The sequence below is a fragment of the Heminiphilus faecis genome (assembly GCF_008728965.1).
Classification (GTDB): Bacteria; Bacteroidota; Bacteroidia; order Bacteroidales; family Muribaculaceae; genus Muribaculum; species Muribaculum faecis.
In genome coordinates this window covers 174,854-232,524 of the sequence record NZ_VSMC01000001.1, presented here as the reverse complement: position 1 = coordinate 232,524, position 57,671 = coordinate 174,854, and the positions used below count along the sequence as shown (strand labels likewise).

The 57,671-nt window shown below is 51.6% G+C and carries 42 protein-coding genes and 1 tRNA gene (2 of these 43 running past the window's edge); 21 read left to right on the top strand and 22 right to left on the bottom strand.

Translation table 11 applies throughout. The annotated features are described in order from the left end of the window. Positions 1 to 561: the 3' portion of a four helix bundle suffix domain-containing protein gene (locus FW767_RS00900; RefSeq protein WP_121697990.1), read on the top strand. 12 nt of this gene lie to the left of the window's left edge; the window shows 561 of its 573 coding nt (coding positions 13-573); the start codon falls outside the window, past its left edge; the stop codon is at positions 559 to 561. Positions 562 to 663: 102 nt separating this feature from the next. Further along, positions 664 to 2,334: a nucleoside kinase gene (locus FW767_RS00895; RefSeq protein WP_121698081.1), complete on the top strand. Its 1,671-nt coding sequence runs from the start codon at positions 664 to 666 to the stop codon at positions 2,332 to 2,334. Between the two features lie 16 nt (positions 2,335 to 2,350). Here FW767_RS00895 and FW767_RS00890 read toward each other — a convergent pair whose 3' ends face one another. Then, complete coding sequence (locus FW767_RS00890) at positions 2,351 to 2,887, bottom strand: RNA methyltransferase (RefSeq protein ID WP_121697991.1); 537 nt, start codon at positions 2,885 to 2,887, stop codon at positions 2,351 to 2,353. A 145-nt stretch (positions 2,888 to 3,032) separates the two neighbouring features. On the opposite strand from FW767_RS00890, the gene FW767_RS00885 reads away from it, so the two are divergent. The 6 genes from FW767_RS00885 (at position 3,033) to FW767_RS00860 (ending at position 10,190) form a co-directional block, all read left to right on the top strand. After that, a complete protein-coding gene (locus FW767_RS00885) occupies positions 3,033 to 5,840 on the top strand; it encodes a two-component regulator propeller domain-containing protein (RefSeq protein ID WP_205523757.1) in 2,808 nt (935 codons plus the stop codon). Between the two features lie 132 nt (positions 5,841 to 5,972). Continuing rightward, a complete protein-coding gene (locus FW767_RS00880) occupies positions 5,973 to 6,995 on the top strand; it encodes a branched-chain amino acid aminotransferase (RefSeq protein ID WP_121697993.1) in 1,023 nt (340 codons plus the stop codon). Continuing rightward, the gene (locus tag FW767_RS00875) at positions 6,995 to 7,543 is read left to right on the top strand and encodes an HDIG domain-containing metalloprotein (protein ID WP_121697994.1); all 549 of its coding nucleotides are present in this window, start codon (positions 6,995 to 6,997) and stop codon (positions 7,541 to 7,543) included. The genes FW767_RS00880 and FW767_RS00875 overlap by 1 nt, the downstream gene beginning before the upstream one ends. A 94-nt stretch (positions 7,544 to 7,637) precedes the next feature. Next, a complete protein-coding gene (locus FW767_RS00870; RefSeq protein ID WP_121697995.1) occupies positions 7,638 to 8,258 on the top strand; it encodes an FKBP-type peptidyl-prolyl cis-trans isomerase in 621 nt (206 codons plus the stop codon). A 15-nt stretch (positions 8,259 to 8,273) separates the two neighbouring features. After that, entirely contained in the window at positions 8,274 to 9,158 is an 885-nt protein-coding gene (locus FW767_RS00865) for an FKBP-type peptidyl-prolyl cis-trans isomerase (protein ID WP_121697996.1), read from the top strand. Between the two features lie 78 nt (positions 9,159 to 9,236). Beyond that, complete coding sequence (locus tag FW767_RS00860) at positions 9,237 to 10,190, top strand: acyltransferase family protein (RefSeq protein ID WP_121697997.1); 954 nt, start codon at positions 9,237 to 9,239, stop codon at positions 10,188 to 10,190. Between the two features lie 13 nt (positions 10,191 to 10,203). Here the strand turns inward: FW767_RS00860 and FW767_RS00855 are convergent, their stop codons facing one another. The 8 genes from FW767_RS00855 to FW767_RS00820 form a co-directional block, all read right to left on the bottom strand. Beyond that, positions 10,204 to 12,729, bottom strand: coding sequence for a glycosyl hydrolase 115 family protein (locus FW767_RS00855; protein WP_121697998.1), 2,526 nt, complete (start codon positions 12,727 to 12,729; stop codon positions 10,204 to 10,206). Between the two features lie 222 nt (positions 12,730 to 12,951). Beyond that, entirely contained in the window at positions 12,952 to 14,865 is a 1,914-nt protein-coding gene (locus FW767_RS00850) for an arabinan endo-1,5-alpha-L-arabinosidase (protein ID WP_121697999.1), read from the bottom strand. Between the two features lie 30 nt (positions 14,866 to 14,895). Further along, the gene (locus FW767_RS00845) at positions 14,896 to 16,656 is read right to left on the bottom strand and encodes a RagB/SusD family nutrient uptake outer membrane protein (RefSeq protein ID WP_121698000.1); all 1,761 of its coding nucleotides are present in this window, start codon (positions 16,654 to 16,656) and stop codon (positions 14,896 to 14,898) included. A gap of 21 nt (positions 16,657 to 16,677) precedes the next feature. Next, entirely contained in the window at positions 16,678 to 19,908 is a 3,231-nt protein-coding gene (locus FW767_RS00840; RefSeq protein ID WP_121698001.1) for a SusC/RagA family TonB-linked outer membrane protein, read from the bottom strand. Positions 19,909 to 19,935: 27 nt separating this feature from the next. Continuing rightward, on the bottom strand, positions 19,936 to 21,708 hold the full coding sequence (locus FW767_RS00835; protein ID WP_121698002.1) for a RagB/SusD family nutrient uptake outer membrane protein: 1,773 nt from the start codon (positions 21,706 to 21,708) through the stop codon (positions 19,936 to 19,938). Positions 21,709 to 21,722: 14 nt separating this feature from the next. After that, positions 21,723 to 24,782 carry a SusC/RagA family TonB-linked outer membrane protein gene (locus FW767_RS00830; protein WP_317133114.1) on the bottom strand — a complete coding sequence of 1,020 codons (3,060 nt, stop codon included), beginning with the start codon at positions 24,780 to 24,782 and terminating at the stop codon, positions 21,723 to 21,725. A gap of 94 nt (positions 24,783 to 24,876) precedes the next feature. Next, entirely contained in the window at positions 24,877 to 26,745 is a 1,869-nt protein-coding gene (locus FW767_RS00825) for a LamG-like jellyroll fold domain-containing protein (protein WP_121698004.1), read from the bottom strand. A 291-nt stretch (positions 26,746 to 27,036) separates the two neighbouring features. Then, positions 27,037 to 31,275: a hybrid sensor histidine kinase/response regulator transcription factor gene (locus FW767_RS00820; RefSeq protein WP_235897909.1), complete on the bottom strand. Its 4,239-nt coding sequence runs from the start codon at positions 31,273 to 31,275 to the stop codon at positions 27,037 to 27,039. A 391-nt stretch (positions 31,276 to 31,666) separates the two neighbouring features. Here FW767_RS00820 and FW767_RS00815 point away from each other — a divergent pair, with 391 nt between their 5' ends. The 4 genes from FW767_RS00815 to FW767_RS00800 all read left to right on the top strand — a co-directional run bounded on the left by FW767_RS00815 (position 31,667) and on the right by FW767_RS00800 (position 38,239). Further along, positions 31,667 to 33,661, top strand: a complete 1,995-nt coding sequence (locus FW767_RS00815) for an alpha-L-arabinofuranosidase C-terminal domain-containing protein (RefSeq protein WP_121698007.1) — start codon at positions 31,667 to 31,669, stop codon at positions 33,659 to 33,661. A 35-nt stretch (positions 33,662 to 33,696) separates the two neighbouring features. Beyond that, entirely contained in the window at positions 33,697 to 35,265 is a 1,569-nt protein-coding gene (locus FW767_RS00810) for an alpha-N-arabinofuranosidase (RefSeq protein ID WP_150980260.1), read from the top strand. Positions 35,266 to 35,458: 193 nt separating this feature from the next. Next, on the top strand, positions 35,459 to 37,072 hold the full coding sequence (locus FW767_RS00805; protein WP_121698009.1) for a C10 family peptidase: 1,614 nt from the start codon (positions 35,459 to 35,461) through the stop codon (positions 37,070 to 37,072). 18 nt (positions 37,073 to 37,090) lie between these two features. Beyond that, positions 37,091 to 38,239, top strand: a complete 1,149-nt coding sequence (locus FW767_RS00800; RefSeq protein WP_121698010.1) for a fimbrillin family protein — start codon at positions 37,091 to 37,093, stop codon at positions 38,237 to 38,239. Positions 38,240 to 38,284: 45 nt separating this feature from the next. On the opposite strand, the gene FW767_RS00795 is transcribed toward FW767_RS00800, so the two are convergent. The 8 genes from FW767_RS00795 to FW767_RS00760 all read right to left on the bottom strand — a co-directional run bounded on the left by FW767_RS00795 (position 38,285) and on the right by FW767_RS00760 (position 48,523). After that, positions 38,285 to 38,953, bottom strand: a complete 669-nt coding sequence (locus FW767_RS00795) for a bifunctional 4-hydroxy-2-oxoglutarate aldolase/2-dehydro-3-deoxy-phosphogluconate aldolase (RefSeq protein WP_121698011.1) — start codon at positions 38,951 to 38,953, stop codon at positions 38,285 to 38,287. 34 nt (positions 38,954 to 38,987) lie between these two features. After that, positions 38,988 to 40,007 (bottom strand): sugar kinase, encoded by a 1,020-nt coding sequence (locus FW767_RS00790; RefSeq protein WP_121698012.1) that lies wholly within the window; start codon positions 40,005 to 40,007, stop codon positions 38,988 to 38,990. Positions 40,008 to 40,119: 112 nt separating this feature from the next. Beyond that, positions 40,120 to 41,430 (bottom strand): NAD(P)-dependent oxidoreductase, encoded by a 1,311-nt coding sequence (locus tag FW767_RS00785; RefSeq protein WP_121698013.1) that lies wholly within the window; start codon positions 41,428 to 41,430, stop codon positions 40,120 to 40,122. Between the two features lie 6 nt (positions 41,431 to 41,436). After that, complete coding sequence (gene kduI, locus FW767_RS00780) at positions 41,437 to 42,357, bottom strand: 5-dehydro-4-deoxy-D-glucuronate isomerase (protein ID WP_121698014.1); 921 nt, start codon at positions 42,355 to 42,357, stop codon at positions 41,437 to 41,439. Between the two features lie 12 nt (positions 42,358 to 42,369). Then, positions 42,370 to 43,791: a PTS galactitol transporter subunit IIC gene (locus FW767_RS00775; protein WP_121698015.1), complete on the bottom strand. Its 1,422-nt coding sequence runs from the start codon at positions 43,789 to 43,791 to the stop codon at positions 42,370 to 42,372. 59 nt (positions 43,792 to 43,850) lie between these two features. Beyond that, positions 43,851 to 44,519 carry an SDR family oxidoreductase gene (locus tag FW767_RS13435; protein ID WP_394349333.1) on the bottom strand — a complete coding sequence of 223 codons (669 nt, stop codon included), beginning with the start codon at positions 44,517 to 44,519 and terminating at the stop codon, positions 43,851 to 43,853. 1,116 nt (positions 44,520 to 45,635) lie between these two features. Beyond that, entirely contained in the window at positions 45,636 to 46,547 is a 912-nt protein-coding gene (locus tag FW767_RS00765; protein WP_121698023.1) for a glycosyltransferase family 2 protein, read from the bottom strand. A 137-nt stretch (positions 46,548 to 46,684) separates the two neighbouring features. Continuing rightward, positions 46,685 to 48,523 (bottom strand): hypothetical protein, encoded by a 1,839-nt coding sequence (locus FW767_RS00760; RefSeq protein ID WP_147438678.1) that lies wholly within the window; start codon positions 48,521 to 48,523, stop codon positions 46,685 to 46,687. Between the two features lie 326 nt (positions 48,524 to 48,849). On the opposite strand from FW767_RS00760, the gene FW767_RS00755 reads away from it, so the two are divergent. Then, positions 48,850 to 48,923 (top strand) — tRNA-Ala (locus FW767_RS00755). A 239-nt stretch (positions 48,924 to 49,162) separates the two neighbouring features. On the opposite strand, the gene FW767_RS00750 is transcribed toward FW767_RS00755, so the two are convergent. Further along, positions 49,163 to 49,651, bottom strand: coding sequence for a hypothetical protein (locus FW767_RS00750; RefSeq protein WP_121698025.1), 489 nt, complete (start codon positions 49,649 to 49,651; stop codon positions 49,163 to 49,165). Between the two features lie 173 nt (positions 49,652 to 49,824). On the opposite strand from FW767_RS00750, the gene FW767_RS00745 reads away from it, so the two are divergent. From FW767_RS00745 to FW767_RS00715, 7 genes are read left to right on the top strand one after another with little or no spacing between them, the layout of a single operon-like run. Then, positions 49,825 to 50,430: a riboflavin synthase gene (locus FW767_RS00745; protein WP_121698026.1), complete on the top strand. Its 606-nt coding sequence runs from the start codon at positions 49,825 to 49,827 to the stop codon at positions 50,428 to 50,430. 6 nt (positions 50,431 to 50,436) lie between these two features. Continuing rightward, positions 50,437 to 51,006, top strand: coding sequence for an LOG family protein (locus FW767_RS00740; protein ID WP_121698027.1), 570 nt, complete (start codon positions 50,437 to 50,439; stop codon positions 51,004 to 51,006). A gap of 5 nt (positions 51,007 to 51,011) precedes the next feature. Then, positions 51,012 to 51,800, top strand: coding sequence for a DUF4271 domain-containing protein (locus FW767_RS00735; RefSeq protein WP_121698028.1), 789 nt, complete (start codon positions 51,012 to 51,014; stop codon positions 51,798 to 51,800). Between the two features lie 22 nt (positions 51,801 to 51,822). Further along, positions 51,823 to 52,572, top strand: coding sequence for a uroporphyrinogen-III synthase (locus FW767_RS00730; RefSeq protein WP_121698029.1), 750 nt, complete (start codon positions 51,823 to 51,825; stop codon positions 52,570 to 52,572). Position 52,573: 1 nt separating this feature from the next. Next, the gene (locus tag FW767_RS00725) at positions 52,574 to 52,990 is read left to right on the top strand and encodes a ribonuclease P protein component (protein ID WP_205523756.1); all 417 of its coding nucleotides are present in this window, start codon (positions 52,574 to 52,576) and stop codon (positions 52,988 to 52,990) included. Beyond that, a complete protein-coding gene (yidD, locus tag FW767_RS00720; protein ID WP_205523767.1) occupies positions 52,971 to 53,192 on the top strand; it encodes a membrane protein insertion efficiency factor YidD in 222 nt (73 codons plus the stop codon). The genes FW767_RS00725 and yidD overlap by 20 nt, the downstream gene beginning before the upstream one ends. Further along, a complete protein-coding gene (locus FW767_RS00715) occupies positions 53,189 to 53,776 on the top strand; it encodes a TatD family hydrolase (protein WP_121698032.1) in 588 nt (195 codons plus the stop codon). The genes yidD and FW767_RS00715 overlap by 4 nt, the downstream gene beginning before the upstream one ends. Here FW767_RS00715 and FW767_RS00710 read toward each other — a convergent pair. The 4 genes from FW767_RS00710 to FW767_RS00695 are packed head-to-tail and all read right to left on the bottom strand — an operon-like array spanning position 53,769 to position 57,365. Continuing rightward, positions 53,769 to 54,584, bottom strand: coding sequence for an SDR family NAD(P)-dependent oxidoreductase (locus FW767_RS00710; protein ID WP_121698033.1), 816 nt, complete (start codon positions 54,582 to 54,584; stop codon positions 53,769 to 53,771). The two genes, FW767_RS00715 and FW767_RS00710, sit on opposite strands and share 8 nt — an antisense overlap. Further along, a complete protein-coding gene (locus tag FW767_RS00705; RefSeq protein ID WP_121698034.1) occupies positions 54,581 to 55,363 on the bottom strand; it encodes an SDR family NAD(P)-dependent oxidoreductase in 783 nt (260 codons plus the stop codon). The genes FW767_RS00710 and FW767_RS00705 overlap by 4 nt, the downstream gene beginning before the upstream one ends. Then, the gene (locus FW767_RS00700; protein ID WP_121698035.1) at positions 55,360 to 56,589 is read right to left on the bottom strand and encodes an NADH:flavin oxidoreductase; all 1,230 of its coding nucleotides are present in this window, start codon (positions 56,587 to 56,589) and stop codon (positions 55,360 to 55,362) included. The genes FW767_RS00705 and FW767_RS00700 overlap by 4 nt, the downstream gene beginning before the upstream one ends. A gap of 2 nt (positions 56,590 to 56,591) precedes the next feature. After that, a complete protein-coding gene (locus tag FW767_RS00695; RefSeq protein ID WP_235897906.1) occupies positions 56,592 to 57,365 on the bottom strand; it encodes a DUF1295 domain-containing protein in 774 nt (257 codons plus the stop codon). 190 nt (positions 57,366 to 57,555) lie between these two features. On the opposite strand from FW767_RS00695, the gene FW767_RS00690 reads away from it, so the two are divergent. Then, on the top strand, positions 57,556 to 57,671 hold the 5' portion of the coding sequence (locus FW767_RS00690) for a toxin-antitoxin system protein (RefSeq protein WP_121698036.1). It continues 142 nt past the right edge of the window; 116 of the gene's 258 nt are visible here — the first part of the coding sequence; it begins with the start codon at positions 57,556 to 57,558; its stop codon lies off the right edge, out of view.

The following is a 57,671-nucleotide window of genomic DNA, read 5'->3' as shown; positions in this document are numbered from 1 at the left end:
GACTTCCTGCCGCAGCGTGGTAATTTCAGAAAGCTGATTGCATTTCAAAAATCGGAGTGTATCTACGATATTACGGTACTGTTTGCTCGTAAGTTCTTGCAAAAAGGCGACAGAACAGTTGACCAGATGATTCAAGCTGCCCGTAGCGGCAAGCAGAATATCGCAGAGGGATGTTCTGCATCGACTACTTCACGTGAAACCGAGATAAAGTTGCTTAATGTCGCAAAAGCCTCTCTTCAGGAACTACTGCTTGATTATGAGGATTATTTGCGTATCAATAACTATGTACAGTGGTCAAAAGACAATCCTCGTCTCATTAAGCTCAGGATATTGTGCTCTCAACATAATGACTCGGCTTATTATCGTGCAATTTTCGAAAAGTGTAATCAGGAAATGGTTTGTAATCTTGCTATAACCCTCATTCATCAGACTGATGTTTTTCTTCGTAAATTTATTGAACGTGCTAAAGACGACTTTCTTAAAAATGGTGGAATTCGAGAACAAATGACCAAAGCACGTATAGCCTATCGAAACTCCGGCACCTCTAAATTGGACAAATAAGTCTGATTAGTCTAAGTTGGTGATGTATGACTGAACTTATCACGTAAAAGTTTTGTATCTTTACAAAGACGATTTTTGTTTCAACTATTAATAATGGTTTTTATGAGTACTCAGCTTAAGGTTTATTGCAAGAATGTGGAGCGATATATATCATTTGAGGGGGGAGCCACGCTCACTGACATATATGAAAGTGTAGCCGACGAACTGCCGGAGCGTCCGATATGCGCGCAGGTCAACAACAAGACGGAGGACATGCAGTTTCCGCTCTTTTCGCCGAAGCAGGTGCTCTTTCTGACGGCGCAGAGTCCGTCGGGACACCGTGTGTATGTGAGGTCGCTTTGCATGATGCTTTACCGGGCTGTGGCGGCGCTTTATCCGGGTGTGCGCCTTATGATAGAGCATTCCGTGTCAAGAGGCTATTATTGCCGTCTTGAGGGCGATGTCAAGGTCGACGGCGGAGTGGTAGGCAGCCTGAAAGCCTACATGAAGGAGCTGGTGGGCCGCAATATACCCTTTGAGCGGAAGGAGCGGCTTACTTCCGATGTCATAAAAATATTTGAGAAGCAGGGGCTTCACGACAAGGTGAAGCTGTTGCGCACCACTCATGAGCTTTACACCGTGTATTACCGTCTTGACGGAGTATGCGACAGCTATTATGGAAACCTTGCCCCGTCTACGGGGATGTGTGCCGTATTTGACCTTATATTATATAAGGAGGGCTTCCTGCTTATGGGGGCTGACAGCAATAATCCGGAGGTGGCCGCATCGCCGATAGCGCAGGAGAAGATGTATCATGCGTTTACCGATTATCTCGCTTTCAACCGGGTGATAGGGGTGGATGATGCAGGTGACCTGAACAACGCTGTAGCCGGCAAGGAGACCGCCATGCTGATCAATGTGGCCGAGGCCTTGCATGACAAGAAAATAGGACGTATATCGGACGAAATATCGCGACGCTATGCCGAAGGCGGGGCGAAGGTGGTGCTTATCGCCGGCCCGTCGTCGTCAGGTAAGACTACATTTACCAAGCGCCTTGCCATACAGCTGATGACCAACCTTCTGGAGCCTAAGATGATATCGCTCGACGACTACTTCGTGAACCGCAACGTGACTCCGCGCGATGCCGACGGCGAATATGACTTCGAGTCGCTTTACGCTCTCGACCTCGACACGTTTAACCGCGACCTCAACGCGCTTATAGCCGGTGAGGAGATTGACCTACCGACCTATAACTTCGAACTTGGTCAACGTGTATATAAAGGACGCAAACTTAAGCTCAACGATAATTCGGTGCTGCTTATCGAAGGCATACACGGGCTGAATCCCGAGTTGACCTCGCATATAGACGCCAAGATGAAGTATATGGTCTATGTGTCGGCGCTGACCACGCTGTCGATTGATGATCACAACTGGGTGCCCACGACCGATAATCGACTGCTGCGCCGTATAATACGCGATTACAAATATCGAGGTGTGTCGGCTGCCGATACCATAAAGCGATGGCCGAGCGTGCGTCGCGGCGAGGAGCGCTGGATATTTCCCTTTCAGGAAAATGCCGACGCCATGTTTAACTCGTCGCTCATATTCGAGCTTGGCGTCATGAAAGAGTTTGCCGAAGAGATACTTAACGGTGTGCCGCGCGACATTCCGGAGTATGCCGAAGCATTCAGGTTGCGGAAACTGTTGAGTTACTTCACCCCTATAACCGACCGCCTTATACCCTCTACATCTTTGTTGAGGGAGTTTCTGGGAGGGTCGTCATTCCATTATTGACACTCTCATGTGTGCTTTATTGCCTAAGTTGCATATGGGCGAAGAGCTGCCATAGGGCTATGCCGGCGCTTACCGACACGTTGAGCGAGTGCTTGGTGCCGAATTGCGGTATCTCGAGGCATACGTCGCTTGCATCCACCACATCCTGCGCCACTCCCTTTACTTCGTTGCCGGCGACGAGTGCATACTTCATGCCCTCGCGAGGTGTGAATGACTCAAGCGACACGCTGCCCTTGACCTGCTCGAGGGAGCACACGGTATAACCGTCGCGCTTGAGTTGTCTGACTGCTTCGAGGGTGTCGTCGCAGTATGTCCAGTCGACAGAGTCCTCGGCTCCGAGTGCTGTCTTGTGTATCTCGGGCGACGGCGGGGTGCCGGTGACACCGCATAGCAACACCCGCTCCACTGCAAAGGCGTCGCATGTGCGCAGTATTGCCCCGACATTGCTCAGGCTGCGTATGTTGTCGAGTACCATGACTATGGGCACTTTGGGCGCTGTCTTAAAACTGTCGGGAGTTATCCGGTTAAGGTCCCAGATTGTTTTTTTCTCCATTACTTATACTTATTTTGTACAAAATTACGGAAAAAATTACGACAGAGTGAGTGTAAAAGGACTTTATGGAGTATTATAAATAAAAAGATATGCTAAATTTGCATTTAAAAAATAACCTTAAACTCCCGTATAGATGTGTAAACCGATGAAATCCGCAGGCAGAATCGAAGCAATTGATATATTGCGTCGTATTCTGGTGTTATTGCTTGCGGTATGGGGTTATGCATATTCGTGTACAGGCGCTACAAGAAATTTTTATCATCTTTCTTCATCGGAGGGGCTGAGTGACATACTTGTCAATACCATATACAAGGACTCAAAAGGCTATGTGTGGCTGGGCACCGGTGTTGCTCTCGACCGTTTCGACGGCAATAATATCAGGTCGTATCATTTTCCCGGATCAAAGTCTGGACCCGAAAGAGTCAATGCTATCACTGAAGGAAAAAACGGCGAGATATTCGTAGGCAACCATCAGGGACTGTTCAGGCTGAGTCCCGACAGCAGGGAGCTGTCTGCCATATGTCCTGATAAGATCAATTTCCCGGTAAATACGCTTGTGTACCGTGCCGAAGAGAGTGTCTTGTACATAGGGTCGCGTTATGGCTTGTTTGTCTACAGGACGGCAAGCGATTCTATAGCTCGACTGCTGTTGCGCGATGACGTGCTGTCAAAAGACAATGAGGTGACCGCATTGTGGCCCGACGGCGACGAGGGTATGTGGATAGCTGCGTCGCGCACACTTTATCATCTGGATTTTGCCACGCGCCGTACCGAGGTCTACAGGGTGCCGGTGAGCAGTACGGTGTCACGCCTTTCGGGGCATGACGGATTGCTTTTTGTCGGTACTACCGGTGACGGGGTCATATTTTTCGACATAGAACGGCGCGATTTTACCGATAGCATAGATATAGGCAACGACATAATCACCTCCTTGTCGGCCGATGATGACGGCTATCTGTATATAGCCACTGACGGAGAGGGCATATTCATATACTCGGTGCCCGAGGGCAAAGTTGTATGTAATCTGTCGTCGCGGTCGGCTGATGGCTCCCGGCTCCGGAGCAATTCGGTATATTCTATGCTTATTGATGACCGCGGACTGCTTTGGGTAGGCTATTATCAGGACGGTGTGGATTATACGCCTTATTTTGACAGCATATTCGAGACATATTCCTACCCCGGAGTGATCGATACCGGTACAATGGCTGTCAGAGCCGTATCGATCGACGGACCCCGCAAGCTTATCGGCACTCGCGAAGGCCTCTACTACATCGACGAGAGAACAGGGCGTTCGGCCACATTCAGTTTTCCGGAAATACGGTCCAATATAATATTTTCGATAGCTCTTTATCGCGGTAAGTATTATATAGGCACTTACGGAGGCGGCATGTATGTCTTTGATCCGGACACACTGCTTCTGACCGACTTTGACAATACTCGTCAGCCGTTTTACGGCGAGTCGATATTCTCTATCGTTGTCGATGATGACGACAACATGTGGATCGGGACATCGCGCGGGCTTTTTCGCTTCAGAAACGGACAGGAGACAGCCTGCTACAACGAGGCTAACTCACAGTTGCCGGCAGGCAATGTATACGAGATATTTTTTGACAGCTCGGGCCGAGGGTGGATGTGTGCCGAAAACGGCATGGCCGTGTGGAACGGCGAGACTCTGTCGGCCGACCGTTTCCCAAAAGGATTCGTCAATAATACCAAGATACGTGATGTCTACGAGGACTCTGAGCACAATCTTTATTTTGTACCCGACCGCGGTCAGGTGATAAAGTCCAATCTGGCGCTTACGCATTTTGAGCCCATACCGTTTAAGAGCGATGTGTCCAACTCTATAATCACATTTGTATTTGAGGATACGGAGGGCTGGCTGTGGTTCGGTACCGAAAAGGGCCTTGTGAGATATGATAAAAAATCGGACTTCCGTATGTTTAACAATGCTGACGGATTGTTCCACTCCGTATTTACCCTCTGTCCGCCGCAGCGTGATGATGACGGAAACCTGTGGTTTGGCAATACACTTGGTCTGATAAAGTTGGATTCTGACCGTCTTAAACGCCAGCCGTCAATCGACAATCCCGTATATATAACAGATGTTTATGCCAACGGCGAGAGTGTAACCGGACTTATCGGCAAAGAGGACGGGGAGTCTGTGTTACGGCTGCCGCGTGATAAGAATAATCTTTCGGTGAATTATTCCAATCCACAATACATAGCTCCGGAATATCAGTACATAGAATATCGTCTTGACGGTTATGACTCGGAATGGAAAAAGAAGATAGGCAAGTCGCCGATACTTTATTACGACCTTAGTCCGGGTACCTATATGTTGCGTGTACGCCGTGGCGACGGACGTCCGGGCGAGTCCGCTCTTAAGATAACGGTGGAGTCGCACTTCAGTTGGATTGTGATATCCATGTCGGTCCTGCTTCTTGTGGCTGTCGCGCTCCTTGTTATATTCATGGTGGGACATAGGCGTCATCGTAAGGAACTGCGCATGCATTTCGAACTTGCCGAGCTGTCAGCTCGGCAAGCAGCCGCGGCTGCTGAAGAAGAACGCCGTAACAGATACAAATCCTTGCGCATGAGCGACGAGGAGTGTCAGCGGCTTCTGAAGCATCTTGACAAGATAATGAAGACGAAGAAGCCATATACCGATCCCGGCCTGAAAAGCGGTGATTTGGCCCGGTTGGCAGGAGTGTCGGGGCACGAACTGTCATTTCTGTTCAATCAGTATCTTAAAAAGAGCTACTATGATTACATCAACTGGTATCGTGTGGCAGAGTTCAAGCATATAGTGGACGAGTCAGACCCTTCGCGCTATACTCTCACGGCTCTGTCGCAGATGTGCGGATTTTCGTCGCGTGCCACGTTCTTCCGTCATTTTAAAAACGTGACCGGTGTCACTCCCGCAGAGTACCTCAGAGGCAAGGGCCGGTAATGTGACGCATGTGCAATGTCTTGGCGTTTACGTTAAGACATTGCACATGCGTTGAAGCGATAAAATTCTCGTATAAATTATATATTATTGAATAATTATCGTTAATTTCGCAGAAATTGAAATAATATAATTATGGATACAGAACTGGATTGGGGTAAGCTGTCATTCGGCTACATCCCCACTGACTACAATGTGCGTTGTTATTACCGTGATGGAAAATGGGGCGATGTAGAGATATCGCAGTCCGAGACCATCGACCTGCATATCGCCGCGACCTCCCTGCACTACGGACAGGAAATTTTCGAAGGTCTTAAAGCGTTTCGCGGAAAGGACGGTAAAATAAGGATATTCAGACTTGAAGAAAACGCCAAGCGCATCATAAGTTCAGCCAAAGGTCTGCTGATGGCCCCCGTACCGGAAGAACTATTCTGCGAGATGGTAAAGAAGGTGGTGAAGCTCAACGAACGTTTTGTGCCCCCTTATGGAAGCGGTGCGTCGCTTTACATACGTCCTCTTGAGATCGGCATCTCGGCTCAGGTGGGTGTCAAGCCTGCTACCGAGTATCTGTTTCTGATACTCGTCACTCCGGTAGGGCCATATTTCAAGGAAGGTTTCAAGCCTACCAACATATGCATCATGCGTGAGTTTGACCGAGTGGCTCCCAAAGGCACAGGCCGCTGGAAGGTGGGCGGTAACTACGCCGCAAGCCTTGAGGCGGGCGAGAAAGCTCACGAACACGGCTATTCGGCTGTACTTTATCTTGACCCCCGGGAGAAGAAGTATCTTGACGAATGCGGTCCGGCCAACTTCTTTGCCATCAAGGACGGCAAGTACATAACCCCGGCGTCGGACTCGATACTGCCTTCTATAACCAACAAAAGCCTAATGCAGCTTGCCCGCGACATGGGTATTGAGGTCGAGCAGCGCCACATACCTATCGAGGAGCTCGAGTCTATACAGGAGGCGGCCGCTTGCGGCACTGCCGCTGTAGCTTCGCCCGTAGCGGAGATTGATGATCTCGACACAGGCAAAAAATACGTGGTAAGCAAGGACGGCAAGCCGGGTCCGGTAGTCACGGCTCTTTATAACCGTCTGCGTGCCATACAGCTCGGCGAAGAGGAGGACATCCATAACTGGAACACAATCGTCGACTGATGACCGCCGATTATCAGGCCATAATAGACAAGTATTATCCCTCCGATAACGAGTTACGGACCATATACATGCGACATGCGCGTCAGGTGACCGCGCTCGCTCTCGCCATCAACAGCGAGCGCGGGCTGGGGCTTGACGCGCATGAAGTGGCCGGTGCGGCCATGCTTCATGACATAGGCATATTCGCCACCTCCGCGCCCGGCATACATTGTACAGGCGCGTATCCATATATTCGTCACGGAGTTATAGGCGCGCGGTTGTTGCGCGCGGAGGCTATGCCCGAAGAATGGGCCCGTGTGGCGGAGCGGCACACCGGTACCGGTATAACAATGGAGGACATAATAAGTCAGAACCTCGACCTGCCGCTTGCCGACTATTGTCCCGAGACGATGCTTGAAAAACTCATATGCTATGCCGACAAGTTCTACTCAAAAAGCGGCGACATGGAAAAGAAGACGCTCAGTCGCGTGCGTAATTCCATAGCGCGTCACGGAGGCGATTCATTAGCTCGGTTTGACGAGCTTTATAGCCTCTTTGGTGAAGTATAAGGGCAATTTATCTATTTTTACATAAAGTTAATATATAAATCCAAATATTCTCTCTAATTTTGCACACTTACTCATATTTAAAACAGTGACTGTTATGGACAATCAGAATTTAGACCGTATAAGCTATGCTCTCGGACTCAGCATGGGCAATAATTTCCGCAGTTCGGGCATAAAGACTCTTGATATCAAAGATTTCGCCGACGGAGTGGCCGCTGTGTTCGAAGGAGCTCAGCCTAAGATGAGCTATGACGAGGCCAAAGCCGAAATAAAGGCATTTTTTGAGGCGATGGAGGCCGAGCAACGTGCCGCTGCCGCCAAGATGGGCGAAGTCAACGAGGCTGCCGGCAAAAAATTTCTTGAAGAGAACGGCAAACGCCAAGAGGTGAAGACTACCGCATCGGGACTTCAGTACGAGGTGATCAATGAAGGTACCGGCAAACAGCCCGTGGCAAGCGACAGCGTGACTGTACACTATACGGGCAAACTGATAGACGGCACCGTCTTTGACAGCTCTGTGGAGAGAGGCGAGCCCGCCACATTCGGCGTGACTCAGGTGATACCCGGATGGGTGGAGGCTCTTCAGATGATGAAAGAGGGTGCGAAATGGCGTCTTTTCATACCGTCCAATCTCGCCTATGGTCCTAACGGCGCCGGCAATGTCATCGGCCCCAACTCGACCCTTATTTTTGATGTGGAACTAATAAAAGTAAATTAATAAACCGTTATTACAATGAAGAAATTTATTCTTGCCTGTGGAGTAGGTGCCATGCTTATGAGCGTGACAGCCTGCAACAAGTCACAGGCCGCAAGCAGCGAGGATGCTGCATTGAACGACTCAGTGTCGGTGCTGTTCGCTAAAGTTATCGGCAGTCAGTTTAACGAAAACTTCACCCGTGAGGGCGATCCTAAGATGGATAAGGCCGCTTTTATGCGCGGTTTGCAGACTGCTGTCATGGTTGACACTGCTGATGTGGCTTATCTTCAGGGTCTTAGCATGGGTACTCGTTTGGCCCAGCAGTTCAACTATTTCTACCAGCAACTCGGTGTTGAGGTGGACCGCAACGAGTTCATGGCCGAATTCAAGAAAGCTTTCATGGCCGACAGTGTCGGTGACTCCATGATGGACCAGCAGCTTCTCAACAATCTTATGGAGAAAGCTCAGGCTCGTGCCGAAGAGCGTAAACTCGAAGAGCTTAATAACGCTCCCGAAGCCGTAGCCAACCGCAAGGCCGGCGAAGCCTACATCGACTCTATAAAGGGCAAGGATGCCGCTATCAAGACTACCGCATCGGGCCTTTCGTACAAGGTCATCAACGAAGGTGCAGGCGACTCTATCACCGACAAGGATCAGGTAGCTGTCATCTATACCGGAGAGCTTATCGACGGTACTGTGTTTGACGACTCCAAGGGTGAGGCCCGTACATTCAGCCCCCGCAACGTCGTGCCCGGCTTCGGTGAAGGTCTGAAGATGATGAAGAAGGGCGCCAAGTATGTGCTTTACATCCCCGGTGACCTCGCTTACGGCGTGAAGGGACAGCCCTATGCCAAGATCGGTCCTAACCAGACTCTTATCTTCAATGTAGAGGTGGCTGACGTCAACCCCGGCAAGAAGTAATAAGACAAAATACATCAACCTTTCAATAGGCGGGCCGTGACTCGACTGTCAACGGCCCGTTTTTTATCACTTTTCCGCATGAGAGAGCGTGTTGCGACGGCTGATTTTGTAAAATGTATATGCATCATACTTATGGTGCTCTTCCATCTGGTGTGTGTCGAGGAAGCCTATCCTTACGCCAAGGCTGTCGTATATACGTTTCATATGCCGGTATTTCTGTTTCTGTCGGGTTTGTTTGCCAACATGAGCAAACCGGCGGCGGTTTTCGGTCGATACATTCTGTGGATATTCATACCTTATGCCGTCATGGAAGCCGCTTACACAGGCATGTCGGCCATTCTGCCGGTCAGAGGCGGAGTCGAGTCGCTGTCACCTGCCGTGATCATTCACAACGTGTTTTTTCAGCCCATGGGGCCTTACTGGTATCTGCACACGCTCATTGTGGCGCTCCTTGCGTGCTATCTGTGCAGTGTGGCGTGCCGTCGTTTGCCTACGCTGTTGTTTATTATCGTTCTGTCGCTGTGTTTGGGCGTGTTGTCGTACATCGGCCTCCTGTCAGCCGATAGCGCGCTGTATTTTATACTCGGAGTTGCGGTAGGACGTTGCCATATGGACTTCGATGTGCTCTTCCGTCCCACGGCATTGGCTTTTGTGCCGCTGGTCATACTTTGCTGTTTTCCTGAAAATCTTGACCGGTTCACGCTTGCGGGCTTAGCCATAGTCTATCTGTCTGTGTGCTGCATGCTTTGGATTTACCGGTTTATACCCGTGCGTATAAAGTCGGTCATGCACTTTATAGGCCGCAATACTCTGCCGATATTGCTGTTTTCACCCATATTTACCATGGCGAGCAAGGCTTTTTTGCCGTTGTTCAGCTTCGATTCTACACTTGTTTTATTTGCCTGCATTGCCGTGCCGTTTGCTGTCGGTGGCTCGCTGTTCATTGCGTGGGCTATGGACAAAACGCGATTTTCCGTCATATTTTTCGGAAAACCGCGTTCTATCAGTGCTTATTCCACTCAATTGGACTAATAGGTCCTATAGGCTAATTACGGGAGCAGGATGACTCGGTGCCGTATAGGTACTGCGGAGTGTATGCGCCGAGGTCCACAACTATTTTTTCAAATACGGTGCCTTCATCGATGGGGCGCAGCGTAAGTGTGGCGTAGCCGTCTTTGTCGGTTGCTACAGGGAGTTCAACGGTCTTTTCCACTACGCGTCGTGCCACGGTGGGATAGAATATATCGTATATGTTTTCTTTAGCTTCGTTTAGATTGTGATTGTAGTTCACGACAATCGGCTCTCCCGCACCGAAATCGACTTCATAGCGGTGGCCGTCACGGTTCTTGAATGCGAGAGTCGACTTCACAACCACCGTTACAGCCGCTTTTGATGTGCCTGAAGGCAACTTCATGCGGTAGGAGAGCGAGGCTCCGTCGAGGGGTGCTGTGTAGGGCATGGCGCTTATGCCGCTAAGGGTGCGGCCCATGTCGGGTATTACGGTCCATTGTACCGAATCGCCGTCGCATGCTTTGTAGAAGTGCTCGGCTTCGATGACGACATATCCTCGGCCGTCTTCGTCAAATGTATATCCTCCCTTTGATGTGTCGGCAACACGCTTTACGGCCGGCATTGTGTCGGCGGGGAATCCGTCGTGCCAGCTCGTGTATCCGATATGCTTCTGTGTCATCATGCCGTTCCACTTGCCTGATGCGATCTCGTGGTTATAAGCGTCACAGAGTTCACGGTCGCGGTTGAAGCAGCGCTCCACATTGTCGGCATACTTGTTGGCTCTCGGGTCGCCATGACTGTACAAGGCCAGATTCATGGCTTGTGAATAATACATTTCATAGAGGTTGGACATAGCCTGAACGGGGAAGAGGATGAGCTGCCGGTAGGCGTCGCGGTATTCGGGTCTGAGAGTGAGGAACTGGCGCAGAGCTTCGGCTTCGAGGCGGGCGTACTCGTCGGCCACGGTTTTCCACTCGCCTGTGGCGAGGTTGTATGTTTTATGGTCGAGCATTTCGGGGGTCACCCGTCCGTTGTACTTGCTGTAGAGGTTGAGTATTCTTGAGGCTTCGTCGGCTTGGTCTTCGCCGAACTGACGGGCGCAGAAGAGCCGGGTGTGGTCGGTGATATTGCCGGCTCCGTATTGGCGCGGGCTCCATGCCATGTCAAGAAACAGCGTTATGGGGTACTCCATGGGTTTGAGGTCGCCCACGTTGAGAACCCATAGTCTGTCGACACCGTAGTCGTAAGTGAGCGAGAGCTGTTCCCACATGTTCTGCACGGGAGTTACGTTTAGCCACTTGGTGTTGCGCGGCGCTCCCACGTAGTCTACGTGATAGTACATGCCCCAGCCGCCGGGATGTTTGCGCTCTTTGGCGTCGGGAAGCCTGCGTACGTTGCCCCAGTTGTCGTCGCAGAGGAGCATTATCACATCGTCGGGCACTCTCATGCCTGCATCGTAGTAGTCGAGCACCTCCTTATACAGAGCCCATATCTGGGGTGTCTCCGACGCGGGTCGTCCCGTCTCGCGGGCAATGATGCGCCGCTGATTTTTGACTATTGACTCCATCAGTTTTATGTTGGTGCCCTCCTCCATGGCTTCGTCGCCGTCGCCTCGCATGCCGATGGTGACAATGTCTTCAGTGTCCTTTATACGTCGCACACCTTCGCTGAAGAAGCGGTCGAGGGTCTTTTTATTGGTCTTGTAGTTCCACGCGCCGTAATTTTTGCGGTTGCGGGCCCATTCCTGATGATTGCGGCCCATCGGTTCATGGTGCGATGTGCCCATGACGATGCCCATACGGTCGGCTGTGGCCGAGTTCTCGGGGTCATCGGCGTAGAAGGCCCATCCCCACATGGCGGGCCACATGAAGTTGCCTTTAAGACGTAATATCAGCTCAAATACATCGGCATAGAACCGGTGGTCGCCATAATCGGTGCCGTAATGATTTTTGACCCATCCCGTGAGACAGGGAGCCTCGTCGTTGAGGAATATGCCACGGTATTTCACCGCCGGTTCACCATCGGTGTATACGCCGGGTTTTATGTATACGTTATTCTGACGGATGACAGGAACGTCGGCCCACCAGTACCACGGCGATACGCCCATCTGCTCCGACAGTTCGTAGATGCCGTATACGGTACCGCGGCGGTCGCTGCCGGCTATGACCAGCGCTTCGTCCACACCCGGTGCGGGGTCGCTGACTGTTGTGAGCAGATATTTTTCATATTTGTCTTTGAGTGCGGAGCCGTCGATGGCGCCTTTCTCGATGAGACGGTCTATTACCGGGGTACCGCATGTACCTATTATTATACCGCGGGCCGGTGCTTCTGCGGTAATGGCGGCAGGAGTGCCCGATACGCGCCCGAAGTCTTCGCACAACGATTTGGCGGCTATTCTCACAGCCTCGTCCACACCCTTGTCGAGATAAACGGGCAGAGGCCGGCCGTTGTCAATGACATTGAAAAGCCCCTTGTCAGGGGTAAATGACACAAAAGGCTCTGCGGCGTTAAACACAGCCACGCACAGCAATGTCGCAAGAAAGCATAATGAACGTCTCATAACAATATTTATCGGTTGTTTTCTCAAAGTTAAACAATAGTGCGTAACAACACAACCCCACCATGCAAAATGAGACCATAGAGTATGGTTTATGTAACATATCAGACTGATTAGTCAAATCTGGTCTGATAAAAATGACAGGCCGCAATCAATAGATGCAGCCTGTCATGAGGGGTCGGAGAGCCGAAGGGGCAGTGGCCCGCCGAGAGTCTAAAATAATCTTTACCTTAGTTTTTTGCCCCAGAATGTAGTGCGGTTGTCAATACCCGCGTATACTATGGTATGGGTGCGCGGAGCAGCCTCCCAGTCACATTCACGCATGAGGTACAGCTCTACGGAGCCTACTGTCAGTATACGGGCTTCTGCGTCATAGCTCCATGCGGCTCCGTCCCACTGACCTCCGGTCACGGTATGGTCCTCGTTTAGGGTTATGCCTACCGACTCTTTCATAGTCTCGTACTGATAGCCGAGGTCGATGTTCTCCCAGTTGCCGATGAGCTCTTCTTCAGCAATGGCTACCTGCGGCACGGCTCCGTAACGTTCGGGCATTACCACCGGCCATCCGCTCTTGGTCCATCGGATGCTGCGCACATGTCCGGTCATGAGTGCATTGCTGGCTTCGTTGCCCTGAATGCCGACAGGAAGACGTCCTTGCGAGGCGTAGAACCAATTGCCCTCGCCGTCATCAAAGACCGCGCAGTGCGATATGCCTACCCAGCCGTAGTGACCGTTGAACTTGTAGGGATGGGTGACTATGGGGTATGCGTCGCCGCCGGCATTGGTGCAGTCGGTGCCGTCGATGCCGAGATAGGGGCCTGTGATGTTTTTGGAGCGCACGACACGTGTATTGTAGGGTACTCCCAAAGCGTCATAAGCGAGGAAGAGGTAGTAATAGCCGTCATGATATATGATCTCCGGACCTTCCGAGGCCTGCCAGCGGTTGCCCATCTGTCGGGTATATATGAGTTTGCCGTAGGAGGCTATGTCGGCATCTGTGCCCCACGGATTGCCGAGGTTGGCGGGCTTGCCGCTTTCAGCATCGACTTTTACGGCAGCGATGCCGCTGTTCCAAGAACCGTAGACAAGCCAATGTTCGCCCGCGTCGGTTATGATATAGGCCGGGTCTATGGCATTGAACTTGTAGTAGCAGTTGGCCCAGTCATCGGCGGCCACGTTGAAGTCCAGACCCCGGTCGGAAGCGTTTGTTATGACATAGCCCTTGTCGACCCAACCCGAGTTGTCGGCGGGGTTGGTGTTTTCCATAAGGCCTATGAATGCTCGCTCGGCCCAAGTGCCTTCACCGTTGATAGAGCCGGGGCATACGATGGAGTAGTACATGCGGTACAGGTTGTCGCTGACTTTGCGGACAACGGGAGCCCAGTAGCCGAATGCGTTGACATCGGGATTGGCTTCTTCAAGTCCCATGGCCTTGCGAATCTCGTTGAGCTTGGGCACAACCCACTCGGGAAGTTCGGGCATGGTGGCGCCGAGATACTCCCAGTTGACGAGGTCCTTCGAGCGGCGTCCGTGGAAGTGTCCTCCACCCTCGATGTGTACGTTGCCGTATGAAGCGTCGGTCTGGTACATATAGTAGTAGCCGTCGGCGGCTTTTACTACCGAGGGGTCATGTACGTTGGCGAGGTTCCATTGGTCGCGTGCGCTCCATCCGGCAATGGCCACGTAGTAGTCATTGTCTTTGGGCGCAACATAATTTTCAAGCATCTCCTCGGGTGTTCCCTCACCGGTGGTTATGGTAAACTCGGGAGAGTATTCAAGGTCGCTGTTGTCATACACGGCCACATAAGCGCGTATGTAATATGTGGTGGACGGGGCGAGCCCGGTCAGGGTTGCAGTCATTTTGTTGTCGATGACCGTGGCTTTTACCGCATTGCCGTAGATGGTGGGGCCCGGATTGACGTCGTAGCAGAAGCCTGCACCGCTTGAGCGGAAGTCAGCCGCCATATCGAATGTAGCCTCCACATCGGCCGAGGTGGCGTTGATTACCGGAGCGACAGGCGTCGATACTACGGCTTTGGGGTCGCCGTAGCTGTAGCCGTTGTCGTCATCGTCGCAGGCACCCGTAAGAAGGGTGACTGCCGACAATGCGCTGTAAAGAAATATTCTGGATATTTTCATGAGATATCAATATTAATAAGTGAGGGGGGATTACATCTCCCAGCCTGTGTTCTGAGGCATACCGGTTTTCTGGATTTCGCTGAACGGTACGGGGAAATAGTAGTTCTTGGGTGAATTGAAGGTCTGTGCGGAGTATTTTTCCGACAATCCGTAGTTGAAGTGGCCTTCGGTATTGATAGTGACACCGTAAAGATTGTATATCTGCTGATAGCGCGGCAGATTCTTTTCGGAAGCGGGAGTCTTTCCTTCGAAGAGCTTCCAGCGGCGGCAGTCGAAGAAGCGGTGGTCTTCGAAGCATAGCTCGATGCGGCGTTCGTTGCGTATGCGTTCAAGCAGAGTGGCATCGTTCATGCCCGAGTATGCCGGCATGCCTACACGGTCGCGCAGTTCGTTGATGTACTGATAGGCCTGACTTGCCTGACCTGCTTCGGTAAGAGCTTCGGCTGCGTTGAGCAGAATCTCGGCATAGCGGAATATCGGACAAGCCACACGCTGGTTGCCCACGGTACCGTCGAAACGTATGTTGTGGACATACTTTTTGCAGTAATATCCGGTACATGTACCGCCGTTACCGCGTGAGTAGTCTATACCGTCGGGTATGTGCATGTCGAGCTGACGGGCTTCATCACCGTCGCCCCAAGTCATGCCGTGGTGGAAGATGGTCTGTGCAAGTCGAGGATCGCGGTTTGCGTAAGGATTCTGCGGGTCGTAATCGGGATCATTCTCGATGGTAAGACCTTTGGTGGTTTCGTATGCGTCAACGAGGTTCTGGGTGGGGTTGTTGTAGCCAGTGTTGCTCAGCTTGCCGGAGAAGCCGCAAGGACCGTTGAAGTATACGAGGTTCAGGGTGTTCCATACCGACCGGCTAAGTATGTACTCATTGGACATGACGGGGTCGGATGTGAACACGTCGTAGTAGTTTTTCTGAGGATCGTTGTCGGTAGTACGGTGCAGACGGTACTTGTTGGCTACAGTGTTGTTCTTGGCGATGAAGTCGAGAGCTGCCGTAGCCGCTTCCTGCCAGCGGCCTTTGTCGCCCGAGGGGTTATTGAGAGCCGAGGCGCGATAGAGTAGCGCGCGTGACTTAAGCGCATAGGCCGCCGCGCCGTTCACGCGACCCCAGTTTTCATCTTCGTTGGCGTAGCGGAATGGCAGTTTGTCTTTCCAGACATCCATTTCGTCGGCCACCCACTTTAGCGCTTCTTCAGCGGATGTGCGTTCGGGAAGTGTGACACCGGGCGACAGTATGATGGGATTGCCTTCCTCGTCGTCAGCCACCAACGGTATGGCTCCGAAATAACCGATAAGGTCGAAGTGGAGCAGAGCGCGGATTACACGTACCTCGGCGCACCAGCGTTCATAAAGTTTGTTGTCATCGCCGGGCTTCTCGGCATTTCCGATTACCGAGGGTTTTGCGTTGGCAAGGAACTGATTGCACGCGCGGATGCCGTTGTAGCGGTTTTTCCATATGTCGGAGGCAAACCAGTGGTTGGAGGCGTCATATGCGTCATCCATCACGGAGTGATAACGCGCCACACCCCAGTAGTCGATGGAGTTGTCGGTCATGCAGTCCTGTGACAGACGGAATTGTGTGTCTGAGTATCCGGCAAACGCATCGGGGAGATAGGTATATATGTTGGCATACACACCGCGTGTCATGTTGAAGTCGCTGAACACGAACTCGGGCTGAAGAGTAAGGTCGACCTCTTTGTCAAGGTAAGAGTCGCTGCATGATGCTCCCGTTATAGAGAGCACCGCAGCAATGTATAGAGAAATTTTACTGAATTTCATAATTTTAAGGTATTGTATCGTTTAGAATGCAACATTTATACCGAATGAGAATATGCGTGTCTTGGGATACCACCAGCAGTAACCCATCGGGCGCTCGGGGTCCATGTCTTTAGGCAGATGGCTCCAAGTGGCTACGTTGTAGGCGCTGAAATATACTCGGCACTTTGTCATGTAGGCCTTGGCTATGAGCTTTTCAGGAAGTGAGTATCCAAACTCGATGTTGCGCAGCGAGAAGTAGTCGCCGTTGCGTATCCATATCGTATTCTGATATGAGCCGTTGTCGCGCGAGGAGTCCTCGGAGTTGTATGTGAACGACAGACGGGGGTACTTGGCGTTGATGTTGCGCGGGTCCATGGGGTCATCGGTGTAGTATCCCCAAGCATTGACCACTTCATGAGTGGAGTTGTTTGAACCCCATTCGGAGAAGGTCATGGAGGGTGACAGGAATACCGAGCGGTTCAGATAGGCCGTACCTACGGCACGGAAGTCGAAACCTTTGTATTTTACAGACAGGCTTACCGAAGGAGTCCAGTCGGGAAGCATGGTATAGCCTATCGGTGCCATGTCGCGTGAGTCTATCTGACGGTCGCCGTTGAGGTCCTTGAATACGGCTGTACCGAGTTTCTGGCCACCTCCGGAGAAGGTGTTGTAGGGATATTTCTCGGGATGGTCGATGGCGTCCTGCTGTGAAGTGGCAACGAGTGACGGATCGGAAGCCCACTGCACGAACTGGTACATGTTCCATCCGCCGATGGCGTCGCGGTTTTCGCTTTCATACAGACTTGCTACTGATTCATAGCCGCGTATGCGTTGGCCGGTCTTGCGCTGCCAAGGTACTGCGGGTTCGAGCTCGTCCATCTCCGTGATCTTGTTGGTGTTGTAGGAGAGGAGTCCTTCAATCGAGTACTCAACGTTGCCAATCTTGTTATAGTGGCCTATGGTGAGCTCCATACCTTTGGACTCGACTTTTCCGTAGGAGTCCTTGGCGAAGGATATACCAAGCAGGTCGGGATTGGTGGAGCGTTCGATAAGGATGTTGCTGCGCCACTCTTTCCAGAGGTCCAGATTACCGTATAATCTGTTGTTGAAGAAGCCCCAGTCAAGACCGAGGTTGACCATCTTGGATATTTCCCAGCGGCTGTTGGGGTTACCTGAAGTCTTTTCGGCGTAACCGTCGTAGAATGTTTCGTTCTTACCGAATGAGTAGCCTGTCGAGGTGTCGAAAATCGACTGGTAGGGATAGCGTCCCGAACCGGTGTCGCTCATACCGGTCTTACCGTAGCTTGCGCGGATTTTGAGGAGGTCCATCCAGTCTTTGCGGAGCCACGGCTCGTTGGACATTACCCATCCTGCTCCTACGCCCCAGAAAGTGTCCCAGCGGTTATCGGGGTCGAAGTTGTCGTTACCCATGTATGATATGCTTCCGTTGACGATGTAGCGACCGTCGAAGATATAGTTGAGGACGCCGTTGTAGGCGAGGTAACGGTCTGATGACAGGTGGAACCAGTTGGCCGAATGCGGACCACGGTTGTTGCGCTTCATGTAGGAGCGCACAAATGCGCGTGCGTCCACATGATGCTTGCCGAAGGTGCGGTCGTAGCTCACACCTCCGCGAAGGTTGAGAGTCCAAGAGTTGTCACGCTCGTTGGCATTGGGGTTGGTAAGCTCGCTGTAGGTGTGGGTACGTGTATAGGTGAAGTCCTCGACGCGCTGTACGGCCATGTTCATGTAGTCGTACGAGTAGGTGTTGATATCGTTGGTCTGAGTGGACTCAAAGCCGTCGTAGGCGTCAAACGAAGCCACGAGGTCGACACCGAGACCCTTGGTTATGACACTCAGGTCGCCGTTTACGGTGACGGTAGAGTACAGCTGGCGACGGCGGTTCTTTTCAAGACCCGAAGAACCGAGCTGATAAAGGGGGTTGTTGGTGTTGTTGTCGACATACAGTTCTCCGTTGGGGCAGTATACGGGCGCAAATACGTTGGTCTCCACCATACCGAAAGTGGTAAGGTTGAATACCGAGGCGGTGGGCTGTACGATATTGTCGATACGTCCGCCGAGGTCGAGTCCTACGCGCAGATACTTGTTGACGTTGATGTCAAGGTTGGTACGGAGGTTAAAGCGGTCAAGCACGTGCTGCGAGCTGTAGTCCTCGGCTTTGTGCTGTGTGGCGTCGTTGTTCCACATACCTTCCTGACGCAGGTATGAAGCCGACACGTAGTAGCGCGCGCGGTTGTTACCGCCCGATATCTGAAGGTTGGTCTTGTATACCGGTGCGTGGTCGCGATAAAGTACGTCGCCCCAGTTTGTGCTGAAGTAGCGGTAGCGGTCGATGCCTTCGAGAGTTTCGCCATTGCTCACGCGGCGGTATTTCTCAAGCTGCTCGGGAGTGTACAGCGGATCTTTTCCGTCAAGGTAGCGTACCTGATTGGATGTCATGGCATGGTTGTAGGCATTCTGGTTCTCCATTGTGTTGGTCAGAGTCTGCCATCCTATCTCCTGTGTGAACTCGATGTTGGTCTTGCCTGCCTCGCCGCGTTTGGTGGTCACGAGTATGACACCGTTGGCGCCTCGCATACCGTAGAGGGCTGTGGCTGCGGCATCCTTTAGTATGGTGACATTGTCAATGGGGAATGCGTCGAGAAATGATATGTCGCGCTCCACATTGTCGACGATTACGATGGGGTTGCGGGCCGCTGCGTTCATGGTGCGTATACCGCGTATGTACATTTTGGTCTCGGCCCAGCCCGGCTCGGTGGAGGCCTCGTAGGTCTGCACGCCTGTGAGCAGGGAGTTGAACGCGTTCTGGAGCACAGTCACGGGATAGCGCTGCAGCTCTTCACCGGTCACGATCGATGTGGCCTCGGTGGTGTAGCGTGCAGGCTTGTCCTGAAACGCGAGATTGCGTATTTTCTTGTAAGCGTCGGTGTCGGGGTCAAGTATGATGACAAGAGGCTTGTCGAAGTCTTCTACGGCCACAATCTTGGTGTCGTAGCCTATGCACTTGGTGTTGATCTCGTCTTCAAAACCCACATCTTTCAAAGTGAAGTTACCGTCGGTGTCGGTAATCACGATGCGGCTCTGCTCGGCAACGTTGACTATGGCTCCCGCAATGGGGTTGCCGTCCGGGTCGGTGACACGTCCCTTCAGTTCGCGGCCGCCGTCGGCCCATGCCGTGAGCGACGAGCCGATAAGCACTGCGGTCAGAAGGCATTTGCCTTTTCCTGACATATAGTTTATGATATTATTCATAAGTTTAAGATATAATGCGATTTAAGATTAATTCCATCCGGGGTTGTTCTCAAGACCGGTTTTCCAGTACTCGGCTTCGGGTATGGGGTACAGATACATCTTCTCCTCAAATACACGCGGCTGTGCTATTTTACGTGAGGGTACTCCGTTGTTATCTACGTTTACGCCATATACAGGACGAGAAAGGGCTTCAACAGCCACGCCCCATCGACGAACGTCCCATGGACGGTGTTCCTCGAACGCTAATTCGACAGTGCGCTCCTTGTGTATGAAATTGCGCATGGCGTCTTTGCTGCCCATGAGGTCGGCACGGTCGGCCACGTCGCCGGTGATGCCACCGCGGTGGCGTACTTGGTCGAGAAGGTCGGCCACGTCAGCCGACGGCCCGTTGACTTCGTTAAGAGCTTCGGCGTAGTTGAGAAGTATCTCGGCGTAGCGGATGATGGTCCACAGACGATAGGCCTGACCGCCATGGTTTGATGACAGGATTGTAGCGGGTATATACTTGCGCATGTAGTATCCGGTGGGGGTGGCGTCGGCGTTACCGCGGGGATTGTCGGCCATACCGGGGCGTACGTCGATGTGGCCCGTGGTGTTCTGGTCGCCCCATTCCACACCGTGATAGAGCACTGTGGCTTCGAAACGCGGGTCGCGGCCGGTCCACATGGTGGCGTCGGTGTAGCCGCTGGCTGGGTTTACAGCCGGCATGCCTGCCGAAGTGTAGACGGGAGCTCCGGTAAGGTCGTATTGGGCGAAAGGCGAGGTGCCGTCGGCCATGTCATACATGTCGACGAGGTTCTGCGACGGGCAGTTGCCTCCGCGGCCGCCTTCACCGACTGGGGTGTCCAAGCGTATTTTGTCCCAGCCGATTCTCACGTCGTTGCGGAAGAAGATGACTTCGCGGTTGTTGCCCACATACTGCGTGCGGAGTACGGCATTGCCGTAGTTTTCCGAAGCGGGTATGCCGTCTTCGGCATAGAGGGCGAAGTTATTGCCGTAGGTTTCGATAAACTCCTTGGCGGCAGAGGCGGCGTCGGCCCAAGTTATGCCGGAGTGTTCGGCGAAGCGGGGCGAGGCCATGTAGAGCTTGATGCGCGACTCAAGGGCGAGCGACATGGGCTGCGACAGGCGGCCTATGCGGTTGGCGTTCCAAGCATCGTCATAGTTAAGAAGGTCGGGACGCGACTCTTTAAGCTCCTTGAGGATGAAGTCAACGACATACTCCTTGATGGTGGGTCGGGTGGAGTAGGGTTTGATCATGTCTTCCTCGGGGTCGAGCACATCGGTGACGATGGGCAGCGGACCGTAACGGAGGAAGAGTTCCCAGTAGAACCATGCACGGAAGGTGCGGGCTTCGGCTGTCATAGTGGCGCGTGCGGCGCGTTCTTCTTCTTCGGTGCGTGTGATGTCGACAGGTACTTTGTGCATGTCGTTGATGACACGGTTGCACTTGCGGATGGCGCGGTAACGCGACTCCCACGGCGAAGTAAGTTCGGCCGAGCCGCCTGAGGCGTAGTAGTTGCCGATGTTGAACGACACGCGTGTGCCGCTGGACGAGATGGAGGTCTGGGCCAAGTCGGTGGCGGCGTCGAGCCATGAATCGCCTACGCGGTTGGCGCCATGGAGGAGGAAGTTGTAGGTGTCGGTGTGGAATGCCTCAAACATCTTCCAGTCGGCATAGGTCTTGTCCTCCGTAAGTTCGTTGGAGGCCTGCTTGTCGAGGAAGTCGGAGCATGAAGCCAGCGAGAGCGTAGAGCCTAATAGCAGGGCACCCGCCATATTTTTTATTGATATTTTCATAATGATCAAGGTGTTTAGAATTGAATGTTTACACCGAAGTTGACGGTCTTGCAGATGGGATATCGGTTAGAGCCGTTGTTTTCAGGGTCAGTGAGGCCGTCGAGATGATCCCAAGTGATAAGGTTGTTGGCGTTGACGTAGAAGCGGCACTGGCTCATGTAAGCGTGACGTATCCACTTTTCAGGCAGCGAGTAGGAGATCTCGATATTTTTCAGACGCAGGAACGAGCCGTTCTTGAGGAAGAAGGAGTTCTGGCGCTGGTTGTGGTCGGCATAAGTGTCGTAATGCAGCAGCGGATACTTGGCGTTGGCAAGGTTCTCGCCCTCTGACAGAGCGGGGTTCCAACGGTCAAGATGGTGTTCTTTTACTTTACCGCCGTTGACGAAAGCGTACATGGCCTCGGCGTCGTAGTAACGGCTCACATGGTCGACACCCTGAAGCATGAGGCTGAAGCCGATGCCCTTCCACTGTGCTCCGAGATTGAGCGCATAGGTGTTTTCAGGCAGGTCGGAATATCCGATGGCTGTGATGTCGCGGTCATCTATGAAGCCGTCGCCGTTCATGTCGCGATATTTGAGGTCGCCTACCTTTACATCGCCGTAAGTAGAACGGGGGAAGTCGGGGTCGGCAATGTCGGCTGAAGTCACGAAGCCGTCAGCTACGAGGCCGAAGTACTGACCGATAGGACGGCCTTCGGTCTTGCGGTAGGCTGTCATGAGCGCGGGCTCGTCTTTAGCCGTGATTTTGTTTTCGGCATGTGAGAACGTGAAGCCTATGTTGTAGTTGAAGTCACGGCCTATGGCGTCGTTCCAGTGGAGCTCTATTTCGTAACCCTTGTTTGTGGTCTTTCCGAGGTTACCGGCGGCCGAGGTCACACCAAACCACCACGGACGGGTAAGGTACTCGGTGAGGATGTCGTTGCGCTTCTCGTAGAAGAGGTCGAGGTTACCGGTGAAGCGGCTGTTGAACAGACCGAACTCAAGACCGATGTTGTACTTGTGGGCGCGTTCCCATGTCACGGCATAGTTAGGATACTGCTCCTCGAAAATGCCGGGCTGTCCGCTGGTGCCGAAGTAGTAGTCGTTGTTGAGCTGTGTCCACTTCTGCTCATAGAGGAAGCGCTGCTGAACACCGTTTACGCTATAGGCGTCGTTACCTACCTGACCGTAGCTTGCGCGGAGCTTGAGGTTGTCGAGCCATTCGCTCGTGCGCTCCATGAAGCTCTCCTGAGTTATGCGCCAGCCCACGGAGAATGCGGGGAAGAAACCGAAGCGGCGGTCCTTATGGAAGTTTTCCGAGCCGTTGTAACCGGCGTTGAACTCGGCGAGGTAGCGGTTGTCGTAAGCATAGGTTATACGTCCTACGATACCTTGGTAACGGCGGGCGAGTTCCGACTGGCGGCGGAGGTCATTCTGCATATACAATGCCATGGCCGTAACGTCGTGAACGTTGTTGAACACACGCTTGTAATTGACCTGAGCTTCCATATAAAGCTTGTAGAGTGAGTAGCTGTCGTATGCCGACGCCATGGGGTTGTCGGTGCCGAATTTGTTGTAGGCATCGAGCTGCTCGTAATTGTCACGGTCATTGAGTTCGTATGTGGCAAATGACTGGGTGTATTTGTTGCGGTGCCAGTTTTCGTAGTCAAACGAAGCCATGGCTTTGGCCGACAGACCCTTTGTGATCTTGTGCAGATCGTATTCGAATATGAAGTTGGTCTCGTTGATAGTCTTTATGCCTTTGTAGTAGCCGCCCACGGCGAGAGTACCGTATACATTGTTCTGATATTGTGAGCTGCCGCCCCATAGGGTCTTCATCTCGTCGCCGTTCTGTACCTGATATGCCACGGGGAACAGCCATCCGGGAGTATGGTTGAGCTGATAGAATATGTTGCTATAACCGGCCGACTCTGAAGAGTTGGGGTCACGCAGCTCCTCGAAGCGCGTGCCGAAGTTGACCGACAGAGTGAGGTCGCTTGTGAGGAAGAAGTCGGCATTGGCGCGGAAGCCGTAGCGGCGGAAGTGCTGGCTTGACTTGTTGCCGTACTGGTCGCGCGACAGTTCCTTGAACAGTGAGCTCTGGTCGTAGTACTCGAGCGAGGCATAGTAGCGCATGCGTTTTGTACCGCCGCGTATGCTGGCGTTGTAGCGCTGTGCGGGGGCCGAGGAGCGGAGTATCTCGTCATACCAGTCCACGTTGGGGTAGAGAAGAGCGTCTACGCCCGAGAGCTCTCCGGCTACCGACTTGCGGTACATCTCGATGTCCTGAGCGGAGAACTGCGAGGGCAGTCCGTCGTTGGCAAGGGCCTCTTCGAGAAGCATTACCGACTGGTATGAGTCAAGGTAAGTGTCTTTGCGGGTCGGGGTCTGCCACTGCCAGTTGGCGGTGAGGTTTACTACGGGTTTCTGCTCCTTACCGCGTTTGGTGGTGATGAGCATGACGCCGTTGGCACCGCGCACACCGTATACTGCCGTGGCCGATGCGTCCTTAAGTACCGATATGGTCTCGATGTCGTCGGGTGCTATCTGGGCAAACGAGCGCTCCACACCGTCGACGAGGATGAGGGGCTGCGCGTCGCTGGCGAAAGTGGCGCGACCGCGTATGAATATCGAGGCGTCATCGCTACCGGGAGCACCTGAAGTCTGCGAGGTTATCACACCGGGTATCTTACCGGTGATGGCCTGCGATAGGTTGGCCGAGGGGGTCTCGAGAAGGTCCGATGAGTTGACCTGCGAGATGGCGCCGATAACCGACTCTTTCTTCTGCTGACCATAACCTACTACCACTACCTCGTCAAGTACTGCCGCCGCTTCTTTAAGAGTGACGGTGACTTTGGTCTGTCCTTTTAGAGCCACTTCGGTGGTCTCGAAGCCAACATATGACACTAGGAGGACAGCCTTGGCCGGATCTTTTACGAATAGGGTGAATTCACCGTCAAGATTGGTGGCTGTACCGGTGGAGGTACCCTTTTCTATGACGCTGGCGCCCATGAGCGGTTCGCCTGTATTGTCTTGTACCACGCCGGTCACCTGAGTCGTCTGCGCGGTTGCGGCAGAGGCGATAATCAGCATCATTGCCGGCAGGAACAGGCGGAGCGCACGGCTCCACCTTCCTATCGTTGTACTGCGTTTATTATCCATTATTAAAGTATTTAGATTTTAAAGTTGATTACTGTTGAGGTTCCATGTCTACCCACGGGAAGTAGCCCACTTTGCTGAAGTCAAGCCAAGATCCTTCGCAGGTAAATATAATACCGAGCGGGAATGTGAAGCCGTCGCCTTTGCAACGATACTCGGGCATGGCGCGACCATCGGCTGTTGTCTGACGTGCCACCATGGTGAATTGCCCCGATGCATCGGTTTTGAAGTATACACGGCACTTCGCGTCTGTCATGTCATCGATATAGGTTGTCCAATCGAAATTACATGTACGTTCGCATCCATCATAAAGGGAGGCCCATCCGTAGTTGTCGCAACGCAAGAACAATTGCTCGGCATATCCGTCGCCTGAATCGGGAGCCTGTTTTCCATTGGTTATAACGAAGTTCCATCCTTGCCAGTTATTGGCTCCATGATGGTTTATAAACTCGAAACCGAAGTTGGTAAAATCGGTGTCAAATACTTCGACAGGCGTCCAACAGGTCCAGAAGCCGGAAGTCTTGTCTTTGTTACCGAGAGTGAACTCTTCGTTTGAATAGGTGCGTCCTACGAATGTCGCATCAGGATTGAATAGCAGATGAGCGTTTTCAAGAGTGAAGAAAGTACCGATAGTCGGAACATTGACATTCGGAACCTCCATTTTGTAATTGTAAGTCTTGCCGTCTGCGGTAGTTGTCACTGCTGTTATGACTATGTCAGTACCATTGCGTACAATATCGATACTTACATATGCACCCTTCATATCTTCTTTGAAGGTATCCCAATTATAATCACAGGAAAGGACTGCGTTGTTCTCATACAGAGCGCCCCATCCGTAATTATCGGCGCGGAATACTACAAGTTCGCTGTCGCCTCCGGTGCTCATACCGCCGTTATTGGTGATAACGAGTACCCAGTTATGCCAGTTTTCGTTGCCTGAAGTATAGTTGTAGAATTCATAGTGGATTGTTCCGTTTCCATTCAGCCCTACGGGTTCTGAGAATACTTGCCAGAAGCCGTTGCTGTTATCATCGGCACCTACCATAATCCATTTCGATAGGTCGGGGCCTTCATCGCCGCTACCGCCACCGCCGATGTTGCCCTTCTTGGGCTGGGCTATCTCTTTGGATGATATTGAGTTGCGGTAAATAGTCAGGTCTTCGATAAGGAACGATGCATGAGTGTCGGCTCCGTAGTTGATAAACATGTAGGGAGCGCGGGTCATGAACTGCACGACATTGGATATGTCGGTGCCTGCGGGGGAGTCGATTTTCTTCTCTCCGTCGACATAGATGCCGTAGCTGTCATCGCGCAGCACAAGGGCTACGTAGTGCCACTCGTCGGGGGTGATGTAGCCTGTGGCGTACTCTGTGGGATTGTTGACCTCCCATGAACCGTCGACGCCGGTATACTTCCACCATCCGTTGACAGAGAAATCGAGCTTAGAGCTGCCGTTTTCGTTCTCCCAGTGGAAGAGAGGGCTGCTGATGTCCTGAGGCTCGAGTTGTACTTCTTCGTCACCTTCGGCTCGCGCTTCATTGTCGGCAACGGGTTTGCGTACCTGCTTCAGCCAGAAAGTCATCGATGCGGCGGCCTGTGACTCTTTGACTGTCCACGGGTTCATCATGCGCACGTATCCTCCGTCGAGGCTGAGCACGGGTGATGCCGCGATTTCGTCCTCGATTATGGCGGGTTGCTGACCACCGGGATACGATTTAAGATTAAATACTAATGGGTCAAGTTCTTCATCGGAGTCAAAAGTGTATGTCACCAATTTCTCCATTGTCGGATAAACTTGATTACCTGCGGGCGGGTCGGCTTGTCCCCAGTCGTTGGAACACGAACTGAAGATAAATACCATAACCGCGATTAATAAAGACGATTTAAATTCGGCCTTCATAATACAGATGTTTAAGGGATTCTTTGGGTTAATTACTATATTGTTTTGTTTTAAATTCTGGGTTGGCCTCCTTCCGGAAGCATAGTATTTACTGCCGGCTGCCGGCAGGTAACGGAATGTAGCTTCTGTGATGTCGTAGATGCACCATATGGTATTGTTATTTAATGTTAATCGAGTGCAAAATTACCGATGTCGATGCTACAAAAGGTGGAAAAAGTGCGATTTTAGGGGTAATTTTGAGTAATATGTTCTACGACATATTTTTAACTATTGGCGTGTCGCTGTTGATTTTCAGCTATTTAAGTCTGGCGTGCCATTCTCTCCATTAAGCATGGCACTTGGAGTGACACCAAACTGCTTCATAAAGCATTTGGTGAAGTATTTTGAGTCATTGTATCCTACTTCATAGGCTATTTCCGATATGTTCATGGTTCTTGTTTCACGATTTTTAAGTATTATTTCTTTAGCTATGTTAAGACGGTAAGTCCTTATAAGATGAACGGTCGACTGTCCGGTGAGGCTCTGCAGCTTCTTATTGAGGAGTGACCGTGATATGCCTATGGCCTCGCTGAAGTCGCTTACGTCGAAGTAGGAGTTATTGTAGTTTGACGCAAGTATCTCCATAACCTGACGCATGAATTTGCTGTCGCGCGACTCCTCGTCGATGTTGAGGCCGGCCAAGTGCAGTCCTGATGAAAATTTACGCTGGTAGCGTGTGCGTGCCGCGAGTATGTTGTCTATGCGCGCAAGGAGCATATCTTCGTCAAACGGCTTCAGCAGGTATTCGTCAACGCCGGTTCGATAGCCTTCGAGCCTTGACTCAGGCGAGGTTTTGGCAGTGAGCATCAGAAACGGTATGTGGCTTGTAGTGAAGTTCTCTTTGACGCGGCGCGACAGTTCCAGTCCGTTCATGCCGGGCATCATAAGGTCGCTTACTATGAAGTCGATATCGCCGCCGGCAAGCACCTGAAGGGCTTCATCGCCGCCGGAGGCCTCTATGACTCGGTAGCGGTAGCGCAGTATGGAGCATATGTAGTTTCTCATGTCATGGTTGTCCTCGACAACGAGTACGGTCACCTCCGATGTGTCGGGAAGCCCCGGCCGGGTGGGGTTCGGGTCATCCGATATTGTTTTCTCCGAATAGCCATTCGACATAACGTCATCCTCGACAGGCAGCAGTACCCTGAACGAGCATCCGGCCCTGCGGTTGTTTTTTACCGAAATGCCTCCGCCATATACCTCAACAAGGCTTTTGCTCAGATACAGTCCTATGCCGCTGCCCGAAGTGCCTGCTACCGGATATTTCATTTGGCTTTTGCCTTGATAGAAGTGGTCAAATACTTTTGGCAGATCGCTCTCGGCTATGCCGTTGCCGGTGTCGCTTACACATATATATAATGTATTGGTTTTGTCGCATCGGCTGCCGGTATGCATTAGCGCGGCATATACGGTGACGTTGCCGCCGTCGGGAGTGAATTTCAGTGCATTTGATATAAGGTTGGAGAGTACTTTTCTTATGACATCCTCGTCATAGCTGAATTCACGGTGCGAAAGCCTTGTTATGAGCCGCAGATTTATACGCCGGTCCTCGGCCATGGACTCGAAGGGGGTCACCAGTTCGTCGATGAACCGGCTGAAGTCATGGCGGGCTCTGATTATCTCCACTTTTCCTGACTCGAATTTACGGAAGTCCATGAGTTGGTTGACAAGGGTAAGAAGGTACTTCGAATTGCGTTGCACGAGTTGAAGCTGTTCTATGACCTGCGGGTTGTAGCTTAGTTTGAGCGCGCGTTGTATGGGGCCTATGATGAGGGTTATGGGTGTGCGGAACTCATGGGTGATATTGGTGAAAAACGATATGCGGTCTACTGTAAGCTGACGTACCTTCATGTTCATCTCTGCGAGTTGCGACTTCTGGCGCGATATCTCGTCATTCTGTCTTGTGAGCATGTCGTTGCGGTCGGCGAGCTGGCGGGCACGTTGCTCTACAAGGCCCTTCTGGTGTTCAAGTTCGGCGGTGCGTAATTCGACCTGACGTTCGAGTTCGCGTTTGTTTTTTATGAGCCATGACATGCGCCAGCGAAACACTCCCCACACGGCAGCTATCGCAAGGAGTGCGGCTATGATAATAAACCACGGCGTTTTGTAGAAAAACGGCTTTACATATATGTCGAGGGTGGCCTCCTCGGTGAAGCGTCCGCTTCCGTCGGGCGCATATACCACACGCAGAGTGTAATGGCCCGGAGAGAGATTGGTGTAGCGGGCGAAGCGCCTGTCGTCGCCGGTCTCTATCCAGTCGTTGTCGAAGCCTTCAAGCCGATAGCGGTACCGGCCTGTCCTGTAGTCGGTGAAGTTAAGCGCTGCAAACTCGATGCCTATCGACTTGTCGCTCTCATGCATGGTCACCGACGGAAACGTGCTTATGTCGGTGGATATGTACGGGCTGTCGGCATATACGGTTTCCGATCCTATTGCGAGGCGTGTGAATTTTACCGGCACGTCGGTGGATTCAAGTATAAAGTCTGACTTGTCTATACGCACTATGCCGCAAGTGTTTCCGAAAAGCAGCTTGCCGTCGGCGGTTTTTGCCGCCGCGTTCCAGTAGAAGCCGTCGCTCATCAGGCCGTCCTCTTGGTTGAAGTTCACTGATGAGGCGGTGGCGGGGTCGAAGCATGACAGCCCGTTGTTGGTCGATATCCACAGTTTGCCGCCGCTGTCCTCGAGGATTGTGCGGAGCGAGTTGTTGGCCAGCCCGTGCGATGTGTTGTAGTTTATGAATTGTTCTTTTCCGTCATTTACTTCCCTGCGGTAAAGTCCGTTGCCGTTGGTGGCTATCCATACCGTGCCGTCGGAGCCGCAGTATATGTAGCTCATATGTTCGGGATGCGGGGCCGACGGGTCGTCAAGCCGATGATTGTAGTGCTTTGCATTGAATGTTCCGTCATCCTTCCGCCCGTTCAGGTCCACCTTGTACAGGCCGTTTATGCTTCCGAGCCATAGAAAGCCCTCGTGGTCTATGGCCGCGCCTATGCTTCCTCTTACTGACAGCGCCTGTTGGCCGAAGGGTACGGCTATTGAATCGCCATTGAAGTCGTAGACATACACACCGTCATTGGTGCCCATCCACATAAGGCCGTTTATCGAGTCATTTACAAGTGAGCCTATGAAGTCTATCCAATGGGTTGCTCCGTGTGTAAGCGACAGTCGTTTGTACACGTGTTTCGGATTGCGGCGGTCTAATATCGTTACGCCGCCGCCCCATGTGCCCACCCACAGACGGTTGTCGCCGTCTACTTCAAGTGCGCTTACAGTGTTGTGGTTGAGTATGCCTTCATCAAAAGTGTAGTGCGAGAAGTTTTTTTCGCCTGCGGGCTGACGGTTGAGGCCTCCCTCTACGGTACCGGCCCATAAAGTGCCGTCGCCATCTTCAAGAATGGCGTTCACGGGATTGCGCGACAGCGAGTTAGGATTGTCGGGGTTATGTGAAAAAGTGGTCAGTGACAGCCGCTTGGGTGTGAAGTGGCCTATGCCGGCGCCTTCGGAGGCTATCCATAGGTCCTCGCCGTCCACGAGCATGTTTGTAATGAACGGGGTCCTTATCTTGTCTGATTCGTAGGGCGATACCCGTTCAAAGGTGTCGGTCATGGGGTTGTATATGTTCAGGCCCCCGAGACTTGTGGCCACAAGCCTTTTGGAGCTGTCTATGTCGAGGTCTGTCACGAAATTGTGCGATATGGTGGTGGCATCGTGGTCGGAGTGGGTATAATGCTTCATCAGGTCCTCGTTGCGGTTGTATCTGAATATACCGCGGTCCGAGGCTATCCATATCTCGTTTTCTCTGGTAAGCATTGAGTAGAAGCATATGCCTTGTGGAAATCCCGACAGGCCGGGAATCGGTGTGGCTGTTATTCCACCTTGTCCGTCATGGTGCAGTCTTACCACATTGTTGTCAATGCCGGCCCATATGCTGCCGTCGTGCTCGGCATCGTTCATCATAAGGCTGAGCGGATTGTGGTTAAACGGCATTGTGCTTATGTCGGCTACCTCGCCGTCGGCATTAAAACCGATCCGCACAATCGTTTTACCGCTGTGAAACCATAGAGCCCCCGTCGTATCCACGACGACACGCATGGAATTGTGTGCGGCCAGACGTTTTAATTCGCCCGATTCAGGCATCGCGCCGGCAAGTGTGTTGAGCGATATTACCTCGACTTCGCGGTCGGTGGCTATCCACAGCCGTTTGAAGCGATCCTCGGCTACATTGACTATGAATATGCCGTTGAGTTTTCGGTATGGTTCGTCAGGACCGTAATTTATATATTCGTATCCGTCAAAACGCGACAGCCCTCCTCCTTGTGTGCTGACCCATAGAAATCCGTTGCTGTCTCTGTAAATGTCATGTATATAGTTGTGGGGCAGGCCGTCGGACATTGTGTAATACCGTACATTGTAGCCCGAGGCAAACGGCGCGCTGCCGGAGGCATGACAGTCAGTCCATAGTCCCGACAGGATACAAAGCCATAATGCCACGGCTGTGGTTAATTGGCTGATGCCCAGCGTTATATCGCAATGGGGGGGGGGTATTAGACGCACCTTTTGCATTCACAATAATTAATTTATGTATAACATATATTATTTGCACTACGTCAAAATTACGTAAATAATTGCAAAATATGGCAGAACACGGTGTTTAAAAATTAATATTTAACACAATTGTGTCGCTCGTGTTTTATGTTTTTTAGCATGAATCCATTCTTTTACTCCTTTATTGCTTATTATTCCACCATTTTTTATGAAAAAAAGTCTTAACTTTAAAAGAAATTTCACGCCAAGGCTTAGTGCCGTTTGGATGAAGCTGTATACATATTTATAATTAACCGAATTATCACAGACCGGAAGCAACTTTAATAAACCATATATCATGACGCTTTCTAAAAAATTACTGACCTCGCTGGCCGTATGTGCCGGATTGTCGCTGAATGCGGCTACCAATGAACTGGTACTCCAGACCAACAAACCCGGAGCGCCTATACAGCCTACCATGTACGGGCTTTTCTTTGAAGACATAAATTATGCGGCTGACGGCGGCCTTTATGCCGAACTGGTAAAGAACCGCTCTTTTGACTTTCCGCAGAATCTCATGGGCTGGACCACATTTGGCGGAGTGGAACTGAAAAATGACGGTCCGTTTGAGCGCAATCCTCATTATGTACGCCTTACTACAGCCGGCCACCGCGACAAGCACACCGGCATCGAGAACGAAGGCTTCTTCGGTATCGGCGTAAAAAAAGGCGAGGAGTATCGCTTCTCTGTGTGGGCACGAAATGTCGGACAGGCTCCTGCCAAGATAAGGGTTGAGCTTGTGTCTCCCGAAAGCATGGGTGAGACTCAGACCATAGCAAGCAAGGAGATCGAGATAAAGGGCGACAAATGGACGAAATACACTGCCGTCATAACTCCGTCGGTCACCGACGCCAAGTCGGTGCTGCGGGTGTTTCTTGCAAAGCCCGACAATGCTGTCGTAGACCTTGAGCATGTATCGCTTTTCCCAGTCGACACTTGGAACGGTCATGAAAACGGTATGCGCAAGGACCTCGCGCAGAAACTCGCCGACCTTAAGCCCGGCATATTCCGTTTCCCCGGAGGATGTATCGTGGAGGGTACCGACCTGCCCACCCGCTACCAGTGGAAAAATACGGTTGGTCCGGTCGAGAACCGTCCTGTAAATGAAAATCGCTGGCACTATACATTCCCTCATCGTTTCTTCCCCGACTATTACCAGAGCTATGGTCTTGGTTTCTACGAGTATTTCCTTCTTTCGGAAGAGATAGGATCTGAGCCGTTGCCCATTCTCAGTGTCGGTCTTGCCTGTCAGTTCCAGAACCCCGGTGCCGAGGCTCACGTGCCCGTAGACTCCCTGCAGCCTTACATTCAGGATGCTCTCGATCTTATAGAGTTTGCCAACGGTGGCACCGACACCAAGTGGGGCGCCCTGCGTGCCGAGATGGGTCATCCGGCTCCCTTCAACCTCAAATATATAGGTATAGGCAATGAACAGTGGGGTCCTGAATATCCCGAACATCTGACTCCGTTCCTTGACGCTATCCGCAAGGCTTATCCCGATATCAGGATTGTTGGCTCTTCGGGTCCCGACTCGGAAGGTAAGCAGTTTGACTACCTTTGGCCCGAGATGAAGCGTCTTAAAGCCGACCTTGTTGACGAGCACTTCTACCGTCCGGAGTCTTGGTTCCTCGCTCAGGGCGCCCGTTACGACAACTACGACCGCAAGGGTCCGAAAGTGTTTGCCGGCGAATATGCCTGTCACGGACGCGGAAAGAAGTGGAATCACTTCAATGCCGCTCTGCTCGAAGCCGCATTCATGACCGGTCTCGAACGCAATGCCGACATTGTCCATATGGCTACTTACGCACCTCTCTTCGCTCATGTAGAGGGCTGGCAGTGGCGTCCTGATATGATATGGTATGACAATCTCAGCTCCATACCTACCTGTAGCTATTTCGTGCAGCAGCTCTTCGCAGAAAACAAAGGCACCAATGTGCTGCAGCTCACTATGGACAAGAAGCCCCTTACAGGTGCGGAAGATCAGAACGGCTTGTTTGCAAGCGCCGTTTATGACAAAGACGCTGACCAGTATGTGGTAAAGGTGGCCAATACATCCGATACTCCACAGCAGCTCGTCCTGACTTTCGCCGGGCTGAAAAAGAAAGAGTCGATAACCGACGGCACGAGCTATACGCTTGCATCCAAGGACCTTGACCTCGACAATATAGAGCGCGACGGTTCAATGAACCTTAACATAGCTCCCGTGAAGGCCGATATTACAGTCGACGGCACAAAGTATGACACCACGATTGCCCCGAATAGCTTTGTCGTGTATCGCTTCAATAAAAAATGACATGTGTATATATTACCCTATTACAATAACTTATAATGAATAGATTGATAAAAACCGGCTTTGCCGCGATGATGACGGCCTGCTGCGCAACCGCATGGGCTGCCGACGAGACTATTACTCTTACTCTTGACACCGACGCTCCCGCAATCACAATCGCACCGGAGATTTATGGTCAGTTTGCCGAGCATCTCGGCTCATGCATCTACGGAGGCATATGGGTTGGCGAGGATTCTTCCATACCTAACACTTCCGGCTACCGCAATGACGTGATTTCGGCTTTCAAAGAACTTCACATACCGGTGCTGCGATGGCCCGGCGGATGCTTTGCCGACGAATACCATTGGGTTGACGGTATCGGTCCTAAAGAAAACCGTCCGCGCATGGTCAATAACAACTGGGGCGGCACTGTCGAGGACAACAGTTTCGGTACGCACGAGTTCTTCAACCTGTGCGAGCTTATCGGCACCGAGCCTTACCTGAGCGGAAACGTAGGTAGCGGTTCTGTAGAGGAACTTGCAAAGTGGGTTGAATACATCACCGCCGCCGATGGTCCTATGGCCAAACTCCGCAAAGAGAACGGCCGCGAAAAGCCGTGGAAACTGAAATATCTCGGTGTCGGCAATGAGTCGTGGGGATGTGGCGGTAACTTCACTCCCGAGTTCTATGCTGACGTATATCGCCGTTATCAGACTTACTGCCGTAACTTCAACGGCAATCATCTTTACAAGATAGCATCCGGCGCGAGCGATTACGATTACAAGTGGACCGATGTGCTTATGAAAAATGCCGGAAACCTCATGGACGGTATCTCGCTGCACTACTACACGACTCCCGGATGGACCGGCTCGAAAGGCTCTGCTACCAAGTTTACCGACGACGATTATTACTGGACTCTCGGCAAGTGTCTTGAGATTGAAGATGTCATAAAGAAGCACGCCGACATTATGGACAAGTATGACCCCAAGAAGCGTGTGGGTCTGCTCGTTGACGAATGGGGCACATGGTGGGATCAGGAACCCGGATCCATACCCGGTCACCTTTATCAGCAAAACACCATGCGCGACGCTATGGTGGCCGCTTTGTCGCTTAACGTGTTCCACAAGTACACCGACCGTGTAAAGATGGCCAACATAGCACAGATAGCCAATGTGCTCCAGTCAATGGTGCTCACCAAGGATGACAAGATGGTGCTCACCCCCACCTACTATGTGTTTAAGATGTATGTGCCTCATCAGGGTGCGCGCATGATTCCGGTCACCGCACAGTTCCCCGAGATGAAGGTGCGCAGCGAGCGTTCCGACACACTCCGCACTCTGCCCATGTTGAGCGCTACGGCTTCGGAGAAGGACGGCGTTGTTACTGTATCCATGACCAACATATCGCTCGACAAGGCTTATAAAATCGAGATACCGCTCGGCGACATAAAGGCTAAGAATATCACCGGCGAGATAATTACATCCGACAACATTGCTGCCTACAACGATTTCGATCATCCTAATGATGTCAAGATCAAGCCTTTTGACACCAAGAATGTAAAGGTCAAGAAAGGTGTGCTTTCGCTTACCCTTCCCGCGAAGTCGATTGTGACTTTGTCGCTCCGTTGACAATCTTTGGTTAAATATATTGGGTCCGGAATGCAGTCTGCGTTCCGGACTCTTTTTTTGATGCGATTCTGAAGAATTCATGTCTTTTGTTTGGCAAATTGCGATTTATTTCATTTATTTGTAGTCAAACGTACGGTTTTTGTAGTAAGAAATTAATTTTTGTAGTAAAATCAGCATTATACCAATCAGCATTATGAAGAAATTTGTCATAAGCATGCTTGTGGCTACATGTTGCATTACGGCATGGGCGTTGCCCGTCGACCGTACCCGTGCATCGTCGGTTGCCACTACATTTATCAACAGTGTGAACGGAGTCAGCCATTCGGTGAGGAGCGTCGAGAGTGTCGACGGAGGCTGCTACATTGTAAACTTCGCTCCGCAGGGATGGGTCATCGTCGCCGCTGACGATAATGTGGAGCCTGTGATAGGCTACTCGCCCAAAGGCTCCCTGAGTCTTGGTGCGGCTCCCGACAATTTGCGCTATATGTTTGGCGAGTATAAGAAGCTTGTGGTGACCGCTGCACGTTCGGGTGCCACGCAGAAAACATGGGCTGACCCCGTCATGGTGCGTTCACGTGCCGGAGCATCGGTGGAGCCGCTCATCACTATGAAGTGGAATCAGCCCGCCCCTTTCAATAAGTATTGTCCCGGTACGGACGACAACAAAGCGCTTGTAGGCTGTGTGGCCGTAGCCATGGGACAGGCTATGAGCGTGCAGCAGTATCCGTCTCGTCCGAAAGGGTCTGTATCATATTCCGCTGCCGGTTATGGTACACAACGCATAAACTTTGACAGCGAGCGCGCATATAATTGGGATGACATATTATCGGGTGCAAACTCCTATGACGAGGTTGCCCGCTTCCTGTATCATGCCGGAATGAGCGTGAGGATGAATTACGGTGTAGACGGTTCGGGCATACCGTCCAATGAGGTCGACCGCATATCCAACGGCCTTCGTGAGCATTTCGGCTACGGCAACGATGTGTCTTACATATGGCGCAGTGCGTACAAAGGCGACTGGGACCGTTTGGTTCTCAACGAACTGCATGCCGGCCGTGCGGTCATATACAATGCCGTGGATACGGATAGAAATGCCGGACATAGCTTCAATGTCGACGGATTTGACGGAAACAACAGCTTCCACGTCAATTGGGGATGGGGAGGTAGCGGCGACGGATATTTCCGTCTCGACAACCTTCGCGATGCACCATACTTCTTTAATGACTATCATGTGATTATTATCGGTATCGGAGCTCCCGACCGTCTGTTGCGTAGTATAACTCTAAGCAATTCCGAGATTGAGGAGGGGCTTGATGCCGGTTCTGTTGTAGGAAGCATTATGGTAAACGGAGAGGTACCCGCCGGTTCGATGACATTCAGTGTGCGCGGCATGTATAATTCATCGACCGACTCTTATGCCGAGGTGCCCTTTACCATAGATAACGGCATGTTGAAGACCACGCGAAGGCTCGACAAGTCAGACGGTACTATAGCTGTCGATATCGAGGTGACCGACGGAGCAAGCGGCGAGTCGCTCGTACAGGGCTTCTCCATCGCGGTAAGGCCGTGGCGTAGTATTGAGGAGGCCACTTCATTGTCTTACAACCGTACCATAGGCTCTTTTACTCTTAAAACGAAGCATAACGTGTATTATACTATAACCGGTGCGGCAGGCGTGAAGATCGCTGAGGGCGCTATAGAGCCGCTACCCGAACTTACATTCAATAAAGCCGACCTTTCCGACGGAGTGAACGTACTTGAACTGCGATGCGGTACCGAGGTGAAAAAAATCAAGATTGTGAAATAATATAACGAATATCCGATTATGAAAAAGATATATGAAAACTGCGTGCTTGGTGCGGTAGTGTTGCTGACCGCCATGACCGTGACTGCCTGCGGAGGAGGTAAAGAAGATAATCCCGACGGACCCGGACCGGCTCCCGATGACAAGTCTGTGGCCGTAGGAATAACTACCGAGGTCATAACCAAGGCTCCTGTGGTGCTCGAATTTGACGACGGCGACGCGATGAATGTATGGGCCAAGACCTACGGACGTATCGACGCTCCCGACATAGTGGACAATGTCAAGGCTTCTCGTGCCTCCGGTAAGTGGACACTCGCTCCCGAAGTACGCATACAGCAAGGACAGAATGCATTTCTATATGCGGTGGCTCCGTTCAGTTCGGCCAATACCGACCCAGCGGCCATACCTGTCAACATAACCGATCAGGTCGACCTGCTTTACTCCGGAGAGTATGTGCCTGCATCTTTCACTACCCATAATGTGAAGCTGAACATGAAGCATGCACTCAGCCTCGCTATGTTCAATATCGTGGCTCAGGGATATTCGGGTACGGGTGCTCTTACGTCGCTTAGTATTGCCGGCGAACAGGTGTTTACTTCCGGTACAATGCATACCGGTACGGGAAAAATCACCGGCAAGGGCAAGGAGCAGTTCACTTTGTCGGTGTCAAAGACGGTAGACAATAAGGGCTGGACCGACGATCTGCCGCAGATGTGGGTCATACCGTTCTCGACAAAGGGCAAACCGGCTACTCTTACCGCTGTAATCGACGGCAAGACCTATGTGGTCGGATTTCCTGAAGTGGAGATGCGTACTGGCTTCCAATACAAGTTCCGTCTTGTGCTTACCGATACAGGTCTTGTGTTTGTTCCGGCTATGACCGAAGAGGTGTCGCTCAACGCAGAAGGTGATGAAATGCAACCTATGGAGGGCTACGGCATGCTGAGCTTTGACTTCAGCAGGTCAAACTTTGTTTTCCCTTACTTCACGGGCGACAATGTGTTTGGTTCTATACTTTCGGGTAATCATGGAGCCGGTTATGCCATAGGCGGAGCGATGGAGATACCTGACCCGGGTACGAAGCAAGTGGTCGTGGAGACATGGAACTCCACCGGCTTCGAGCTGAATGATCTGCAAGGTATCGAGACAATAGACATATCACGATACTAAAAAAGGCGCCGGAAGGCGCCTTTTTTGTTTATTGTATGACGGGATTTATTTTCTGTTGGCGGCTACATAGCAGAGAGCCTCGCGGCACTTGTCGGTGATATATGACCAGTCGGCTGCGGCTATGCGGTCTTTGGGAAAAAGCTTCGAGCCCATGCCCACACAGTATACTCCGGCTTTAAACCATGAGGCGATATTATCTTCCGTAGGCTCGACACCGCCGGTGACCATGAGTTTTGACCACGGCATGGGTGCGAGTAATCCTTTGACAAACTTCGGGCCGAGCACATCGCCCGGAAATACCTTGCATAGGTCACATCCTGCTTCCTGCGCGAAGCCCACTTCCGATATGCTGCCGCATCCCGGAGTATAGGGCACAAGACGGCGGTTACATATCTTGGCTACCTCGGGATTAAACAGCGGTCCCACTACGAAACAAGCTCCGAGCTGCAGATACAGGGCGGCGGTGGCCGGATCTACTATAGAGCCGACGCCGACAGCCATTTCGGGGCACTCCGAGGCCGCATACTTGACAAGGGTCTCGAATATCTCATGGGCGAAGTCGCCGCGGTTTGTAAATTCAAATGCACGCACGCCTCCGTCATAGCAGGCTTTCAATACTTTTTTGGCGATCTCCGGGTCGGAGTGGTAAAATACGGGCACCATGCCGGTGGCTCCTATTTTGGCCAATACCGACTGCTTATCAAATTTTGCCATAGTTAATTGTTTAAGCTATTGGTTTTGCTGATTGTTAACGCTGCACGCGGCCGTTGGCTGCTCCTCCGGCAAGTGCTTTTACCTCGTCGGCCGACATCATATTGAAGTCGCCGGGTACTGTCTGTTTGAGCGCTGATGCGGCCACGGCAAATTCAAGCGCTTCTTCCTGCGACGGCATTGTTAGCAAACCGTGTATAAGGCCGCCCGAGAAAGAGTCGCCTCCGCCGACGCGGTCGATTATGGGATTTATGTCATAGCGTTTCGACACGTAGAAGTCGCTGCCGTTGTATATCATGCCTTTCCAGCCGTTGTGCGTTGCCGAGAACGATTCCCGCAGTGTCGACACGACATATTTGAAGCCGAACTCCTTCATCATGGCCTTGAAAATGCCTTTGTAGCCCTCGGCATCCGTATTGCCGCCCTCGACATCGCTGTCGGGCTTGAAGCCGAGACATAGTTCTGCGTCTTCCTCATTGCCTATGCATACGTCGACATATTTCATCAGCGGACGCATTATCGACTGTGCCTTATCGCTTGTCCACAGCTTCTTGCGGAAGTTGAGGTCCACGCTTACGGTGACTCCGTGGCGTTTGGCGGCTTCACAAGCCAGACGGGTAAGTTCGGCTGCCTTGTCGCTGATTGCGGGGGTTATGCCGCTCCAGTGAAACCAGTCGGCGCCCTCCATGATGGCATCGAAGTCGAAGTCTTCAGGCTCCGCTTCGGCTATAGATGAATGTGCACGGTCATATATGACCTTCGACGGGCGCATTGACGCTCCTGTCTCAAGATAATATATGCCTACGCGGTCACCTCCACGGGTTATGTAGTCGGTGTGCACTCCGTAGCGTCGCAGTGCGTTGAGCGCAGCCTGACCTATCTCATGTTTCGGAAGTTTGCTTACAAAGTAAGCGTCGTGGCCGTAATTGGCGCAGCTGACGGCCACATTGGCTTCGCCGCCGCCGTAGCAGGCGTCAAAACTGTCGACCTGAATGAAGCGGTCAAAACCGGGAGTGGAAAGGCGGAGCATGATCTCGCCGAGTGTTATAACTTTCATATCGTCTTGTTTTTTAAGATGGTGTCGTTAAACATCCTGTAAGTTTCTGGTTATCGGTTAAGCGACCGTAAAGTTAAGACTATTCTCTCAACCGAGTGCAATAAACGTTAAATTATTTGATTGACTCCATCAACTTTACCGCGTCTATGTAGCGTGCTATTCCCTCGGCCACGCTCTTGGCGTCCTGCATGGCATGGACTACGGTTGCGGGCCGGTTGGTGACGTCGCCGCCGGCAAATACTCCGGGGCGTGTGGTCATGCCGTAAGGGGTGTCGCGTGTCAGCACATATCCTTTGTCGTCGACTTCTATGCCTTCTGTTGTCGATACTATTCTCGCGGCCGGAGCGCTTCCTACCGCAAGTATGAGCCTGTCGGCCTCGACAGTACGGGCTGTGCCTTCCGTGTCAATTATTATGTGGCTCAGGCGTGTGCCCTCGGCGCCGGTAATATCTTTGACCGACGAATTCCACAAAAATTTCACTCCTTCGGCCACTGCGTCGTCATACTCGGAGCGGAGCGCCTTCATATCGTTGATTGTGCGGTGATAGACTACTGTCACTTCCGCCGCTCCCATGCGTACCGCGGTGCGCGCCGCATCAATGGCGGTATTGCCGCATCCGATCACAAATACCTTGTCGCCTTCGTTTACTATCACCTCTTTGCGGTCTATATTGCCGTTCTGAAACAGGCTTACACGTCGCAGAAACCATATGGCCTGACGTACACCGCGATGATTTATGCCGGGGATGTCAAGTTTTTTAGGCTTTCCGGTGCCGGTACCTATGAATATGGCGTCGAAGCCTTTGGCGAAAAGGTCGTCGACCGTAAAGTCGCGGCCTATGGTGGTGTTAAGGTGGAATGTCACCCCGAGGTTCTCTATTTTCTTTATTTCGCGGCGCACCACCTCTTTGGGCAGGCGGTATTCCGGTATGCCGAACATCAGTACTCCGCCCGGCTCCGGCTCCATCTCGAAAATCTCTACGGCAAATCCCTGTCGCGACAGGTCGCCGGCGATTGTAAGGCCGGCCGGACCGCTGCCGATGACCGCTACGCGCCCCCTTGACTTTTCTGGTATGGCTTCATGTGCGAGGCCAGCTTCGGAATCGAAGTCGGCTACGAAACGCTCGAGTTTGCCTATGTTTATATGTGTGCCTTTCTTGCCAAGCACACAGTGGCCCTCGCACTGTCGTTCATGGGCGCATACACGTCCGCATACTGCCGGCAGGTTGCTGCGGCTGTGTATTATAGACATGGCATTGCCGAAGTTGCCTTTGGCAAGTTCGGCAATCCACTCCGGAATATCGTTGCTGACGGGGCATCCTTTTTTGCACCCGGGCACCTTGCATCCCAGACATCGGCGGGCTTCACGTATGGCTTCCGCTATGGTGTAGTTTTCTGATACCTCCTTGAAGTCGTTGTCCATTACGTCTTATTTCATATCGGTATATGTTATCTTGTCCATGTCGCCGTAGTCGAGATTTTCGCCGCCCATGCCCCAGATAAACATGTAGTTCGATGTGCCGGCGGCAGCATGTATGGACCATTCGGGAGCCATGACGGCCTGACGGTCATGCAGCCATATCAGACGGTTCTCCTGCGGTTCTCCCATCAGGTGGCATATGGCGTTGCCTTCGGGCACATTGAAGTAGAAGTATACCTCCACGCGGCGGTCGTGGGTGTGTGCCGGCATGGTATTCCACACGCTTCCGGGCTTTAGCTCGGTAAGCCCCATCTGCAACTGACATGGACCTTCTTCAAGTACATTGTTAACTATAAGCTGGTTTATGACGCGGTCATTGCTCTCCTCCATCTTGCCTGCGGCAAACGAGTTGGCTTTTATAGAACCTTTGCGGCCGTCGATAGTGACGAGCTGGGTCTTGTAAGCCTTGTGGGCCGGGGTTGAGTTGAGGTAGAAACAAGCGGGCTTGTCGGCGTTTTTGCTGCGGAAGGTCACTTTTTTATTACCGCGGCCTACATAGAGGGCGTCCTTGAAGCGGAGTTCGTAGTCCTTGCCGTCGACCGATACGATGCCGTCGCCGCCTATGTTGATGACGCCGAGCTCGCGACGCTCAAGAAAGTACTCCGACTTGAGCGGGTCGATGGTTTCAAGCTCCATGGTTTTGGTTACCGGCACCACTCCGCCGTATACTATGCGGTCATACAGCGAGTAGGTGAGGTTGATCTTGTCCTGCTCCATGACTTCGGGCATCATGAAGTGTGAGCGCAACTGCTCGGTATCATAGTGCTTTACGTCATCGGGATGACAGGCACGGAGTATTGAGTATTCGGTCTGTGCCGAAGCTGATATCATACCCGTAAATAGGGTTATGGCAAAAATTATTCTTTTCATTTTAGTATAGGTTTATTCTGTAGTTTGAATTTTGTCGGAATTTTTCTGTATCATTTCGCGCCGGTTGCGCAATATGTGCACGCGGTTCCACCACATCATGGCCATTGTGATTAGCACCATAAGCGATGCTCCCACCCATTTCAGGTTTTCGGTACATTGATATATGATCCACGCCAGAGGGCTTGAGGCAAAATCAAGGCTGCCGCCGGCAAACCCCGCCGGTATGGCCACAGCCGCGTCGCCGGTTGAGGCATACACATCCTCGGCGGCAAGCGTAAATGCCGGAGCGAGATTGGTGACCATATACAGACCGAGCACTATGACTACGAGCCCCACGATAAATGTCTTTATGACATTTCCCTTAGTGAAGGGGAGTACCAGCGGGAACACATAGAACATGCCTGCAAGTGACGCAAGAGGTAGAAATTCGTTGCCGGGCAGGAGTACGGCAAGCACAAGAGTCACTGGTATAAGCAGGAGCGATACTACCAGCGTGGTCGGATGTCCTATGACAAGAGCCGGACTCATGCCTATGTTCAAGCCGTCGGCGCCTTTGAATTTGCGTGCTATGAGGCTGCGTGTGGCGTCGCTTATCGGTTTCAGTCCCTCTATGAAAAGTACAGTCACGCGAGGAATAAGCTCCATGACGGCGCCCATCTTGATACCCAGTCCGAGTATGTAGGGTATTCTGTCGACGATTTCAGACCATGAACTGCATGTAAGGCAACCTATACCTATGCCTACGACAACGCCGAGAAACAGGGGCTCGCCGAGCAGTCCGAATCTTTTTTTAAGTCCTTCGGCATCGATTTCGAGGCGGTTCATGCCGGGTATTTTATCGAGGCCCTTGTTGATAATCCATGCAAACGGCACGAAACCGGCGCAGAACGGCTGCGGTATGGATATGCCGTCCATGTCCTTGTAATATGACTGAAACTTCTTGGCCGTCATATCGGCAAGTATAAGGGTGATGATGTAACATATTATAGCTCCGAAAAATCCCCATGCGAGTGAGTCGCTTGCGAAGTATATGACCGCACCTATGAAGGCGAAGTGCCAGTAGTTCCAAAGGTCGATGTTGACGGTGCGGGTGGTCTTGGTAAAAAGCATCAGCAGGTTTACGCCAAGACATACCGGAATGATGAAAGCTCCTACGGCGGTGTTATAGGCAACAGCGGCAGCGGCGGGCCATCCCATATCGAATACATGCAGCTGAAGGTCATATAGCTGCACTACTTTGTCGAGAGCCGGACCGAGCGCTGAAGTAAGCAGCGCGGTCACTATCGACAATCCTACAAAACCTACACCTACTTTCAGACCCGACTTCAGGGCGTCGCCGAACTTAATGCCGATACATAGTCCGAGTATGGTGAATATCACCGGCATCATTACGGCCGCCCCGAGACCTATTATGTAGGAAAATACACTTTCCATGCTTTTGTATTTGAAGGTTATCGCTTTGATGATTGGTTATGAAAGGTCGGCGTCGCGGGTTATTTGGGCTGTTTGCCGATGTAAGCGAGTATGCCTCCGTCAACGTAGAGCACATGTCCGTTGACAAAGTCCGAAGCATCCGAGGCGAGGAAAACGGCCGGACCCATCAGATCCTCGGGTGTGCCCCAGCGCGCGGCGGGAGTCTTAGATATTATGAACGCATCAAACGGATGACGTGAGCCGTCGGGCTGACGCTCGCGCAATGGAGCGGTCTGTTCGGTGGCTATGTATCCCGGGCCTATGCCGTTGCACTGTATGTTATGTTCGCCGTATTCCGAGCATATGTTGCGGGTGAGCATCTTCAGACCACCCTTTGCGGCGGCGTATGCGCTTACTGTCTCGCGGCCGAGTTCGCTCATCATCGAGCATATGTTTATTATTTTGCCGTGGCCCTTGCGTATCATACCGGGTATTACGGCCTTTGCACAGATGTAGGGAGCCACAAGGTCCACGTCGATGACGCGACGGAAGTCCTCGACCCGTATGTTGTCAAACGTTATGTCGCGTACCACATTGTTGTCGCCGCAATTGATGGCGAAGCATCCCTGATAGTCAATCTGCTTCTCCTTGTGGTCGAGTATGTCGATGTTGCGGTATGTTATGTCGCATATGGTATCGGCCGGAGCATCCGGTCCTATCTCCGTGGCGCTTCCATGCAGGCCTATCATGACGGGGTGCGCCACGTCGGCCCATAGGGTGGAGTTTTCCATGACTATATTGCGGCATCCGCCCTTGAAGCCCTTGCGCGTGGCGTATACTGTGGAGCAGTCGTCGCTGTTGCGGCAGAAAACATTATTATAATATATGTTGTCGCTTGCAAACACGTTCATGCCGTCGCCCCAGCCATAATAGCTGATTGACTTGACGTTGTTTATGCTTACCGAGTCGCTGCCTCCTACCGGTATCTGTGTCACTATGATGCCGTCGGCGTCGATGTGTTTGGAGCGCTTGATGTAGATGCCCTCGCCGCGGCCTGCCGGATGGACTTCGCCGCGACCGTAGAAACGCACATCGCGCACGCTGTCGGCTACAAGCCGGCCTACTACTCTCGCTCCGCCGTCGATGTACACCGTTTTGCCCGAGGGTATGTTCATCACTCCGCCGGGTAGGTCATGTACTCCGGGACCGAAGTATATGAGGTCGCTGCCCTTTTTGCCGGCTTTCTTGATTTCCTTCGCTGTGGGACGGTGTGTGTCGATTGGATTGGCAAACAGATGCAGGTTGTGGAATATGTCGCCGTTTATCTCAACCGACAGATTGCGAGGACGGTCAAGGGTGAATGTGAGTGTGTTGCCCGCTACGGCAGGCTCTATGCCGTAAGAGAGCGGGCGTACCCGTACATCATCCACTTTTTTGCTGTTGGCTGTGACTTCGACCTCTACCGTGCCGTCAAAGTCAAAGTAGGCCATTGATGCGGTCTCGACATGGTGTTTGGTGTCGCGCACTTCATCGACCTTTACAGGGTAGACGGCTACGGGCTGCCAGTCACCGCCGGCCTGACGCACTTTTACGGAAAAGTCGTCAAGTGTCTCGACCCCTTCTCCTGCAGGATAAGTAACAACTTCGGCATTTATGCCGGCAATAGCCGCGCACAGTGCAAAAACTGCTGATGTGATACGTTTCATTCTATTCTGAAATTGTGATTGGTTATCATTTTATATCATGGTATACCGATTCAGGAGTGGAAACACTCATTTGCCAACAGTATTTTAATGTTTTTTTAGAAATTCGTGCAGATGCCGTATTTTACGCGTAAGCATACGTCAGGCAGCTCGGCATCTTGGTTACCGTGCGAGGTACTTGCGGAAGGCTTTGTGCATTATGCCCATACGGTATGATATCTCGCTTCTTCTGTGGCTTTTGAAAGCGCCGCGCAATAGGCTTACGGTATACTGCGACATAAACAGCATGTAAAGATACCAAGGATAGCGGCGGTTGTATACTTTGCGGAAATAGAGAAAACGGCTGAAAGCCTGCTCGATCTGGATAAATTCGCTCTTTTGTTTTATTTTGGTGCCCGACATCCCTTCCAGATGTATGATGCGGGATTCGGGTACGAGCATTATACGGTAACCGAGTTTTTTTATACGGAATGACAGCTCCGACTCTTCACAATACAGAAAAAAGTCCGGGTCAAAACCTCCGGCCCGTTCAAAGGCTTCGCGCCTGACCATCATGTCGGCGCCGATGACATAACCCACTTCTATGGGGCTTTTGGCATAAAGCTCCGGCGGTTTGCGTTTTATGCGCGGTATGTATGCCCTGAAATAATGGCCGAGAGTTAGTTGTGGCGAGGTGGAGTATCCTATGCTGCCGTCGCGGTTTAGCAGGAGGCCTCCGCATGCCCCGGTGTCGGGGTGGGTTTTCAGGTAGTCATACAACGTCTTTATGGAGTTGTCTATAATTACGGTGTCGGAGTTTAGCAGAAAGAGAGTATCGGCTTTTGCCGCCGATACGCCCATGTTGTTGGCGCGTCCGAAGCCGAGATTTTCCGGTGCCTTAATCATAATGATGCCGTCGATCCGCTCTTGCAGAAATTCGACGGAGCCGTCGCCCGAGTCGTTGTCTATCACTATGATCTCGTAGCGCACTCCATATGTCTTCGCTTTTATTGACTCTATGCATTCGAGAGTCATTTGCGGAGTTTTGTAGTTGACGATTATGATCGACAATTGGGGCTTTAGGCTATCATCCATTCGGTCGGTTGCAATCTTTGTTATTGACTATGCAAATATACGGATAAGCCGTGAGCAAAAACAAATTATTTTATTTTGAAGTACGAAAATATCGTTTCGGCTCCAAAATAAGATTGATCTGTCGGTATCAGGTAATATCAGTTGAAGATACGTCCTAAAAAACTGCCGAACGTATAAAATACCGAGCCTTGAGTCCATGTGCAGCGTTTGCGTATGATATTGAAGGGCGTCATCAGAAATATCATATAGCGCGGTTTTGCCGTACCGTCGGTCAGCAAGAGGTTTTTTAATACTTTCAGATACCGTCGTGCCGGCCGGTCGGCAAAGCGAGCTGTCATCTCCGTTACTTTAAGGTATAGCTCACGTTGATGCATGTCAAGTTTAAGTCTGAAAAAATATTCGGCATATGTTTTTGTCACCGAGGTGTTTATTGTGGCGCTCTCTTCAAGCCATGTATCGGGAGTGGCATTGTCATATACCGGTATTATGCCGCTGTTGTCGCGTGCATATGATATTGTGCGTCCGAAAGGACATGCCGAGTAGTATTGCTCGAATGCCGGAGTGAGTCTTTTGAGGTTTTTAAGCGGTCCGCGGCATCGGTCGCGCATATATAAAGATGTATAAGGCCCGGTCTCCCGAACCGGCAGACGGTCACCGCCGGCCACAAGGTAATAGCTGCTTAACGGTGCCGCTCCGAAGTCGGCAAGCAGGTCGTTGATGTGTTTTTGTGTACGCCGCGATCCATTGACATCTATGACGGCGCCCCGAGTTGTCGGGTCGGTCATGCCGAGCTGTGTGAAATATTGGCGTATAAGTGCACGCTGTTCGGTGTAATACCGTTTTATGACTTCCACCGCGTCACTGTTGTCAAGCGGATCAATATCTTTGTTTTTATTAATTGTCTTGATTTCATCAAGTACATGGGGCGGTAGAATTTGTGACAGAGTGTCGGTGACGGATGAGTGCCGCCCCCTTAGGGTAGATGATGAAAGCAAATATGACAGTTGTTCTCTTGAACACTCTCTCATAGCCGGCAGGTAGATGGACGAGCGTGATATGTAGAGCATGTGAAGTCTGATGGCGTCAAATTCGGGCCTGCATGACTGTATGGTCTTTGCGGTCTCGTATAGTATATATCCGTCGCGTGTCATGAAATACAGGTCGGTCATGCCTTTGTCGAGCGCGTCGGTCAATATGCCGTTTACGTAGACCGCGTAGAGCGGTGCTATAAGGTCGGCGGCAAAATCCACACGGTTGTCCCTCTCTTGAGAGAGTCTTACGGCTCTTGACAGCCCGGCTAATTGTGACGTTGCAGAAGCGAGAGGATTATAGTCGGAGTCGAGCAATAGTTTTTCGCACGGCAGGTAACGGTATTTTACTCGATGCGGAATTATACCTTTTTTCAATGCGCTAATGAAGTCGCTGCGAAAATTGTCACCGTAGTGATGCCATTTCATGGGGCCGATATGGTTCTCCTCTTTTACGAGGCGGAATAGTCGGCCTGACTTCTTTGTGGCTCCGGATTCGCACGACACATATAGTTTGTCGCCCTCTTTCCAGAAGCCGTGGCAGCGCAAAAGATGTAGCAGGAAATCAGAGGGCAGATACATGTCGGAGATAAACAATACCGATTCTCCTTTGTCATGAAGCCGGGCTATAAATTTCTGCATCCTCGCAACCGGTACAAGTACCGACTTTTCAGTGCGAAGTTCGGTTTCCATTATTTTGTCATTTGGCAGGTCTGTCATGCCGATGAAATCGCACTCTGCGTATATCTCTTTGAGAGTCACTTCTCCATTCTTTTTTCGGATGGCTCTCCTTTCGGCATCCATTCTTTCTTTTGCAAAGTCACATTTGATCGGTTGAGGAGCATCGCATCCTAAAACTTCGCGCGCCAGTAGATCGAAAGTGTTGTATGTGTCTACGGTTGCCCTTACCAAACATGTGTCAAAGATGTCAAATGATTTAATGCTCATGTCTTTGTCAATAAGTATTATAATTATTATCAAGATTTAATTATCTCTAAGTAAGAGATAATTAAGACCAAGCAATCGGCTATTAATCAGCAGTGTACGAATCGGCAATTGATGTGTCTTATGGTTGATTGACAAAATCTGAGATAATCGAATCTTTTTATTTGAACGATAATGTGGTGATAATTTTCATGTTAATGTATAAAACAGTAACTTTATGGCAGTTTAATTATCTCTTACTTAGAGATTATATCAATAAAAAGATAATTATTTGTCATAGAATTTGTATGATAATAAAATTTGCATTACCTTTGCGCTTGAAAATTTACGGGGTATTAGCTCATCTGGCTAGAGCGCGACACTGGCAGTGTCGAGGTGAGCGGTTCGAGTCCGCTATACTCCACAGACAGCGAATTCAGAGTCTATCTGAGTTCGCTTTTTTTATGGCATACTTGCAGTTAGTGGGGCAGCTTCAAAGTCGGCAGGTTGAAGTGTAAAATGCAATAGGCATGTAGAGGCGCCGGTAGTACGGCGCCCGCGAAGCCGGATGGCCATACGGGTTACACCTGATGACGTACTTCCGGCGTCCCTACCACAGACATAGTCGTCGTTTAACAACCGCATTTTTACATTGAGCCAATTTTAGTGGCGGAGTGGGAGGCGGAAGGGCATGCTGCTGCCGGCAACAAAGGTGAATGTGACGGAGCGACTTAGCGCCGAGGAGTTATAGCGTACACGATAGGTGCGTCCGGCTACGAAACAATCGGGTCGGAATCGGGCGCAGACCGTGCTGTCGGTTATCGATGACGCCCGATCGGCGACAATGCGTTCCTCGATGGTAACATCGGCGCCGCGCAGGGTTAATGCTATGCTTACAGCTTCGATGCCGGCGGGTGGCTGCCGGTCAAAGCCGTATCGTGTCCACTCCGTTACGCCGTCATGTGTTTCGACAAGAAGTTCGGGTGTCGGCGGTTCTTCACCGTCGTAAATGACGAGGGAGCCGGCGTAATAAAACTCTTCGGGCGGCACTGCCGCCGTGGGACGTACCGATAAGGCGACAACCGCTGCCGCCGCTATGAGCAACAACACGCAGGTTTCGACCGGTCCTATCGATATCCAAAGCAGTATCATGACGCGAATATAGTTATTTAATCGGTAAACTTCATTGTCAGGGCTTGATAAGATGGGTGTATTTTGTAAAATTGACTATGTCTTAGGCACTCACGCCCGGCTCTGCTTAAATAAAATTGGCATAGCTCTTGACTTATTCGTATCTTTGCGTTATAAATTTATCAAATGCAATTATGTTTTCAGGAATAGTAGAGGAAGCGGCCCGGGTGACGGCCGTTGAGCGTGACGGCGGCAATGTACACCTTACGCTCACATGCTCGTTTGTCGACGAGCTGAAAATCGACCAGTCGATATCGCACAACGGTGTGTGTCTGACGGTAGTGTCGCTCCCGGGCGACAACACCTACACCGTCACCGCTATACAGGAGACTCTCGACCGAAGCAATCTCGGCGACCTGAAGGTGGGCGACCTTGTCAATGTGGAGCGCAGCATGATGATGAACGGACGCCTTGACGGTCATATAGTACAGGGCCATGTCGACTGCACGGCTGTGTGCGATGAAGTACGCGAGGTCGACGGTAGCACATATTTCCGTTTTCGCTATACGGCCGACAAGACTCTAGCTCGCCGCGGTTATGTGACTGTCGAAAAAGGTTCTGTTACGGTCAACGGCGTGAGCCTGACGGTGTGTGACTCGGAGCCGGAATCTTTTCGTGTGGCTATAATACCCTATACTTTCGAGCACACTAACTTTCACCGCATCGCGGAGGGCAGCAGAGTGAATCTCGAGTTTGACATAATAGGCAAGTATCTTGCCCGTCTTATGGAGGTACAATAGACTGTAATGGAGAGCAAAGGTATAGTCATATACGGCGCGTCGAGTTGCGATATCGAGCCCCGCTATATGGAGTGGGCTCGCGCTACAGGACGTGCCATAGCCCGGAGCGGCTTCACACTCGTGAGCGGCGGAGGTCGCGGAGGGCTTATGGCTGCCGCTATCGACGGAGCCAAGGAGGCCGGCGGCAGGACAGTAGGCGTACTTCCCGACTTCATGATGAAGCGTGGATGGAATCATCGCGGTCTTGACTCTACTCTGATCACAACGTCAATGCACGAGCGCAAGAAGACCATGGCCGACCTGTCGTGCGGGGCCATAGCGCTTCCCGGCGGGGTGGGCACTCTCGACGAACTTTTCGAGATAATAACATGGCGTCAGTTGGGTCTTTATGAAGGCAATGTCGTGATAGCTAACGCTTACGGGTTTTATGACATGCTGCTTGCTCATTTGAAACACACTGATAGCGAACGCTTCATGCGTGCCCACGGCTTATGGACCGTGGCCGAGACTCCGGAGGAGGCTGTCAGGGCCGTATCGGCCGACCTGACAATATATGACATCGGCGATAAATACTGATACCAATGGCAGTCGTCGAGTCCATAAAACTGTGTCATTCATTTCAGGCTCCGCTTGAAGTCGATGCCGCGGGCATAAATAATAGTGTCACCGCTTATGCCTCCGGACTACCGCTCGAGCCCCGTCCAGAACTGTTGGGCTATAACTCGGGATTGCTGTGTATAATAATAGCCATGATGCTGATTGTCATATTCAACATACATCAGTATTCACGCTTTATGAAGACACTTTTCAATGACATGTGGAGCATGCGCCGACGTTCCACGCTCTTTGACGAACGCACCGTCAACGAAACCCGCATCATTGGTGCCCTCATAGTACAGTTGTGTGTGTGCGAGTCCATACTGCTGCTGGCGGCTATGCCGTTGCTGGGGCTGTATGTGCCGCTGGATCGTGCCGCCGTGGTGGCCGGCGCGTTTATCGGTGTCACAATCGGGTATTATTTTCTTCAGGTGGCCGCCTATAAGGTCATCGGTTACGTTTTTGCCGAACCTGAGCAGGCCGACCAGTTGCTTGGAGGTTTTAATTCATCGCAGACCCTTCTTGGTTTCTGTCTGCTGCTTCCGGCTATGGCCGTACTCTTCTATCCGGCCTCGGCCGTAGCGCTGTTATGTACGAGTATATTGTTATATTTATGTGCTCGGATTATATTCATTTATAAGGGATTTAGAATTTTTTACCACAATTTTTCAACGTTGCTTTATTTTATTTTGTACCTTTGCACCGTGGAAATCATACCGGCTTTGTTGGTATTCAACGGCATATTTTCACTTTGTCGTATTTTAATTAGCTAATCTTACACAAGTTGTTCATAGAGTGAAAGTTAAAAAAGTACTTGTTTCGCAGCCGAAACCTACATCAGAAAAATCGCCCTACTACGAAATTGCGGAAAAATACGGTGTCGAGATTGAATTTCGTCCTTTCATAAAGGTTGAGGGCCTGAGCGCTAAAGAATTTCGTCAATCCCGAATATCCATTCCTGACTTTACAGCGATTATCTTTACCGCACGTACTGCCGTAGATCATTTCTTTCGCCTTTGTGAGGAGATGCGCTATGCTGTACCCGATACCATGAAGTATTTCTGTACTACCGAGGCAATAGCCAATTATCTTCAGAAATATATAGTGTATCGCAAGCGCAAGATATTCTTTGTCAATACCGGCAAACTCGATGACCTTCTGCCTTATTTGCTCAAGCATAATAAAGAACGTTATCTGTATGCCGTGAGCAATGTACATAAGGAAGATCTTAATATCCTCGACCACAACAATATAAATTATACGAAGGCGGTCATGTACCGCACTGTGAGCAATGACTTCGGTCCTGACGAACCTTTCGATTACGATATGCTGCTCTTCTTCAGTCCGTCGGGTATCGACTCTCTGCTTAAAAATTTCCCAAAGTTCAAGCAGGATGAGATCAAGATCGGATGCTTCGGCACTACTACGGCTCAAGCCGTACGCAACGCCGGACTGCGTCTTGACATGGAGGCACCTTCGGTTAAAGCGCCCTCGATGACGGCCGCTCTCGACCTCTTCCTCAAGGAGGATGCTCAAAACAATTGACGTGACATCACATCGTCTATATAAGCGCGAAAAATTACGCTCCGTATCAGCCATAGACGCCCTCTTTTCCCATAAACCGGGGATAGCGGGCGTTATGGCTTTTCCTGTAAGAGCGGTGTGGCGGCTCGACGGAACAAGGGCCGGCGGCACCCGCTTTCTTGTGTCGGTACCTAAGAAAAGACTCCGTCATGCCGTCGACCGGGTGGCTATGCGCCGACGCATACGCGAGGCATACAGGCTTCACCGCGCTATTCTTCCCGATACGACGACATTGCCGCTTGACATAGCGTTCATATTCGTATCCGATACTCTGCAGCCCTATCGCCGCATAGAGGATGCAGTAAAAAAGATATTGTCGCGCATAAGCGACTCTATTCTCAAAACAACAGATGCCGATGATGCGCCGTCTGCTGACTGACCTGCTTGTATTGCCCATACGCTTTTATCAAGGCGCCATTTCTCCGCATATGCCGCCGGCGTGTCGCTATACTCCCACATGCAGCCAATATGCTATTGAGGCTCTGCGTAAGCACGGACCTTTTAAAGGCATGTGGCTCGCTCTGAAACGCATAGCACGTTGCCATCCGTGGGGAGGAAGCGGATATGACCCGGTGCCATGAAGATCACAGACATACATACCCATGACCTGTCGCGCCACGGAGCCATAATAAACTATGACTTCGCGACCCCTATGCGGCCCGACATGATATACTCGGCTGGGGTACATCCGTGGGATACACTTTCACCCTCGGTTGACAAATATCTTGATGTGACCCTCACGCTTGCCCGTAGCGGACTTATAGCGGCTGTAGGCGAATGCGGACTTGACGGCATCGCCGGCGCTCCGCTTGACGTACAGGACCGTATATTTCGCCGACAGGCCGCTATAAGCGAGGAGTTCGGCCTGCCTGTCATATTGCATGTCGTAAAAGCGCATCAGCAGATGATAGCGTTAAAAAAAGAACTTAAGCCTACAATGCCGTGGATCATACACGGCTTCCGCGGAAAGCCACAACTTGCAGAGGCATTGATCCGGCAGGGGTTTTATCTGTCGCTCGGCGAACGCTACAACCCTATGTCGGCAGCGGTGATACCGATTGACCGTCTTCTTGCCGAAAGCGACGGGAGCCGGCTTATGGCAGCAGAAATCTCCGCCGGTTTTCCTCATTTTGACCCTACGTTGGCCGACAGACTGTTTACATAAGGTCTTTGATGGCTGACGCAGGCAGTGCGTGCAACGGATTGTGCATGTACGACTTCGGTATATGGTTTACTCCACGGCGGGTGAATATACAGCCTGTAAGACGGCTTTTTAGAGCTGTCATGACGGGTTCGGCGCCTTGTGCAGGTGTCGATATCAGCGGACGAAACAACCTGTCGCTTAAATAATTCACAATTGTATTATCCATTGTTATTATTGACGAGTCCACGATGCCGGGATCGGAACAGTTTACTCTTATGCCTCTCGGTTTCAGTTCGTCGGCAAAGTCGAGGGCGAAATGCGTCAGCATAAGCTTGCTTCTGCCGTAGGTGGTGAAGCGTCCGTGACGGGAGACGGCTCTGTCGAGCCAGTCGGTTCGTAACTTTACTATGTGCCGTGTCATTGACGTTGTAAACACTACGGAACCGCCTGTGGAAATTAACGGAGCAAGCAACCGTGAAAAAAGGGCGGTTGCTATAAAATTGGTTTGTGTGGCCTCTTCATAACCGTCATCGGTGATTGTAAGTCTTCCGGGCATAGTGCCTGCATTGTTTATAAGCGCGTTTATTTTGTAATGGCGTGAGGCTGCCTCCACTGCCGCCTCGCGTACCGATGACAGCGATGACAGGTCTACAGGCAGTATATCGCAGTCCATGCCCCCGCTGTCGGGTTCGTTGATAAAGCGCTCGGCTTTGTCGGTATTACGGCAGGCAAGCACCACCCTGCATCCTCGCGCCGCCAGTGCCTTTGTTATGGCCCGTCCTATTCCGCCTGTAGCTCCGGTGACTATGTATACTCCGTCGGTATTCATCGGTCGATTCTATCAAGGAGTTTTTTCCTGATCAGTACACGTGCCCATTCGGGTAGGGAGGCCACGGCCGGTATGGCCAGCCGGTTCATAACGCCGTTGATATACTGCGCCTTACCCGCCAATGTCCGCTTCAAGGCCTTGCGCACAAACTTCTGCGGCGTGTAGAGCGCTCCCACTTTTGTGCCGAGCCGTTGCAGCCGCTTGGGAAGTCCGAAAAGGTCAGTGGCTATGCCTCCCGGACAGGCTACGGTTACCGATACATCATAGTCCTTCATCTCTATGCGGAAGGCCCGAGAGAATGCCCTTATGTAGGCTTTCGTGGCACTGTACATGGCTATTCCCGGCATTGGCATCCAGCACGACATGGACGACATGTTAAGTATGCATCCGCCGCCATTGGCTGACATCAAGCCGCCGAACAAGCGGCATATGTGGGTCATGGTCCTCATGTGCAGGTCGATATAAGCGTCAATGTGGGCGGGCGGCATATGAGCCACTCTCTTGAAGTCAAATATGCCGGCATTGTTTATTACAATTTCAGGTATGAGATCTTTTTCGTCTACAAATGCCAGCAACTTTTCGGCGGCGTCGGCCGAGGCAAGGTCGAGGCAGTATGTGGTCACCTTGACTCCCCACCTATTCTCAATCTCGGCCGCACACCGTTGAAGGTCATCAGGCCTGTTGCTGACCGCAACAATGTCATATGCCAAATCGGCAAGCTGCCAGCAAAATTCAAACCCTATGCCCGATGATGCCCCCGTTACCAAAGCTATGCTCATCGCTGACGTGATTTTATGGTATCGATTTCGCGTCGTAGAGCCGGCGGAAGGTCGTTGACGCACTTATGACATGCCATCTCCCGCGAATACATGCGTCCTATGCAGTAGTTGACGTGCTCGCACCCCGATGACTCAAGCCCGTCGCGCATGTGGTTGACAAAATCGGGCATGGTCAGCAGCGCGCGGCCCATCTGCACGAACTCAAACCCTTCGTCAAGTACCCGGTCGATACTCTGTCGGGTCGAACATCCGCCTACATATATTAGGGGCAGCCGTAACTCACGGCGAAATATCTTGGCGTCATCAAGAAAATAGCACTCCTTATAGGGTACGCTCGGTATCATCATGCGGCCAAACATCTTTACGCCGTATTTCAGCCACCGAGAGTCCATGTAGTGGGTGAGTGCTTTAATCGGCATCTCGCCCCTCATGACATACATGGGAGCCTTGCTCACGAAGCCGCCGGAGAGTACCAGTGCATGCACGCCGAGGCGTTCAAGCTCGCGGCCTACGGTGAGGGTTTCGTCAAGTTCCATGCCTCCCTTGAAGCCGTCACGCATGTTCATCTTAACCACCACGCCTGTGTCGCTGCCTGCCGCTTCCATCACCTCATTCATGCACAGCTTCATGAAGCGCATGCGGTTGTCGAGAGAACCGCCCCAACGGTCGCGGCGGTGATTGGTGTATGGTGACAGAAACTGGCTTATCAGGTAGCCGTGGCCCGCGTGTATCTCCACGCAGTCCATGCCTGCGTCACGAGCCATGCGCACCGCCTCGCCGAAAGATTTGCTCATGGCTATTATCTCGTCGTCGCGCATTTTTCTTACCGGGGTGGGCGAGTATATGTTGAAGCGTCCTGAAGCCGATATGGGGGTCTCGCCTGCCGTCGATCTGTGCGACATATTGCCGCAGTGTCCGAGCTGTATCGACGCTTTGGCTCCGGCAGCGTGTATGGAGTCGGTTATGTCGCGGAGTGCCGGTATTATCTCCGGCCGCATCCACAGCTGACTCGGAAATGACAGCCCGTTGCGGGTCACGGAAGCATATGCGAGCGTGGTCATGCCCACACCTCCTTCGGCTACCGATACATGGTAGTCCTTGAGCATGCGGGTAGGACTGTTTCCATCGGCCATACCTTCAAATGCAGCTGAGCGTATGGTCCTGTTGCGGAGTGACACCGGACCGATGCGACCTTCGGTGAAGAGTAGAGAATTGTCTTTTTTCATTGTCAGTAGATATACGGTATTATACGATGCAGACGCAGTGACGTGAATTGCTCGCCGAACTCGCGGGTGTAGCGGTCATGTATCTTGCCGGCTCGCGGAGCGAGATTAGCGAAGGTCCATAGAGCGAAGACTGCTCCGGCCCACGACCATGTAAGTATGGCAAAGCCTGTCCATTCGACAAATTCGCCGAAGTAATTGGCCGACGAGACGTAGCGGAACATTCCACCGCGGGGTATGTAATGGCGGCGGTCGCCGGGTTGTCTGAGATTGCGTATTATGCGGTCGCTGTCTATGTTTATGTACATGCCGGCGAAGAATACGGCTGTGCCTGTGATAAACTGCCATGACCAAAGCCAAGAATCCTGATAGAGCCCTGCCGGTGATATATAAAATATCCATCCGCCCTGCATCAGAGCGTTAAGTACGTTGAACGTGACGCCCATAAGTATTATTGACAAAGGCATATGGCCGTTGCTTCTGATAAGAAGAGGGAAGATGAATGACCGCTGAAAGTAGTGCAGTTCGAATAACAGAAACATAACCACCGGGGCTGTTTCGGCACGTCGTTGCGAGAAAGCCCACAACAACAGCATGACTACAAATACCGGAGCCTCCATGAGTACCCATCCGAGGCGGTTGTTGATTGCCGGACCCCACCGTTTGGTATACATCATGCCGTAACCCGCCTCGACAAAGTGAAGCGCCACGAAAACTACTACGGCCGTAGCAGTCATAGCAATCAGAAAATCGTTGAATATGCTGGCGTTTATTTCCATCGCGTAACGGTTTATTAGCAAAGATACAAATAAGTCGAGAGCAATGCAAAATATTCTATAATGCCGAAATCAAAGTATCTAAGAAAAATAAAAAATGCGAACAAGTTGATGAGTTTATGGAACATGTAATGCAGATATGTTGTATTTATAATATAAAATGATTAATTTTGTAATATAAAATATTACAACCATGGATGTAGCGATTCAGAAAAAGAACCAAAGTTTCCGTTTGTCAGTCGATCTGATTGAGCGTCTTAAAGAATTGGCAAAATGCCAGAACCGAAGTCTTAATAATTTTGTCGAGAC

Bases quoted from the DNA above. Each gene is read 5' to 3' on its own strand.
- FW767_RS13435 (WP_394349333.1), bottom strand. From the start codon at position 44,519: ATGATAGGCCTGCATGGAAGCGCCACGGAGATAGGACCGGATGCTCCG.
- FW767_RS00830 (WP_317133114.1), bottom strand. From the start codon at position 24,782: ATGATGCTGATTATCGCCTCTGCCGCAACCGCGCAGACGACTCAGGTG.
- FW767_RS00875 (WP_121697994.1), top strand. From the start codon at position 6,995: ATGACCGCCGATTATCAGGCCATAATAGACAAGTATTATCCCTCCGAT.
- FW767_RS00750 (WP_121698025.1), bottom strand. From the start codon at position 49,651: ATGATACTGCTTTGGATATCGATAGGACCGGTCGAAACCTGCGTGTTG.
- FW767_RS00885 (WP_205523757.1), top strand. From the start codon at position 3,033: ATGAAATCCGCAGGCAGAATCGAAGCAATTGATATATTGCGTCGTATT.
- FW767_RS00840 (WP_121698001.1), bottom strand. From the start codon at position 19,908: ATGAATAATATCATAAACTATATGTCAGGAAAAGGCAAATGCCTTCTG.
- FW767_RS00705 (WP_121698034.1), bottom strand. From the start codon at position 55,363: ATGAGCATAGCTTTGGTAACGGGGGCATCATCGGGCATAGGGTTTGAA.
- FW767_RS00845 (WP_121698000.1), bottom strand. From the start codon at position 16,656: ATGAAATTCAGTAAAATTTCTCTATACATTGCTGCGGTGCTCTCTATA.
- FW767_RS00800 (WP_121698010.1), top strand. From the start codon at position 37,091: ATGAAAAAGATATATGAAAACTGCGTGCTTGGTGCGGTAGTGTTGCTG.
- FW767_RS00785 (WP_121698013.1), bottom strand. From the start codon at position 41,430: ATGGACAACGACTTCAAGGAGGTATCAGAAAACTACACCATAGCGGAA.
- FW767_RS00865 (WP_121697996.1), top strand. From the start codon at position 8,274: ATGAAGAAATTTATTCTTGCCTGTGGAGTAGGTGCCATGCTTATGAGC.
- FW767_RS00700 (WP_121698035.1), bottom strand. From the start codon at position 56,589: ATGAAAAAAGACAATTCTCTACTCTTCACCGAAGGTCGCATCGGTCCG.
- FW767_RS00825 (WP_121698004.1), bottom strand. From the start codon at position 26,745: ATGAAGGCCGAATTTAAATCGTCTTTATTAATCGCGGTTATGGTATTT.
- FW767_RS00795 (WP_121698011.1), bottom strand. From the start codon at position 38,953: ATGGCAAAATTTGATAAGCAGTCGGTATTGGCCAAAATAGGAGCCACC.
- FW767_RS00890 (WP_121697991.1), bottom strand. From the start codon at position 2,887: ATGGAGAAAAAAACAATCTGGGACCTTAACCGGATAACTCCCGACAGT.
- FW767_RS00870 (WP_121697995.1), top strand. From the start codon at position 7,638: ATGGACAATCAGAATTTAGACCGTATAAGCTATGCTCTCGGACTCAGC.
- FW767_RS00735 (WP_121698028.1), top strand. From the start codon at position 51,012: ATGGCAGTCGTCGAGTCCATAAAACTGTGTCATTCATTTCAGGCTCCG.
- FW767_RS00775 (WP_121698015.1), bottom strand. From the start codon at position 43,791: ATGGAAAGTGTATTTTCCTACATAATAGGTCTCGGGGCGGCCGTAATG.
- FW767_RS00895 (WP_121698081.1), top strand. From the start codon at position 664: ATGAGTACTCAGCTTAAGGTTTATTGCAAGAATGTGGAGCGATATATA.
- FW767_RS00835 (WP_121698002.1), bottom strand. From the start codon at position 21,708: ATGAAAATATCAATAAAAAATATGGCGGGTGCCCTGCTATTAGGCTCT.
- FW767_RS00695 (WP_235897906.1), bottom strand. From the start codon at position 57,365: ATGGAAATAAACGCCAGCATATTCAACGATTTTCTGATTGCTATGACT.
- FW767_RS00740 (WP_121698027.1), top strand. From the start codon at position 50,437: ATGGAGAGCAAAGGTATAGTCATATACGGCGCGTCGAGTTGCGATATC.
- kduI (WP_121698014.1), bottom strand. From the start codon at position 42,357: ATGAAAAGAATAATTTTTGCCATAACCCTATTTACGGGTATGATATCA.
- FW767_RS00815 (WP_121698007.1), top strand. From the start codon at position 31,667: ATGACGCTTTCTAAAAAATTACTGACCTCGCTGGCCGTATGTGCCGGA.
- FW767_RS00710 (WP_121698033.1), bottom strand. From the start codon at position 54,584: ATGAATACCGACGGAGTATACATAGTCACCGGAGCTACAGGCGGAATA.
- FW767_RS00860 (WP_121697997.1), top strand. From the start codon at position 9,237: ATGAGAGAGCGTGTTGCGACGGCTGATTTTGTAAAATGTATATGCATC.
- FW767_RS00810 (WP_150980260.1), top strand. From the start codon at position 33,697: ATGAATAGATTGATAAAAACCGGCTTTGCCGCGATGATGACGGCCTGC.
- yidD (WP_205523767.1), top strand. From the start codon at position 52,971: ATGCGCCGTCTGCTGACTGACCTGCTTGTATTGCCCATACGCTTTTAT.
- FW767_RS00855 (WP_121697998.1), bottom strand. From the start codon at position 12,729: ATGAGACGTTCATTATGCTTTCTTGCGACATTGCTGTGCGTGGCTGTG.
- FW767_RS00715 (WP_121698032.1), top strand. From the start codon at position 53,189: ATGAAGATCACAGACATACATACCCATGACCTGTCGCGCCACGGAGCC.
- FW767_RS00765 (WP_121698023.1), bottom strand. From the start codon at position 46,547: ATGGATGATAGCCTAAAGCCCCAATTGTCGATCATAATCGTCAACTAC.
- FW767_RS00760 (WP_147438678.1), bottom strand. From the start codon at position 48,523: ATGAGCATTAAATCATTTGACATCTTTGACACATGTTTGGTAAGGGCA.
- FW767_RS00805 (WP_121698009.1), top strand. From the start codon at position 35,459: ATGAAGAAATTTGTCATAAGCATGCTTGTGGCTACATGTTGCATTACG.
- FW767_RS00880 (WP_121697993.1), top strand. From the start codon at position 5,973: ATGGATACAGAACTGGATTGGGGTAAGCTGTCATTCGGCTACATCCCC.
- FW767_RS00745 (WP_121698026.1), top strand. From the start codon at position 49,825: ATGTTTTCAGGAATAGTAGAGGAAGCGGCCCGGGTGACGGCCGTTGAG.
- FW767_RS00850 (WP_121697999.1), bottom strand. From the start codon at position 14,865: ATGAAAATATCCAGAATATTTCTTTACAGCGCATTGTCGGCAGTCACC.
- FW767_RS00790 (WP_121698012.1), bottom strand. From the start codon at position 40,007: ATGAAAGTTATAACACTCGGCGAGATCATGCTCCGCCTTTCCACTCCC.